This window comes from Ruegeria sp. HKCCD6428, from assembly GCF_013110595.1.
Taxonomy (GTDB): domain Bacteria; phylum Pseudomonadota; class Alphaproteobacteria; order Rhodobacterales; family Rhodobacteraceae; genus Ruegeria.
The window spans coordinates 517,932-575,191 of record NZ_WVQX01000002.1; the positions used below are offsets into that span (position 1 = coordinate 517,932).

The window sequence follows — 57,260 nt, forward strand, 5'->3', positions numbered from 1 at the left end:
TGATGCAGGACGCGCTGCCGCTGATGTATCACACCTGCACCTCTGTTATCGAAGAGGCTGATGGGAACGAAGAATACATTCTGGACGTCGTTGGGAAGATGACGGCCCTTTCGCTTTACAACCGTCAGGTTGACATCGAAGCCCACGCGACTTCGGATGAGGAAAAGGCGGCTCTGAGAGAAACATTTGTGGCCGCCTTGAAAGAGGGCTGCACCGGGGACGAAAACGCCCTGTTGGGCGGCGTTGTGGACAACGCGGTAAAATCGACGCTTGGGCTTTAAATCATCAATAGTGAGGCGGTCGTTCGTCACCAAAGACAACGCCGCCTGAACCTTCCTGCGCCCGTTCTGCTTCGCGCTGCAACAGCATTTCAACCCGTTGGGTCAGCCGGTCGATTTCCGATTGTTGTCTGGTGACGACCGTGTTCAGCTCGTCCACGGTACGGGTCAGATGTGCGATCTCTTCTTCCAGATGCTGCATGGGGGACTCCTGTCTTGCGCTGGTCATAGCGACACAGTCGGCCCAAGGCCAGAGAAAGCGCGCCTTGCCCCGATGCGGACCATGGGATAGACCGCGCGCGGAACAAGGACACTCCCAAGGACGCCCCACATGGCCAAGCCCAAGAAACAGCCCCGCCCCAAGGCCGTCACGCCGAAAGGGTTCCGCGACTATTTCGGCGAGGAAGTCACGCAGCGCACTGAGATGCTGCGGACGATTGCGGGCGTGTATCATCGTTATGGGTTCGACGCGCTTGAAAGCAGTGCGGTCGAGACCGTCGAGGCGCTGGGCAAGTTTCTGCCCGACGTGGATCGCCCGAACGAAGGCGTGTTCGCCTGGCAGGAGTTTGACGATGGCGGCAACGGCGATTGGATGGCGCTGCGCTATGATCTGACAGCACCATTGGCCCGGGTCTATGCCCAGCACCGCAACGATCTGCCCACGCCGTATCGCCGCTATGCGATGGGTCCGGTCTGGCGCAACGAAAAGCCGGGGCCGGGGCGGTACCGTCAGTTCTATCAGTGTGATGCGGATACGGTGGGGACGGCCAGCATGGCCGCCGATGCCGAAATCTGCGCGATGCTGTCGGATACGCTGGAAACCGTGGGCATTCCTCGCGGCGATTATCTGGTCCGGGTCAACAACCGCAAGGTTTTGAACGGCGTGCTCGAGGCCATGAGCCTAGGCGCGGACGCGGCAGCGCGCGACGACGTTCTGCGCACCATCGACAAGTTCGACAAGGTGGGTGAGCAGGGCGTGCGCGAGTTGCTGACCAAGGGCCGGCTGGATGTCTCGGGCGCGTTCATCGACGGTGTGGGCCTGTCCGAAGATCAGGCCGAGCCGGTGATCGCCTTCCTGACCTCCAAGGCCGATGCAGCCGCCGGAACGCTGGCCAATCTGCGTGCGGCCGTGGGTGACAGCAAGATCGGCGCCGAAGGCATTGCGGAATTGGAACAGATCGGCGAGTTGCTGGCCGCGGGCGGCTATGGCGCTGATCGCATCCAGATCGATCCCTCGGTCGTGCGCGGTCTGGGTTATTATACCGGGCCGGTCTATGAGGCCGAACTGACCTTCGAGATCTTTGATGAGAAAGGCCGCAAGCGGCAGTTCGGCTCGGTCTCGGGCGGCGGGCGCTATGACGATCTGGTCAAGCGCTTTACCGGGCAGGAAGTACCTGCGACAGGCATCTCCATCGGCGTTGATCGCCTGCTCGCCGCGTTGCGCGAAAAGGGCCGGATCAGCGTTCAGGCCACCGGCCCTGTGGTCGTGACCGTAATGGACCGCGACCGCATGGCCGACTATCAGGCGATGGTGGCCGAGCTGCGCAATGCCGGCATCCGGGCCGAGGTCTATCTGGGCAATCCCAAGAATTTTGGTAACCAGCTGAAATATGCGGACAAGCGGAATTCTCCGATTGCGGTGATCGAGGGCGGCGACGAAAAAGCCAAAGGCATCGTGCAGATCAAGGACCTGATCTTGGGGGCCAAGATTGCCGAAAGCGCCACGCTCGAGGAATGGAAGGAACGCCCCAGCCAGTTCGAGGTGCCGCGCAGCGATCTGGTCGCCAAGGTGCGCGAGATTCTGGACAGTCAGGACTAAGCCATGCCCAACCGATCCCAGATCCAGGCCCGGGCCGCGATGATGCGCGTGCGCTTCGAGGCCGCCGGGGCGCAGGTCGTCGACCCGCCGCTGCTGCAATCGGCCGAGACGCTGCTGGACCTCTACGGCGAGGATATCCGCGCGCGCGCCTATGTCACCTCGGACGCGCTGCGCGGCGAACAGATGCTGCGCCCGGATTTCACCCTACCGGTGGTGCAGATGCACATGCGCGACGGGGCCGAACCGGCGCGCTATACCTATTCGGGTGAGGTGTTCCGCCGTCAGGAGCATGACCCCGACCGCGCCAATGAATACATCCAGGTGGGATACGAGGTCTTTGACCGCGACGACCCGGCAGGCGCCGACGCCGAGGTGTTTTCGCTGATGGCGCTTCAGTTGCGTGGGTTGCCCCTGCGTGCGGCAACCGGGGATATCGGCATCCTCACCGCTGCGGTCGAAGGGCTGCGCACGACCGAGCGTCGCAAGGCCGCCCTGATGCGGCACCTGTGGAGACCGCGCCGGTTCCGCATCTTGCTGGATCGGTTTGCAGGTCGCAAGGCGCCCTCGGAAGGGCGCGCCGCGCTGCTGGACGCAGCCGATCCGATGGCCTTTGAAGCCCCTATGATCGGCAAGCGCCGCAAGGCCGAAATCGCAGCGCGCATCGAAGCCCTGCGCGATGACCGCGATACGCCGCCGATTTCCGACAATGAACTGGCCGGGCTGGAAACGTTGCTGAATGTGCGCGAGACCATGCCATTTGCGCTGGAACAGCTGCGCGACGTGGCGGTGGATCTGCCCCAGATCACGCCCGCTCTGGACCGGCTGGAGGCGCGCGTGGCTGCGCTGCAAGCACGTGGCGTCGATGTCGAGCGGTTGGATTTCGAGGCCGCCTATGGCCGGACATCGATGGAATATTACGATGGTTTTGTTTTTGGGTTTTACGCGGAAGGTCGGCCTGACCTGCCTCCGATCGCCACGGGCGGGCGCTATGACGCGCTGACACGGCAATTGGGCCGTGGAGACGAAATCCCGGCTGTCGGCGGCGTGTTGCGCCCCGACCTGATGCTGGAGATTGAGGAGGGTGCTGTATGAGCCTGAAACTTGGTGTGCCGTCGAAGGGCCGGTTGATGGAAAAGACCTTCTCATGGTTCGAAAAACGCGGCATCACCTTGTCACGCAGCGGGTCGGACCGGGAATATGCGGGCAAGGTCGAAGGGATCGACGGTGTCTCTCTGATCCTGTTGTCGGCGGGGGAAATTCCGCGTGAACTGGCGGCGGGGCGGATTCATCTGGGCGTCACCGGGATCGATCTGGTGCACGAGAAACTGCCGCGCTGGGAACAGCAGGTTGAAGAGGTTTCGCAGCTTGGATTCGGCAAGGCTGATCTGATCATCGCAATTCCGGCATGTTGGGTCGATGTCGATACGCTTGATGATCTGGACGCGGCAGCAGCTGCGTTTCGCAAAACCCATGGCCACCGGCTGCGGATCGCCACCAAATACCACCGTCTGGTTCGGGAATTCCTGACAGAAGCGGGCGTGGCCGATTACACGCTGGTCGACAGTCAGGGTGCGACTGAAGGCACGGTGATGAATGAAACCGCCGAAGCAATTGCCGACATCACCTCGACCGGAGAGACCCTGCGCGCGAACCACCTGAAGATCCTCTCGGACGGTCTGATCCTGCAATCGCAGGCCACGCTGTGGCGCAGTCGGGTGGCCAGTTATTTGCCTGATGACAAGCGGGTGCTTGCGGAAGTAATGGACCGGGTAAGCAAAACTTAATCAGGGGCAGCGGTCACTGATTTGCTGATGTCAAAACGTTTTGACCCGCACGTCCCTTTCCATTTTTTGAACACGACATTCTTTCTCAGGTCGAATGTCATGGTGCCGGTGTTGCCGCCTCCGCAGTTCGCGCTGTCGAAGTTGAAACTGATGGATTGCTTTTTGCTGTTCCCCGAAACGCTGGCGCCGTTGATATTTTGCAGCGTTGAGGACGTGATGCCTGCAATGTTGCCGCCGGTAATTGTGACCGACACCGGGAACGGATTTTTGGACGGCACGGTCAGGCTATAGGTTCCATCCTTTGGGGCGGCGAGAACGCTTGTTCCGCCTGCTACAAATACAGCCGCCAATACGATTGCTCGAAATTGTCCAATCATCATAGATTGCCCTCGTTAACTTAATAAAATCAAGTAAACATTCTATGCGATTTTGTTGGCATCCTCAACGCATCACATTGCAGATAGTCTGGTGCCGGCCTTTACAGAACCCCGATTTCTGCCAGGGCGCGGTTCAGATCATCGGGCAGGGCATCGTCCTGCTCGCGGTTTTTCGGCAAATCGGCAGGAGTATCTTTAGGCTTGAGATAACGCCATCCCTGAAACGGGCGTTTCAGGGCGTTCTGGGTGCGGTGCAGCTTGGGGTCCAGCACAATGGCACAGCGGCGGATACCATCGTCTCCGATCACTTCATCCAGCCGCAGGATCCGTTGGCGACACTGGATTACGCCCTTGATGACCCAATAGATCGATCCGCCGTTCAGAATTTCGGCTTCGCGCTTGGGCCACATGCGGGTGACGTGGCGTGGAAGGCCATCTTCGAACCGCTGGCGATAGCTGTCCTGCCAGACGATCAGCGTGTCGACGCTTTCCGAACCAACGGACAGTTTTATGAGGTTTACGTAATTATCCACAGCTTTCCCACAGAGTCGTCCCGAGGATCATCTTTATATTGTAGCTTGGTTCCAGTTGTCATCAAGGTGTTGTGGTGCGCATGTGATTTGAGGTAGTCTGGATACCTCTTTCAGCACAGGGAATCACCAATGAGCCGCTTTGCCGCCCCCATCGCCGAGCAGATCTGGGATATGAAGTACCGCTTTAAACAGGCGGATGGCACCCCCATCGATCAAACGGTTGAAGACAGTTGGCGGCGCATCGCCCGTGATCTGGCGCGGGCGGAAAACGACCCGGGGCACTGGGAAGAGAAATTCTATGAGGCGCTGAAAGACTTCAAATACCTGCCTGCCGGGCGGATCACAGCAGGTGCCGGCACCGCGCGTCAGGTGACCCTGTTCAATTGTTTTGTCATGGGTACGGTACCCGACAGCATGGGCGGCATTTTCGACATGCTGAAAGAGGCCGCTTTGACCATGCAGCAGGGCGGGGGGATCGGCTATGATTTCTCGACCATCCGCCCGCGTGGCGCTGACGTGAAAGGCGTCGCGGCGGATGCGTCGGGGCCGCTGAGCTTTATGGATGTCTGGGATGCCATGTGCCGCACGATTATGTCGGCGGGCTCGCGCCGTGGCGCGATGATGGCGACCATGCGCTGTGACCACCCGGATATCGAACAGTTCATCACCGCCAAATCCGACCCGGCCCGCCTGCGCATGTTCAACATGTCGGTTCTGGTGACCGATCCGTTCATGGAAGCGGTCAAGGCCAATGCCTCGTGGGATCTGATCTTTGACGGCAAGGTCTATCACACGGTTCAGGCGCGTGATCTGTGGAACAAGATCATGCAGGCCACCTATGATTATGCCGAACCGGGTGTGATCTTCATCGACCGGATCAATCAGGCCAACAACCTGAGCTATGTTGAAACAATCGCGGCCACGAACCCGTGCGGCGAACAGCCATTGCCGCCCTATGGCGCCTGCCTGTTGGGTTCGATCAATCTGGCGCGTTTGGTGGTTGAACCGTTTGAGGCAATAGCCCGTTTGAATCAAGAGGCCCTGCAAGAACTTGTCGCCACGGCTGTCCGGATGATGGACAATGTCGTTGATGTGTCAAAATTCCCACTGGCCGAACAAGAGGCTGAAGCGCAGGACAAACGCCGCATCGGGCTGGGCGTGACCGGACTGGCGGATGCGTTGTTGATGCTGGGTCTGCGTTATGGGTCCGACGAGGCGGCGCGTCAGACCGAGCGCTGGTTGCACGCGATCGCCCGCGCCGCGTATCTGGCGTCGGTCGACTTGGCCAAGGAAAAAGGGGCGTTTCCCCTGTTCGATGCCGAGAAATACCTGGCCAGCGGCACCATGCAGCAGATGGATGACGATGTTCGCGAGGCCATCCGCGAGCACGGCATCCGCAACGCGCTGCTGACCTCGATCGCGCCCACTGGGACGATCTCTTTGTACGCGGGCAACGTGTCGTCGGGGATCGAGCCGGTCTTTGCCTATGCCTATACGCGCAAGGTCTTGCAGAAGGACGGCTCGCGGACCGAGGAAGAGGTGGTGGACTATGCCGTTCAGATGTGGCGCGACAAGTTCGGCGATGTCGATCTGCCCGACTATTTCGTGAACGCCCAGACCTTGACCCCGGCCGAGCACGTCAAGATGCAGGCCGCGGCGCAGAAATGGATCGACAGCTCGATCTCGAAGACGATCAACTGCCCCGAGGACATCTCGTTCGACGCCTTCAAGGACGTGTATATGCAGGCCTGGGATCAGGGCTGCAAAGGCTGCACCACCTATCGCCCGAACGACGTGACCGGCTCGGTACTGACCGTCTCGGAAAGCGACGACAAGGTGCCGGGGGAAAGCGCGGATGCACCGCACGAGGTGGATGGCGGCGATGTCATCTACATGTCCGAACCGCTGGACCGGCCGCAATCGCTTGAGGGTTCGACCTACAAGCTGAAATGGCCCGACAGCGAACACGCGATCTATCTGACCATCAACGACATCGTCATCGGCGGCCGGCGGCGTCCGTTCGAGGTGTTCATCAACTCGAAGAACATGGAGCATTACGCCTGGACGCTGGCCTTGACCCGGATGATCTCGGCCGTGTTCCGGCGCGGTGGTGACGTGTCTTTCGTGGTCGAGGAGCTCAAGGCCGTGTTCGATCCGCGCGGCGGGGCCTGGGTGCAGGGCAAGTATATCCCTTCGATCCTGGCGGCGATCGGCGGCGTAATCGAGCAGCACATGATCGCGATCGGGTTCCTCGAGGGCGAAGGGATGGGGCTGAAATCCGACCCGCAGGCGCAGGTGGTCAACATGGACGCCCCCCGCGGCAAGGCCTGCCCGTCCTGCGGCCAGTATGACATGGTGATGATCGAGGGCTGCATAACCTGCCGCAGCTGCGGACATTCGAAATGTGGCTGAGACGGGGGGTGGGGTTTCGCTGTGAAAACCAGCAACAGCCTGCAATTAAACCAGCTCAAACTGCATCGTTGACCACCAGAACTTTGCCATCGCGTTTAGAGGTGCTGGCTTTTCTTGATTTGGATTGTGTAGAGAGAGTTGTCAGCGCTTTAGCACGCTCCCGATAAAGTTGGGGGGTGCCAAACCGCATTGGTCCGCTTGGACCAATCAAAGCTTCGTTAGCCTGATTGTGGTCTTCTGGCCATGCAGTGACATCAAGCAGGTGCCAAATTAAGAATGCCCACGAAGATTGCAGAGAGTATTTGTTTGCAGGCGATTGATAAGTTCCAGAGATGGGCGGGGACAGATGAGGCTATCCAGCCGAGAAATGCTTCAACAAGTTGAAGAATGCCAGCCGAGTTGCAACACGCTGCGACGTGCCCGCCGAAAGCTCTTCGGATTCGTCGATTTCGCATCAACCCGTCTCTGGCTCAGCCATTAGTCAACATGACCTAATTGATGTGAGAGATGGCTAAGGAGTAAACCCTTTCGGCACACCGAATTTCGGCGAGTCTACGCTGCGACCTGTCAACGAATTCAGAAAAGCAATCAGGTTTTCTATTTCCATTTCCGCAAGCTGGATCGGATCAATATCGATTTTCTTGCGTTGACGTGCCATTTCATATTGGTCCTGCCAAACTAGGAAATCCGTTTCTTGCAACCATGGCACCTGGGGTAAGGCAGCCATTTGTGGGGTCCATTTGTCCAGGCTTGCCTGCGGGTCCAAATGATGGCGAATGACGCTTTCAAGATCGGGGAAGGCGCCATTGTGACCGTACGGTGCGGTCAGGGCAACGTTACGGAGCATCGGGGTGCGGAACCTGTAGGCATCCTCAAGGCGGTCGCTTTCACCCATGCGGCCCACATCCCGGGCGAAGGGATCCCACTGCCGGGTGCGACCCGGCCCAAAGGGAGGCAAGCCCAGTGCATGGAACTTCTGATCTGACATGAGCGGACCGCTGTGGCAGGCGGAGCAGCGGGCTTTGCCGTAGAACAGCTTCATCCCCTCGATCTGCGCAGGTGAAAGGGCATTCATGTCGCCCGCAAGATAGTGGTCAAACGGGCTGTCGGTGCTGCGCCACTCGATCGCCATGAAAGCGGCCAGAGCGTTGGCGACTTGCGTGATCGTGATATCCTCGGTCGTCTCGACCTCATCAAAGGCGGCGACGATGGCCGGACCATAGCGCTGATCGGTGCGGACGCGTTTCGCCAGAATGGGCCAGCCCTTGTCGATGCGATCATGCACCGCGCCTGTGACTTCATTTTCGGCCACATTGCCCGCCATCTCGAATTGTGAGGTCAGGGGAAACAGAGCCTGCGCCGCCAGCAGGGAGTTCAGGCCCTCGGGCAGCCACTCCTGCGCCGGGGAATTGAAGCCGTTGCCGTAGACGTCGGAAACGCTCAGCCTGCCGTCGTGAAAGACAGTGTGTATGTCCTTGGCCCCAAAATTCCACAGGCCCGGAGAGTTGCGAGGGATGCGTTTGCGTATTCTGTCGGCCCCGGTGCCGGGTGTGCGGTCCGGCCCCAACCCCTGCCCGCCTTCTCCTATGCCCAGCGACAACCCGTCCGAAGTGCCGAAATCCGGGTGGTGACAATGGGCGCAGGCGATGTTGCGGTTGCCTGACAGGATCGGGTCGTAAAACAGTTGATGACCGATGGCGGCCTGTTTCATATCAAAGGGAATAAAGTCATCATCGGTCAGCGGGCGCGGCAATTCCTGTGCCACAGCGGCCCCGACCCAGAAGAAGGCAACCATCCCATGCGCCAGCTTGTTTTTGCCCTTTGCGTATTTGCGTCTCCGGCTCTGGCTGAACTGGAACAAGCGCGCGATATGATGGAAGCCGGACAGTTTGCAGCTGCGCGCGAGGAACTTCTTCCAGCCGCGCGCTCGGGCAACGCCGAGGCTGAAGAGCTGATCGGCGTGATGTACGGGCTGGGTTTGGGGGTCGAGCAGGATTACGAACGGGCCTTTGAATGGTATCTGCGCGCCTCGATGAAGGGGCATCCGGGGGCGCAGTCGGGCGTTGGCTGGTATTACGAATTGGGTCTGGGCATGCCTGCGCCCGATCTGGTGCGCGCGTATATGTGGTACACGCTCAGCGCCATTGGCGGCGACCCCGACGCGGCGATCAGCCTTGAGGAAGTGGTCAAGAAAATGTCGCCGGAGCAGATCGAAAAGGCGCATGTTCTGGTCAACGACTACAAAGGGTGGATGTACCCGTTTCGGTGAGGGCCAGGCCGCAAAGCCCGGCCCAACCGTTCACTTCAGATCCGCATCGCGAGCGGCGTTGACGTCCGCCTCAGCCGCCGCGACCGCCTCGGTCAGTGCAGCAAAGATCTCGTCGCCTCGCGCAACGTTGGACTGGAACCAATCATAGACTGGCGTTGCGGCCTCTTTGAACGCAGCCTTCTGATCGGGTGTCAGCACATAGAGGTCTCCGCCACCGGCGACGAAATCCTCATAGGCTTGGATCGACTTGCGCTTCGGGGAGGCGAAAGTGGCCTGTTGCAGGGCATAGAACCCGTCGACCACGACGCGGCGCAGATCCTCGGGCATCTCCTGGAACTTGGCGTTGTTCATCCACCACAATGCGCCCATATAGGCGTGGCCGTCCAGCGTTACGTATTGCAGGCCCGCATCCGGGAATTTCATGCCCATGATGTCGGTGATGCCGTTCTTGGATCCTTCAACGACACCGGTCTGGAAGCTGGTGAACAGTTCCGGCCACGGGATCGGGGTGGGCGACGCACCCAGCGCCTTGACCAGTTCCTGCGGCAGGTCGGCGACGACGGTGCGGATTTTCAGACCTTCCATATCCGCAGGCTCGGCAATGCGGCGCTGTGTGTTGGCAAAGTTGCGCCAGCCGCCGGTGTTGCCGATGGTCATCAGACGGATCGCGCCGCCCGAGTCCTCAAGCGCCATGTCGCGCATTGTGCGGGTGAAATCGCCCGACAGGACATGCTCGGCAATGCGGTCATCGGCCATCAGATAAGGCAGGTCCAGAACCTGCACGTAAGGAAAGATGCCTGAGGCACCGCCCGAGGTCGAGATGTAGATGTCGATGGTGCCGTCTGCCACGCCCTGCAAGCATTCGGCCCCGTTCGAGCAGAGCTGTGTGCCGATGAACAGTTCGACCTCGATCGCGCCGTTCGAGGCAGATTCGACATAGTTCTTGAAGACGATCAGCCCGTCATAATCCTCATCGTTTTCGTTCGAATTTGCGGTTGCGCGCAGCGTATAATCGGCGGCTGTCGCAGCCATGGCCGACGCCGCCACCAGCGATGTGGCCACCGCTGCGATTTTGATGAATTCTCTGAGCATGCGTTTCCTCCCTGTGGAACTCAGTTAGTTGGCAAATCCCGTTATCCTCGGGATCGTCATGGATAGTGCGGGTATGTAGGTGATCAGGAAAATCACGATGATTTCGACCGCCAGGAACGGCAGGATCGCCTTGGCGATGGTTTCAACCCGTTCGCGCGATACGGCGGCGGCCACGAACAGCACCAAACCCATTGGCGGGGTGGCGAGGCCTACTGTCAGGTTGACGCTCATGATGATGGCAAAATGGATCGGGTCGACGCCGAGGCTGGTGAAGATCGGGCCAAGGATTGGTCCAAGGATGATGATCGCAGGGCCTGCGTCCAGGAACATGCCAACGATGAACAGCAGCAGGTTGATCAGGAACAAAAGGATCAGCGGGTTTTCCGACAGGCTGAGGATCAGCGAGGCCAGTTGTTCCGGCGCATGGCTGAGGCTGACGACCGTCTTGAACGCCATCGCAGCACCAACCAGCAGCAGAACAACGGCTGAAGTCATGCCTGCATTGCTGAGCACCTCGGGGACCTCTTTCCATGTCAATGTCCGCAGGATGAAGAACCCGATGATGAAGGCATAGCCCACGGCGACTGCCGCAGCCTCGGTCGGTGTGAAGATACCACCCAGAATACCGCCCAGAATGATGACCGGTGTCATCAATGGGAAAAAGGCCTTCAAACTGGCCTGACGCCGCTCGGGCCATGTGTATTTGCGGCTGGCGACGGGGAAGTCATAGCGGTCGGCCATCAGTTTGATCATCAACATCAGACCGACACCGACCATCACGCCCGGAACGATCCCCGCCAGAAACAACGCGGCCACGCTTTCGCCCATCACATAGGCATAGATGATCATGATGCCCGAGGGCGGAATGATCGGCCCGATCACCGAACTCGCCGCCGTGATCGCGGCGGCGAATTTACGGGTATAGCCCTGTTTCTCCATCGCCGGGATCAGCATCGACCCTAGCGCCGAGGTGTCCGCCACGGCGGACCCCGAGAGGCCCGCGAACAGGATCGAACTCAGCACGTTCACATGCGCCAGACCACCGCGCAGGTGTCCCATCAGGGCCTGCGAAAACTCGACAAGGCGGATGGTGATGCCGCCTCGGTTCATGAGTTCTCCGGCCAGCATGAAGAAGGGGATCGCCATCAGAGGGAAGCTGTCCATACCGTTATAGACATTGCGATACAGCAGCGTGATGTCGTTCGTCTGGCCGTTCAGCCACAGCAGGATTCCGGGCGCCGCCAGCAAAGCGAAAAAGACCGGCAGGCCGATCAGCAGGAAAATCAGGAAGGTGGGCAGGAACCAGATCAGCATTTATTCGGCCCCCACTGCCGCATCAGGAATTTCAGGCAACAGGTGGCCGCCGCCCAGCAGAGTGATGAAGGATCGCAGGATCAGCTCGATATTCACCGAGATCAGCAGGATGACTCCCACCAGCAGCGATGCCATCATCCAACTGCGCGGAATGCGATACCATTCGTCGAACCCGAAAGAGGTGGGCAGATACAGCGCGGCAGTGGCGAACTTGCCGCCAAAGCCAGTGACCTCGGACCAGCCGATATTGACCGCGACCAGCAGGACGGCGAGCGCGATCAAAAGCAGGAACAGATTCAGCGTTTGGCCGATGATGCGGGGAAGGAGGCGTTCCAGCATGTCGATGGCCACAAAACCGCCGCGCCGAAAGGCTGTGGGGGCCATCAGACCGGTCATCCACAACATGCAGAACCGCGCGGCCTCGTCCGGCCAGGGCAGCGCATTGCCCAGAACGTATCGGAAAAACACCTGGATCAGAATTGCGATCACCATGAGCGCAATCGCAACAACACCAACCGCGCGGCCCAGACGCAGCACGGTTTCGTTCACGAATGCAATCGGTGCAAGCACCGATGCCAGTCCGCCCATGCGGATCCTCCCTTGGTCAGCCGCGGGTGTTCCCCACGGTCATCAAATCGCGCTTAGACTTTCGCGAATTGGCCGAGTTTCCCGGCATAAAAGGTCAGCGCGTCTCCGTCCGACATGCTGGCCCGTAGAACTTTTCCAACCACAATAACGTGATCGCCTGCATCGTGATACGCGTGCTGTTCGCATTCGAACCGCGCAAGGCAGTCCGCCAACACCGGTGTCCCATTCTCACAGCGCTCGTGGCTGATGTCCCGCAGTGCAAAGGCGTCTTTCGAGCAGCCGAAACACAGCTCGGCCTGGTCCGACGACAGCACATGCACGCTGAAATGACGGGCCTTGTGGAAATAGGGGAAGCGACGCGAGTTGCGGTCTCCGGCCCACATGATCAGTGGTGGGTCGAGCGACAGGGACGAAAAGCTGTTGGCGGTGATGCAGACCGGACCGTCCGCGCTGTCGCAGGTCACGATGGTGACACCGGTTGCAAAGCGGCCGAAGGCGTCGCGCAGGGTACGTGTGTCGTCCTTATGTGGAATGAAGGTGCGGGTTATGTCCTTTGAGATTGCGTTCATCATGGTACCTCGTGCCCCAGTGCCGCCTCGTACAGGCGGAACCAGCTTTCGCGATCCAGTTTGACTTTCAATGCGTCCGAGGCGCGTTTGATCCGGTCAAGATTGTTGGTGCCCAGAACCGGCAGGACGTTGGCTGGGTGGGCCAACAGGAACGCCACTGCGACGGCGGCGCGATCCACGCCAAACCCGGCTGCGATTTCATCGGCGACGACCCCAACCGGCGGGTTTCCAGCCATCAACAGGCCTCCACCCAGCGGCGACCATGCCATCAACGGATGGCCATGCTGTTGGTGAAAGGCCAGATCACCGTTGGTGAAAGGGCTGATCTGACCCAGCGAAATTTCGATCTGGTTGGTGACCAACTGCGTTTTCATCGCCGATTGCAGCAACGACCAATCCCACGGGCGGAAGTTGGACACACCCACCGCGCCGACCTTCCCACTGGCGACGACCTCATCCAGGGCGGCTCCGGTTTCATGGTGGTCCATTATGGGGTCCGGTCGGTGGATCAACAGCAGATCGATGTGGTCAATCGCCATTTCCGACAGCGACGTGTCGACTGACTTCAGAATGTGGGCGCGCGAGGTGTCGTAGTATTTTACCTTCGCATCCGTGTAACGGCCAACCGGCGCGACGATGTCGCATTTGGTGACGATCTCCATCTTCTGACGCAGGTTTGGATTGGCGCGCAGGGCGGCACCCAGCACGGCCTCGGCCTGGTAGCCGCCATAGATGTCGGCCTGATCGAAGGTGGTGATACCCTGATCCAGACAGGTCTGAATCTTGGCCTCGACATGGGCCGCGGACGTGTCACTGTCATCGCCCAACCGCCACATGCCATAGACAAGGCGGCTCATCTCCAGCGAGTCAGATAGTTTCACACGTTGCATCAGCGGCGTTCTCCGTTGCCCAGCGGTGTGGCCGGGGTCGTTTTGGGAACCCTTCCGTAAGCTTCGGGAAGGGAACAGGTTTTCAGATTCGGCAACACGCGGGCGCCGAAATGGCGGGTTTCGTCCAGATGCGGGTAGCCCGAGAAGATGAAAGCGCGGATGCCCATCTTCTGGTATTCCTCGATCTTCGACATAACCTGATCGGTCGATCCGACCAGCGCCGCCCCACAGCCCGAACGCGCGCGGCCAACACCGGTCCAGAGACCGGGTTCGACATAGCCGTATTCATCCGCCAGATCGCGGTTCCTGGCCTGATGCGCCACCCCCAGCGAGGTCGAATCCAGCGCCCGTTCGCGGATGGCGCGACCGTATTCGTCGTCCAGCTTCGAGACGATGTAATCCGCGTATTCCTGTGCCTCAGCCTCGGTATCGCGAACGATCATATGGACACGCAACCCGTAATCCAGCGTGCGGTCGTAGTTTTCAGCGACGGCGTGAACGGCCTTCATCCGTTCGGCCAGTTGATCCTTGGTTTCAGGCCACATCAGGTAGACGTCACAATGCTCGCCGCACAGATCCAAAGCAGAGGGAGAATAGCCGCCGAAATAAAGCAGCGGCCCGCCGGTCTGATATGGCTTGGCCGGGTCGGTGGTCAGGCCCGAGAAGTTATAGACCTCGCCTGCATGATTGATCTCATCCCGCGTCCAGGCCTGTTTCAGAATCTCCACCACTTCGCGCGAGCGCTGATAGCGGAACGCGCTGTCGGCCTTCTCACCGGGAAAGTCGGATGAGATGATGTTGACCGTCAAACGCCCCTTCAGCATGTGGTCCAGCGTTGCGATGGTGCGGGCCAGCATGATCGGTTGCATCTCGCCACAGCGCACGGCGGCCAGCAGGTTGATCCGCTCGGTGATCGGAGCGCAGCCGGCGACAAAGCTCAGCGTGTCTTGACCGACCTGATAGGAGGACGGGCAGAGGATGTTGCGAAAACCCTGCGCTTCGGCCTCTTTCACAATGTTCGAGCAATGCTCCCAACTCGACCGCAGGGCACCGTCGGGAACGCCAAGGAACTGGTAATCATCGGAACACAGCGCAGCGAACCACGAAACTTCGGCCGCATCCAGATCGGGGGATGTGATGGGGACGATGCTCATTTGATTCACGCTCCGTACATCTTTGACTTTCCTCTTGCGTAGCAATCGCTTTGATGTAGATCAATAGTGTATCAATTTTTCCTGCGACCGAGTGAAGCGTCTGCCGTGCCTGCATCCAACCGAAACCCCAATGCCCTGCCGGTATATATTCAGATCGCGGAACTTCTGATCCGTGACATCGCGGCTGGTCGTCTTATTGACGGTGAACGATTGCCGCCCGAGCGCGAGATGGCCGCAGAGCTGAATGTCTCGGTTGGAACGCTGCGAAAATCGCTCTCAGAGCTGGAAAAAAAGGGGATGTTGGAGCGTATCCAGGGCTCGGGCAACTACATACGCGAGACCGGTACGCAAAACAGCGTCTATGCAATGTTCAGGCTGGAACTGCCGGAAGGGGGTGGCCTGCCTCGTGCGGATATCCTGTCGGTTGACCATCTGAAAAAGCCGATCGATCTGCCGAAATTCGGTGCTTCTGACGCCGGTTCGCGTGTCCGGCGGATGCGCTACTTGAATGATACAATCATCGCTGTCGAAGAAATCTGGCTGGACGAATCAGCGGGCCTGATCGACCAGAGCCTGCTGTCCGACTCGCTCTATCGCTATTATCAGCGCCAATTGGGCTTTTGGATCGCAAGAGCCGAAGACAGGGTTTCGGTCCGGCCCCTACCGGACTGGACGCCTTCTGACTTCACCAAGCCAGCAGGCCAAGCAGTCGGTTATATCGAGCGGTTCAGCTGGTCGGAAAGCGCCGAACCCGTTGAATTCTCAAAAACATGGTTCGACCCGGATCGGGCCAACTACGTCCAACGTCTGAAGTAAAAGGAATCGCACATGACCCGGACCATCAATTACGGGCTGATTGGATGCGGAATGATGGGGCAAGAGCACCTGCACAATATCGGATTGCTGGAAGGTACCAGTGTGTCTGCGATCTTTGAACCCGATCAGGAGATGGCAAAAGCCGCCAAGGCAATTGCGCCAACTGCAACCATGGTAGGTTCCGTGCAAGAGCTTCTGGCGGTAGAGGAACTGGACTGCGTCGTCATTGTCAGCCCGAACCATCTTCATGTGGACCAGATCTGCGAAATCGCTGAAACACGTCCTCTGCCGCTTTTGGTTGAAAAGCCATTATTCACCAACCCGCAAGACGTGCCCCGGCTCGAGCAGTTGCAGCGCGACTACCCCTGCCCGATTTGGGTCGCGATGGAATACCGGTACATGCCCCCTATCGCTGCTTTGATCGGTAAGGCCGAGGCGACAGGTGGGGTGAAAATGCTGTCGATCCGCGAGCATCGTTTTCCCTTCCTCGACAAGGTCGGCCACTGGAACCGGTTCAACCGAAATACTGGCGGTACTTTCGTCGAGAAATGCTGCCACTTCTTCGACCTGATGCGTCTGATATTGCAATCCGATCCGATGCGCATCACGGCAAGCGGCGGGCAGGCGGTGAACCATCTGGACGAAAGTTACGACGGTCAAACCCCGGATATTCTGGATCATGGCTTTGTTCTGGTCGACTTTGCTTCGGGTGCGCGCGCGATGTTGGAACTTTGCATGTTTGCCGAAGGCTCACGCTATCAAGAAGAAATATCGGCCGTCGGACCGGACGCCAAGATCGAGGCGTTTGTTCCTGGACCCGGACGATTCTGGCCCGATCACTTGGGAACTCCGCCGCTGCCGCAGGTGATCCTGAGCCCGCGCAATCCCAAAGGTCCGGTATCAATGGACGTTCCGGTGGACGCCACCCTTTTGGCGGCTGGGGATCACAATGGGTCGACCTACTATCAGCACAAAGGGTTCCTGTCCGTACTTCGTGGCGAAAAGGCGAAGCCGGATGTGAGTTTGAAGGACGGCCTCTGGGCTGTCAGGATGGGGCAAGCGGCGCAACAGGCAATTGAAACCGGTGAAACGGTTTACTTGGCCGACTGATCGGGGCCGGAGTCGCAGGTGCGTTTTGCGATCGCTAAAAGACGCCTTAGACTGTTGCTGGCAATGTCTTTCATCGTATGACTAGGACCACGATCGCTTGATTGGTTTAAGAGGGTCAAGCTCGCTGAAACTTCAATCTGCAGCGCGCTGTGTTTATGCAGAACGCGGCGTTTCTGGAATGTCTGGTCTTTGCTTTTCTGTCTGGTCAAGCGCGTCACGGGGTTCTGAGCTTAGTCACTGTCGAAGATTCGCATTCTAAACTAAGTTGAGTTACAGATTATTGTGCCAACTCAAGTGCCGACAGGTAAAAAGGAACACATAAACTAAATAACATCAGTATCTTATGCGCTTAGTAACGAAACTTCTCTCACTGCTTTGTATTCTGGCCACCTTTTCGGTGACCTCTAGACCTTTGCAAGCTTGCTCAGTCTGCGTGACCTTGCCTGAGGCTTCGTCGGCTGATCACATTATTTCCGCGGACATTATCGTTCTGGCCGGTCCCACACCGGACAACCCGTTCCGGTTTTCTCCGGTTCACATTCTGAGAGGTACAGAACAGAAAATCTCAACGCTGCCGGAAATACCGTTTCTGATCGAAAGCAAGACCCGCGCAGCTTTCCGGTCCAATCCAGAAAAGACGGTTCTCTTTACCTATGGCGCAACCGACAAGGATGGTGCAGGGCGTAGCATTTCACGAAGCTGGAAGCGCTTATTCATGATGACGCCAGACAGATCTCGCTTTGTTGAGGATTTAATAGCTGTTGGAGGATCGTGGGCGTACGGCGACAATGACGGCTCGGAGCGTGTTATGTTCTTTGCGGGCTATCTAAGCCACGAAGATCATGTGCTGAGAAACATCGCTATGGTTGAAATCTACCGTGCCCCATATGAATTTGTTCATCCACTGCGGAACACGGTGCCTACTGAGCAGCTCCTGCAAGAATTTCGTAGTCTGAACAGGATCAGTTACATACCCGTCGCGGTGCGTCTGCTTGGCTTGCAATCTGATGAACAGGCAGCCTCTGTTGTGCGTTCGCGATTTGAACAGGTTTTGAAAAGCAATGGTCAAAACCTTTATGAATGGGCTCTCGCAGGTATCGAAATCGACGGCGCCCTTGCAGTTACTGCGATTGAGCGAGCACTGCAGCGCCCCGGCTGGCAACCGCCCGAAAAGCAATCCCTGATCCGGGCTTTGACCGAAGGCGGCACGGTTTTGCCTGAACTTCGCGCTCAGATTATTGGCATTTTCGCGAGTGAACTCGAAAAGGACCGTAATCTAGCGCCGCGGATCGCAGTTGCCATGCGGAACTGGGGCGAGACCGCCCTGAATCACCAATTTCAAGCGCTTATCGTGAGGGGCGAAATTGATCCCGCGACACAATTTGTTCTCGGAACAATAATCGGCGCGGGGCAGGTCACCGATTGAAAGTGAGCTGTGCGCTGTTCTTTGGCACAAGTAATGCGAAATGGATCTCGATCGCCCGTTTTCAGAGTTTTTTTGGCGTTGGTCTCTTTGTAACGCAGGCTCTGGTTCGGTTTACGTTTAAGTAAAAGTGGCAGCGGCTTTGTTCTGAAACCTACGGTTTCTGATTGTTTGCTTCTTGATCTCCACTCTTATGTTCAGGATTTTGGCGTCTCGGCCATGATAGACGTCGGCGGGTGTCAAGTTGGCCGGGCTCTCCGGGTAACAGTAGTTGTTGTTGTGATCGACAAAGGTGCCGATCTGTCGCTCAAAACCTCCGGGTAGGAAGTAAATTTCCAAGAGAACCCAGTTCTTCAAGGTTTGGTACCAACGCTCGAACTGGAGTGGGGTTTGTGTGTGGTGCGGCGCACCGTGCACGTGATCCGAGACAGTCCACCAGATCACCCGCGGCGTATGTCGAGCCGTTTTCGCTGAGCAGCCTTGGCTCGTGTGCGACCATGACGTGATCTCAGTCCGAGGCCTCAGGGGCAGTCACCTGCCGAGCGGTGTCGCCCGCAAGACGGGCTCTCCCGGCTTCCGGGAACTCCTTCGACCAGAATATAATAGCTTTGGGTTATGCCCTCGCGGAGACACAGCGCCGCAATGCTATCCTCAGCGCGCAGACCGGCCGGGACAATACCGACATTCTATTCGGCCCAGTAATGTTTGCGGGTCTTGCGTTTGATGTTCCTGACTAGCTTTTTAGTCTGCGTCTTTCTAGGTTCCAGATTTCTTGTTCATCTTGGCTTGCTAATAGGTTCAATGAACTCGAACTCCTCCGTTACACAGATACCCAAATCTACCAGGTGGGTGCTGAAGTCAGACAGCCGAAAATGGAAGATCCTTCGTCGCAGTTCGAGGCGAAAGATAAGCTTGTGTCGCTGCAATGCACGTTGCGCTTCGCGCCTGATTCAGCCTTGAGTTGGTCGTCAATTTTACTTGTCTGGCCGCACTGTCTACCGTTGAGAATGAACAGAAGGGAGTTGGCGACATGGTCGAGGGCGGCGGGCCGGACAGAACAACCGAACTGAGAATCGCTGTAACACCATTTTTCAACCTGGCGGCCACGATGTCATTTATCGATCCCTTTCGTGCCGCCAACTATCTCGAGGGAACAACACTGTTCCGATGGCAACTTGTGTCCGAGGCGGGCGGAATGGTGACGGCCAGCAATGGCGTTGAAGTCAACACTGCCAGGTTCTCGGAGGCGGGAATGAACAAAGCGGACATGCTTTTCGTCTCGTCAAGTTGGGAGCCGGAGCGCCATGTTTCTGCAGCATTGCGCGCGAACCTCAGAAATGCCGCGAAACGTCAGGCAATCTTGGGCGGGCTAGATACAGGTGCCTTTATTCTGGCCCATGCCGGGTTGCTGGAAAACTATACGGCAACAGTCCATTACGAACATATAGATGCGTTTCAAGAATTGTTCCCCAAGACGGGCATCAGTGAAGCGCTTTGGGTTATTGATCGCCGTCGTGTGACTTGCAGTGGGGGTGCGGCTTCGCTCGATCTTGCCCTGCATCTGATCCAGCAGTCTCATGGTAGCGCTCTTGCAAATGCCGCTGCACGCTATGTGTTTGCCCCCCCGATACGCGCCCACGGGGCATTGCAGTACCCCGAGAATACCGAGCCTTTGGGCAACTCTGTTCCAACAAATGTGCGTGCCGCAATTCGTGTCATGGAGGCAAACCTTGAAACGCCACTCTCCATTGCGGATGTTTGCAGGCATGTCGGGTTATCACATAGGCAACTTGATCGGCTCTTTGCGCAAAGCGTGCGAAAAACACCAGCACTTTACTATCGCGATATCCGCCTCGACCGGGCCCGCGGCCTTGTGACTCAAACTGACCTGACCATGTCGGAGATTGCCTTTGCGAGCGGATTTTCAAGCCAGGTCCACTTTAGTCGGGCCTACAAGGACCGCTTCGGTCTCCCGCCGAGCAAGGATCGTGTGCAGGGACGCATTCCATTCGAGTTCCGAGCATGGCCAATGCACCGCGCACCAAAGCCTAAGGCGAAAAAAGTTAAGTAGTCGGCGATTCATGGTAAGTCTTGTGGTTTGATCCGCGAAAAGCTGGTGCAGTGAGTTCCTGATTCCAGTCGTGAGGACAGCCATGACGCAGTTTCCAGATCAAAACGCGTTCGAAGCAATAAAGTCTGGCTTCGACCCAGATCCAAATCGTGCGCTTTCGTTGCGCAAAGAGGCTTACATTGACGCAAACTGGTTTGAGGTCGACCGTACGGAGATCCTTGCCAAGTCTTGGCAATGGGTTTGTCACGTCGAAAAGCTGCGTACGCCGGGGTCATACGTCGCCACACATATCGCGGGGCACCCAATCGCTGTCGTCAGGGATAGGGAAGGGGTCTTGCGCGCCTTCTACAACGTCTGCAAACACCGCGCCCATGAGCTGTTGAGTGGCGAAGGCGAGACGACCCGTATCATGTGTCCCTACCATGCTTGGGTCTACAAGCTTGACGGTCAACTTGTCCGCGCACCTGAAACAGAACACCTGGAGGCCTTCACGCCACGCGATATCTGCCTGGATGCTGTTCAAGTGGAAGAATTTGCCGGTTTCGTTTTCGTCAACCTCGACACGCAAGCTGCCTCGCTGTCGGATCAATCCGGCAATCTGGAGACCGAAATCCGCCACTGGGCCCCTGATATCGAACAACTTACCTTCGGGAAAAGACTGACATACGATATCAAGTCGAACTGGAAGAATGTCGTCGACAATTTCCTTGAATGCTACCATTGCCCGACCGCCCACAAGGACTTTTGTGATCTTGTGGACATGGACACGTACAAAGTCACGACCTACGGTATTTATTCCAGCCACATGGCAGAGGCGGGGCAGAACGCCAATTCCGCCTACGACGTCTCCAACGCGACTGTAAAGACCCATGCGGTCTGGTGGCTGTGGCCCACAACTTGTCTGATGCGATACCCGGGCCGGTCCAGCATGATCGTGTTAAATGTCATTCCGGTCGGACCAGATCGCACGTTGGAGACCTATGACTTTTTTCTTGAGACGCCCGAGCCTGATCCGATGGAAATCGACGCGATGCGCTATCTGGATGAAGTGCTTCAGGTTGAAGACATCAATCTGGTCGAAAGTGTACAGCGAGGAATGAAAACGCCGGCCTTTACGCAAGGTCGAATCGTGTCGGACCCTTCAGGATCCGGCAAATCCGAACATGCCGTTCATCACTTCCACGGTCTGGTACTTGATGCTTACGCAAAGGCCGCTCCATGACGCAGCCGAATATTGTTGTGGTGATGGCCGATCAGTTGGCACCACATTTCATTGGTGCTTATGGGCACAAGGGCGCCAAAACCCCGCACATGGACAAACTCGCGGCACGCGGGATGCGATTTGACGCCGCTTATTGCAACTCGCCGCTCTGTGCGCCGTCGCGATTTGCTTTCATGTCCGGGCAATATGTCAGCCGAATTGCGGCTTATGACAACGCGTCGGAATTCCGTGCAAGCGTGCCTACCTTTGCACACTACCTCAAGGCTCTGGGATATCGCACGTGCCTGTCAGGCAAGATGCACTTCGTCGGACCTGACCAGATGCATGGGTTTCAAGATCGGATTACGACCGATATCTATCCCGCCGATTTCGCTTGGACGCCGGACTGGGAAGCCCATGATGAGCGGATCGACAAGTGGTACCACAACATGCAGACCGTCAAGGAAAGCGGTGTGGCAATCGCGACATTCCAAACGGATTACGATGACGAGGTCGAGTTCGCAGCGCGCCGGTGGCTGATCGAGCGCGGACGGGATCACGCAGCCGGCGACGTCTCTCCGTTCTGCTTGGTGGCGAGTTTCATCCATCCTCACGATCCATATGTGGCGAAGCCAGAATTCTGGGATCTCTACGCCGATTATGAAATCGACTTGCCGCAAGGCCTCTCTCTGGAAGAGCACGACCCGTTCTCACGCCGTGTGATGGATGGGATCGAAGCCTCCACTGTGCCGCTTTCGGATGAAGAAATCCGCCGCGCACGTCGCGCCTATCTGGCAAATGTGAGCTATTTCGACAGTAAAGTCGGCGCAATCGTCAAGGCGCTGGAAAATACGGGTCAGATTGACAACACATTGATCATTGTGACCGCGGATCATGGAGACATGCTGGGTGAACGGGGTCTTTGGTACAAGATGACGTTCTTCGAACACTCTGCCCGTGTGCCCTTAATCTTCGCAGGCCCGGATGTGGCCGAAGGCACGGCGCCTCAGGCGTGCTCTCTCGTCGACCTGCTTCCGACCTTCCTGGAGGTTGCCGGAGGGACACCCGACATGCTGGGCGAGCCTGTTGACGGTCGGTCCCTGATGCCTTTGGCGCGTGGGGAGGATGCACCAGAGGACATTGCCATCGGCGAATACTGCGCAGAGATGACACCTTGGCCTGTCTTCATGATCCGGCGCGGGACACTGAAGTATATTCACTGCGATGTGGATCCACCGCAGCTTTATGATCTGTCTCGGGACCCGGATGAGCGTGTCAACTTGGCGGATGACCCGGCCTACAGTGATGCAGCCGCTGCCTTTGCATGCGAAGTCGCTGAGAGATGGGACAGCGAAAGGCTCCGGGCTGATGTTATGCGCACCCAGAAATCGAGGCGTGCGCTTCATGCCGCGATGGAGGCCGGGGCAAGCGAGCCATGGGATTACAACCCGCCGCGCGACGCCAGTCAGGAGTATGTTCGCAATCACATGGATTGGACTGCGGCAGCCGCGCGCTACCGCTTTCCACCGATGGGGGAAACAAATTGATGGATATTCAAGACGGCAAGGTGGCCCTTGTGACGGGCGGACGGGGCGGCATCGGCCGTGCGATCGTGGATCGGCTGACCCGAGAAGGTGCCGTTGTCTACGCAGCCGATCTCAGTGAAAGCGGATCCGTGTCCAACCCAGCAGGGGCCGATAGCCATTTTCTCCGACTTGATGTCACCTCAGAACCCGAGGCCATTGCAGCTATGGAGAGGATAAAGACTGAGCACGGCAAACTCGATATTCTCGTGAACGCTGCGGGCATCGAGATCGAAAAAACGATTGAGGATACAAGCCTTGAAGAATGGAACCGCTCGTTTGCGGTGAACGTGACAGGCACATTCCTGACGTCCAAATATGCGCTACCTTTGATGCGCAAGGCGGCAAAGAGCGGCAGTTCTGCCTCTGTCATTAACTTCGGATCGTATGACGGTTTCATCGCAGATCCGGGACTGGCGGCATATTGTGCAACGAAAGGTGCGGTTCATGCCCTGACCCGCGCGATGGCCTGCGATCACGGGCCCGAAGGCATCCGGGTCAACGCGATTTGCCCTGGCTACATCGACACACCGATGCTTCAAAGCTTTTTCACCGGCGACGGCTCGGGTGGCGGCGGCAAGACGATTGACCAGCTTCAGCAAGCTGTGCGCGATGTGCACCCGATGCGCACTTATGGAACGCCAGACGATATCGCAAACCTCGTGAACTGGCTCGCCAGCGATGAGGCCCGATATGCAAGCGGACAGCTTTGGGTGCTGGATGGAGGCCTTAGCGCTCAAGTCCAGCAGATGCGGCTATGAAATGCGCCGTCAACCCCAGGAAGGTCGCCGACGAGGGTGCTTTACGGCCACGCTATGCGCTTGGTGAACCCCCCGAGATTCACCTGATCTACCGACCCAAAGAGGTGCGTTACCATTTGCGCCGTGTTGTTTCGCAGGAGGCCCCGGAATGCCAAAATCCGTAATCATCACATGCGCACCGACCGGGGGCATCCACACCCCGACAATGAGCCCTCATCTGCCCATTACGCCAACCGAAATCGCAACGGCCAGTATAGAAGCCGCCGAGGCCGGTGCCTCCATTATCCATTTGCATGCCCGCCATCCCGAGACCGGCAAACCCGATCCCAGGCCAGAATTGTTCCAGCAATTTATGCCTGTCATCAAACAATCCACAGATGCTGTGATCAACGTTTCAACCGGCGGTGGGCTTGGCATGTCCATGGACGAACGCATGTTGGCGGCCACGACAACAAGCCCCGAAATGGCATCCCTCAATGTGGGGTCGCTGAATTTCGGAATCTTCCCGATGCTTCAGAAATACACCGAGTTTCAGCATGATTGGGAACGCCCTTTCCTCGAAATGACCGAGGATTTCATCTTTCCCAACACGTTCAGGACAATTCGCTACGCCATCGAAAAGCTTGGGGGTGAACATGGCACACGGTTCGAATTCGAGTGCTACGATCTTGGTCATCTCTACAATGTAAAATGGTTCGTTGATCAGGGTTTGATCAAGCCACCGTTTTTTGTTCAGATGGTGTTCGGAATCCTCGGCGGTGTCGGTGCTGATCTCGACAACCTGATGCATATGCACACCATAGCCGACCGGCTGTTCGGGCCGGAAAACTACGAATGGTCGGTGCTGGCTGCGGGGCGCCATCAGATGCCATTTGCGACTCAGGCGGCCCTGTTGGGGGGCAACCTTCGTGTGGGGCTCGAAGACAGCCTGTTCATCGGCAAGGGCGAACTGGCGACATCCAATGCCCAGCAGGTCCGGAAAATTCGAGACATCGTGGAAAACCTCGGGCTTGAGGTTGCAACACCTGCTGAAGCCAGAGAGCGGCTCGCGCTCAAGGGCGCGGACCGGGTGAATTTCTGATAGAAGGGAACGGGCATGCAAGGCAAATTGCTTATCAATGGGGAGATGGTGGAAGGGGAGGGTGAGGCCCTGGCCATTTTGAATCCCGCGACTGGAGAGAAGATTGGTCAGGTCGCAGAGGCAAGTTCGGACCAGGTAGAGGCCGCAGTAAGGTCATCTGAAGAGGCGTTCGAAACCTTCCGACATGTCCCGCCGGCCGAACGGGCCGCGCTGCTGATGCAAATCGCCGATATTATCGAAGCCAATCAGGATGAGTTGGCGGAGCTTGAAAGCCTTGATGTCGGCAAACCCTGGCCATCGGCACGCGATGATGAGTTCCCTCTTACCATCGACACATTCCGCTTCTTTGCAGGGGCGGCCCGGACCATGACGGGATCGGCCGCGGGCGAGTATGTCGCAGGCCACACAAGCATGATCCGCCGCGACCCTGTTGGCCCCGTGGCGGCGATTGCCCCTTGGAATTATCCGTTGATGATGGCCGCCTGGAAACTTGCAGCCCCTCTTGCAGCCGGCTGTACAGCTGTTCTGAAGCCTTCCGAGATCACACCTTTGTCCACGCTGCGCCTTGCTGAACTTTTGCAGGACGTCTTGCCCAAAGGGGTGCTGAATGTGATTCACGGTCGTGGTCCCACGATTGGGGATCAATTGATCAACAGCCCTCAAATGGAAGCAATCACTGTCACGGGGTCCCCGGCCACTGGCATGGCCGCTATGCGCGCCGCCAGCGAGCAAATCCGCCATGTGCATCTGGAACTGGGTGGCAAGGCCCCCGTCATTGTTTTTGATGATGCCGACCTGGACGCTGTGGCTGAAACGATCCGCTATGGGAGCTTTTTCAATGCCGGGCAGGATTGTGCGCAACCGTGCCGGATCCTGGTCCAGGACAGTGTGTATGAAAAATTCGCGGCCATGGTCGAAGCGCAAGTAAAAGAAATAAAAGTTGGCGCGCCCAAGGCTGAAGGCACCGAAATGGGTCCGATGGTTTCCGCAGCTCAGCGCGACCGCGTTTCCGCCTTTGTCGACCGCGCACGTCCTGGATGCGAGATCGTCACAGGTGGCGCAAGCGGAGATGGAAACGGGTTCTTCTATCAACCGACGGTGTTAGCAAACGTCGATAATTCAGCAGAGATCGCAACGGATGAGGTCTTTGGGCCCGTTGTGACGCTTTCCCGTTTCTCGGACGCGGATCATGCCGTAAAGGTGGCGAATGCAGGTCGATACGGACTGGCATCCTCGGTCTGGACGACCGACGTGGGACGGGCAATGTCGATTACATCTCGCCTGCGCTACGGGTTCACATGGGTCAATACGCATGGTGTCGGCACACCTGAAATGCCTTGGGCCGCGATGAAAGGCTCCGGCACGGGCTGTGATATGAGCATCTATGCGCTCGACGCCTATACGTCGATCCGTCATGTGATGGTGGCGCACTGATGCGGCTTGCAGGAAAAAAAGCGTTTGTTACTGGCGGGCGCCAGGGAATTGGACGCGCCATCGTCGGTGCTTTCCTGAAGGAAGGCGCCGAGGTGGTGACCTGCGGGCGGGGTGGAGCCCCTGACGGCCTGCCCTGTGAATGGCACGATCTGGACGTCAGTGATCCGGTGAACGTCCAAATGGTAGCCGAGGCTGTGGGTGCGTTGGACATTCTCGTCAACAATGCCGGGGTCCAGGTGGAAAAGTCAGTGACGGAAAGCACCGACGCGGATTGGGATCTAGTGATCGGCGCCAACTGTCGAGGGGTGTTCAACTGCTGCCGTGCCTTTATTCCGACTATGAAATCCGGCGGGAGCATCATCAATATCGGCTCAATCTCTGGCAAGGTCGCGGACCCTTCGATGGCTCTCTACAATGCGTCCAAAGCTTTCGTGCATGGGCTCACGCGATCTATCGCCGTGGATCATGGCCCAAGCCTGCGGTGCAATGCGATTTGTCCGGGATGGATCAATACCGGCATGCTTGAGGCCGCGTTCGAACTTGCAAAGGATCCTGTCGCGGCAAGGCAAGACGCACTGGCCCGTCATCCCGTTCGTCGGTTTGGCGAGCCGGATGACATTGCATCCATGGCTGTCTGGCTCGCCTCTGACGAGGCAAGCTTCGCAACGGGTCAGTTCTTTACCGTCGACGGCGGCATGACGGCCGCGTCGCCACTCAACCCCGGAGTGTTCTGATGTCGGATATCTCACATACTGCAATTCTTGGTGCCGGCGTTATTGGTGCAAGCTGGGCTGCGCTGTTTCTCGCGGCTGGTCGATCAGTTACTGTTTACGACCCGGCACCAAACTCTGAAGAGCAAACCCGCGCTTTCATTGAAACAGCTTGGCCCACGCTTGAAGAACTCGGCCTGACCGACAGAGCCACTCCGAACGCATTGGCGTTTGCAGAAACAGCAGCATCTGCGGTCGATGGTGCAGACTTCGTGCAGGAGAATGTTCCAGAAAGAGAAGCGATCAAACACGCACTCTATTCTGAAGTCGAACCAGCCCTGAGCGAGGATGCGATCGTTTCCAGTTCCACATCAGGCATGACGCTGGAGGCTTTACAAGCTGGCTGGCAAGATCCTGCGCCTTTCATCCTCGGACACCCGTTCAACCCGCCACATCTTATCCCGTTGGTGGAGCTCACTGCAAACGCGCAAACAGGTGATGGCGTTCTCGAACGAGCCGAAGCGTTTTATCACGACATAGGCAAGGTCACGATCCGCATCAGGAAAGGCTTGCCTGGCCATGTGGCGAACCGCCTTCAGGCAGCCGTCTGGCGCGAAGCGGTCCATATGGCTGTCGAGGGCGTTGCTTCGGTCGAAGACATTGACAAGGCCATGTGGGCGGGCCCGGGTCTGCGATGGGCGGCCATGGGGCCGACGATGTTGTTCAATCTAGGCGCGGGAGAGGGCGGTCTGCGCGCCTTTTGCGAACACTTCCGGGATACGTTTAACGGATGGTGGGACGGGTTGGGTCAGCCACACTTGAACGACGACGTTATCGAAACTTTGGTTCAGGGCATAAACGAAGAAGCAAACGGTCGATCCCCGCAGACACTCGCGGCCGAGCGAGATGCGCTTATTGTTGCCATGCAAAAATCCCTCAAAAGCATTCGACTAGAATCGAACACTTGAACGCTGAGCGTTCGTGATAACGCATTGAGGAGGCACCACCGGCCGAATTTCGGAGCCCTGGCTGCGCAGTGTGTCGACAATCCGTTCCGCCGTGGCCGCGCCAAAGCCCTGTTTTAGCCTTGTGATGAGGTTACTGTCGCGGGCGGCAAAGGGTTGGAACATCGAATGTACGACAAAGTCGGTGCTTTTGATTGTCTGGGTCTCTTCCTCGATCCAAACGTGCTGGATCTTCCGTCCGTCGCCTTCGGCGATTATTTTAGCTTGGGCATGCGCGGCATGACCCTGGAAAACGCCACTGCCTTTTCTGCGATCTTGCGCGAGACCCCGTAGAATTTCTACCGTTCCTAAAGCCTGGTTGCGCCCAAGAAAGCTGCGGTTACTTGGGGCTAGAAGAAATCAGGGTCCCCTGCTGTGGTAGATTTCTGCCGGTTGGGATGAACTGAGCAAAAACAACCCGCGAAACGTTGCGGAAATCGTTGCGTGAAATACGCTGAAAGCAAAAAAGCGCCCTTGGGCGCCTTGTTTTATTGGTCGGAGTGAGAGGATTCGAACCTCCGACCCCTGCCTCCCGAAGACAGTGCTTGAGTGGCTTCTTGTCTGTCGCTGACACGCACTGCACGACACTTGCACGCATCTATCTGCTCAAGAACGTCCGTGTTGTCAGTAGCTTGGTTGTCGCACGCAAGGTTACTGAGTTCAACACGCTTCGCCACAGCAACATACTTTCACGATGATCGAAGGTGCAGCGCATCGCAGCGGAGGTGCAGCGGAACCAACCATCGTAGATGCTGTGTCACAAACAAACGCGACGAAGCTGCGATAGCGCACATCAACTCTTCAAACTCTGTCCACGTAGCCGACTGTCCCTAACTCGTCGCTCAAAGCACTCCCCCCGCCAGAAACCAAACGCGGGGGCTTGATGATGCACGCTGCGCGGGGGGATGTCGGTAGTCCCCCGGTATGTGCAAACCGGGCGTGTACTTGGGACGTTGCTACACGTAGCGGCACGACTGGTCATGCAACGCAACACTGTGTAAACTTTACACAACTCTGCGGTGCGTCCGCAGACTCAGCACAACAAAGTATAGCAGTGAGGTAGGGTCGATGGCCGATCCCAAGGTGAGTAGTCTCAGTTCGTTCGTATGGTCTATCGCAGAGATACTACGAGGCGACTTTAAGCAGTCCGAGTACGGCAAGGTCGTCCTCCCGTTCGTCGTACTGCGTCGCCTCGACTGCATCCTCGCTGATACGAAGCAAGCAGTACTTGATGCGGACGCTAGTTTGCCCGACGGCGTTGATGACGCCACACGTGACATGATGCTGTTTGGCACCGTCGGTGGTAACGTGAAGGTATACAACCTGTCACGCTTCACGTTCGACACGTTGAAGGGGCAAGACCCCAGTCAGTTGCATGACAACCTGATCGACTACATCACCAACTTCTCGCCAAACGTACGCGACATCTTTCTCGACAAGTTTCTGTTCACCGAACAACTCAAACGCCTGAAGGAAGGCGGCATCCTGTGGAACGTGTTCGAGCGGTTCACCGAGATCGACCTGCACCCTGATACAGTGTCCAACATCGAGATGGGGTATCTGTTCGAGGAACTGATCCGGCGGTTCTCGGAGATCAGCAACGAAACAGCCGGTGAGCACTTTACGCCGCGCGAGGTCATCAAGCTGATCGTCGACCTGTTGATCGCCAACGATGACGCCAAGCTGACAGGTGGCGGCATCATCCGTCAGGTGTACGACCCGGCTTGTGGAACTGGCGGCATGCTCGCGTTAACCGAAGAAGCGTTGAAACAGTTCAACGACCGCATCCGCGTCGAACTGTTCGGGCAGGAACTCAACGGCGAAAGCTACGGTATCTGCAAGTCGGACATGCTGGTGACGGGCCACGATCCAGAACAGATCGCGTTCGGTAACACGCTGACGCAGGACGCACATGCGTCGAAGCAGTTTCACTACATGCTCTCCAACCCGCCCTATGGCGTGGACTGGAAGAAGTATGCAGACCCGATCAAGGACGAGAACGCTGAGATGGGTCATGAAGGACGTTTCGGTGCTGGCCTGCCACGTATATCTGATGGGCAGTTGCTGTTCTTGCAGCACATGATCAGCAAGATGCGAGACGATGAAGCCGGATCGCGCATCGGCATCGTCATGAACGGGTCACCACTCTTCACTGGCGGCGCGGGTTCAGGTGAGAGCGAGATACGCAGGTGGATGCTTGAGAACGACTGGGTTGAAGCCATCGTCGCTCTGCCAACCGACCTCTTCTACAACACCGGCATCCAGACCTACGTGTGGTTGTTGACGAACCGCAAGCCGGTCGCGCGACAGGGCAAGGTGCAGCTGATCGATGCCAGTGGCGAGACCTTCTGGAAGGCGATGCGCAAGTCGCTCGGCTCGAAGCGGCGCGAGATACCGGATGAAGCACGCGACGAGATCGTACGCATCTACTCTGCCTTCACAGATGCCGACAAACACGTGTCGAAAGTGTTCGACACCACGGACTTCGGCTATCGCGAAGTACGCGTTGAACGTCCGTTGAAACTGAACTTCCAAGCGTCGGATGAACGCATCGCTCGCTTGTCAGACGAGAAGGCGTTCATGAAACTGGACGAGCACGTACGCGACGCCATCGAAACGGCACTGCGCGGTATGCCCGACGAACTGATAACTAACCGCGACCGGTTCGACACAGGCTTGATCCAGACGCTTAAGGCTGCGGGCATCAAGATCGGCGCTCCCATCAAGAAGGCGATCCTGTCTGCGCTATCGGAGCGGGACGAAGATGCCGATATCTGCACCGACAAGAAGGGCAACCCCGAAGCCGACAGCGATCTACGTGACAACGAACTCGTGCCGCTGAGCGAGGACTGGCGCGACTATATCGCGCGCGAAGTCACGCCGTTTGTGCCCGACGCCTGGGTGGATGAAACTCATGTCGACGCAAGCGACGGCGAGGTCGGACGCGTCGGCTATGAGATCAACTTCAACAGATACTTCTACAAGTACGTGCCACCCCGACCGCTTGAAGAGATCGACGCTGAACTGAAGTCACTCGAAGCAGAGATAGCGGGGCTGCTAAAAGAGGTGGCGGCGTGAACCTCGAAGCCAGAGCGCATCCGGCGCGTGAGCGGTTGATCGTTGAGAACGAGTTGCCGCAGTTGCCGACTGACTGGAAGGTGGTTCGGTTCCGCTTTGTCTTCTCGGAGAGCAAGGAGAGAAACGGGGCGGAACCAGTCGGCGAGATGTTGTCGGTGTCGGAGTACCGGGGTGTGGTCCCACGCGTTTATGACCATGCAGAACAGCAGCGGACCGCAGAAGAACTGGAAACCTACCGCGTAGTGCGTCCGGGCCAGTTGGCGGTGAACACTATGTGGCTCAACCATCTCGGGTTGGGTGTGTCCGATCACCTCGGGCACGTCAGTCCCGCATATGCTGTGTACAACATATCTGATGAGTTGGACGGGAGGTACGCACATCACCTCCTACGTTCTCAGTTCTACCTTAAGATATACATGCGCTACTTGTACGGTATCAGACCGAACTCGTTTCAGATCAAGAGCGATGACTGGAACTCGATACCGATGATCGTTCCACCGCTCAACATGCAGAGGACCATCGCAGACTTCCTCGACCGCGAGACCGCACGCATCGATCAGTTGATCGAGAAGAAGGAGCGGTTGGTCGAGTTGATGCGTGAGCGTGAAGAAGCTGCGTTCCTTGGTGCTGTGCTCGCTCGCAGTCAACATGGTGAGCGTAGGGCATCTGGGGTCGAGTGGATCGGCGACATCCCAGTGAACTGGAAAGCACCGAAACTCACACAAGTTGCCCGACAGGAAACAGGCCACACGCCGAGCCGTAAAGTAGAGGCCTACTGGGTGCCGGAGGAGTGCGTGATACCTTGGGTTTCGTTGGCCGATGTTTGGCAACTGCGTTCTGGTGAAGTCGTCTTCCTTGAAGACACGCAAGAGAAGATAAGCGAGCTCGGCATGGCCAACTCTGCGGCTAGGCTTCTTCCTGCCAACACTGTTCTTTTATCTCGCACTGCGTCAGTTGGTTTCCCGGCGATCATAACCAAACCGATGGCTTGCACACAGGACTTCGCCGCTTGGATCTGCGGACCAAGGCTCAGAGCGACTTATCTTTACTATGTGCTTCGCGCCATGAAGCCAGTGTTTCGCCGTCTTATGATGGGTTCCACTCACCAAACCATCTACATGCCGGATATACGAGCGTTCCGGGTTCCGCTCCCACCTCTGGATGAACAAGACGCGATCAGTCGTGAGTTGGAACAGTCCATCAAACTGTTTCGGCGGTCGGCAAGTGCAGTCGATGCGTCAGTAGCCCGGCTACGTGAGTTTCGCTCAGCGATGATCACCGCTGCAGTCACTGGTCAGGTCGATGTCACGACATGGGGCAAGCAAGGCAGCACCGACCGTCGCCTCGATCAGATCGACGAGGAGATGTCGGCTTGAAACTCTCTTCGAACGGCAGAAAGGCACTGGTGGACATCATCACCGGTAACACAGAGGTCAGCCCGTATCGAAGCGGACCTGAACTGATCGAGTTTTTCCATGACTTCGGCGAACGTGACCTGTATGGGCAAGGTTTCCCGGCCCGGGCTGGATACTGCGCCGACAAGTTGGACAAACTCAACGGCTCCGCCGCGATGCAAGGCGTTATCTTAGCAGCCTTCGACTTCCTTCATGACGAACGGTTCAACGCCGAAGATGAAGCGCGAAAGTTCAACAAGCTGCTGGCGCGAGACGGCTTTCGGCTCGTGATCGAGTACGGCCCCGGTCGTATGCAGGGCGATACCTACGAGCGAGGCGAGCCCTACTTTGATCTTCAGTCGTTGACAGCACCGACGCTCGCTCCAGAAGCACTTGCCGCCATCAGTCATGCCGCAGTCAACGAACAGATCACTAAAGCGAACCGAAAGCTCGAAACGGGTGACTTCGCTGGTGCCATCGCCAGCGCCTACACACTCGTAGAAGAGTTGTTGAAGCACATGCTTCGCGCGGCAAACACTGATCACAAGGAAACAGACGGCGACATCCGCTCGTTGTACAAAGCCGTTCGAGCACCGCTTGGTCTCGATCCGTCAGCCGACAGCATCGACAAACCACTGCAACCGATCCTTACCGGGTTTCAGCAGTTGGTCACAGGTTTGTTCGAGATATCCAACAAGGCAAGTGACCGACACGCTCGGAAGTACCATCCCGCAGGTCATCACGCACGGCTTGCAACTAACGCGGCCTTCGCGCTGTGTGACTTTCTTGTTGAGAGTTTCGAGTACCAGAAACAACGAAACGCCAAACCGCACAACGGGGACAGTGCCACATGACGACCCACACCGCCTCCAGCGCACACAAAGAGTTTGTCGTTCAACAGCATCTCATCGACGAGTTGCTTAGCGGCGAGGGATACGTTGAACGCGATCCTCTAAACGACTACGAACGCAAGTGGGCCTTAGATGCGGGTCTGCTTGTACAGTTTCTGCAAGCCACGCAGCGTGATGAGTGGGACAAGCTGGTCGCGCACTACTCAACATCCGCACAAGATACCCTCTTCAAGCAACTTGATAAGGAGTTGAAGGCGCGTGGTGCGCTCGATGTGATGCGCAACGGCATAAAGATCGTTCCAGGCATCAAGTTCGCCCTGTGCTTCTTCCGACCTGCGAGCGGTCTATCTCCACAGCGTATCGCAGAGTACGAAGCTAACATCCTCAGTGTGATGAAGGAGGTCGAGTACAGCCAGAAACATGGCAACCGGCTGGACATCGTTCTGTTTGTCAACGGCATACCCATCTCAACGATGGAAGCGAAGAACACGCTTACCGGCACCACGTTCAAGCACGCAGAACGGCAGTACAAGACCGACAGATCGCCCGCAGGTGAACCACTGTTGACGTTCAAGCGTGGCGCACTGGTCCACTTCGCGTTCGACGAAGACAACGTGTCTATGACGACGCGGCTTGCGAACGGAAAGACACGCTTTCTTCCGTTCAACCGTGGACGTGAAGGCGGTGCGGGCAACCCAGATGTCGAAGGTGAGTTCCGGGTGGCTTACCTGTACAAGTCAGGTGACTGGGGTAAGGCCATCTTCTCTCGCGAGGTGCTGCTCGACGTCATCGGGCGTTTCATGCACCTCGAACGTGATGCGAAGCAGGAAGTCATGATCTTCCCACGCTTCCAGCAACTTGCAGCCGTTCGCAGATGTATCGATCATGCTCGCGCGAGTGGAACCGGTCACAACTACCTGATCCAGCACTCCGCAGGTTCCGGTAAGTCGAACACGATAGGTTGGCTCGCGCATCAGGCTATCAACCTGCACGACGCCGATGACAACCCGGTGTTCAACACGGCCATCATAGTAACCGACCGGATCGTGCTTGACCGGCAGCTGCAGTCGACCGTCTCGCAGTTTGAGCAGGTTGCCGGTGTGGTCAAAAAGATCGATGGCACATCGAAGCAGTTGAAAGATGCCATCGAGAAAGGCGCACGGATCATAGTCACGACCATCCAGAAGTTCTCAACCGAGCATCTTGAAGCGATCACCGGTCAGGGCACGCGCAACTTCGCTGTGATCATCGACGAGGCGCACAGCAGCCAGTCGGGCAAGGCGGCGCAGTCGATGGCACAGGCGCTGACGCGTGAGGCAGAAAGCAGCGACGATGTAGAAGACATCATCGCTGCGTACCAGCAGAGCCGTGGTCCTCAGTCCAACATCAGCTTCTTCGCGTTCACGGCAACACCCAAGAACACGACGATGGAGCGTTTCGGTACTGTCGGCGCCGACGGTCTTCCGCATCCGTTCCACACGTACTCGATGCGGCAAGCCATCGAAGAGGGTTTCATCCTCGACGTGCTGCAGAACTACATGACGTACAAGGCGTACTACGAACTTGAGAAGGCTATCGAGGACGACCCGACGCTCAGCGGTCGCAAGGGTCAACGCAAGGTGGCTCGGTACGCTTCACTGCACCCCACGGCTATCGGTCAGAAAGTCTATGTGATCGTTGAGCACTTCCGTCGACACGTCATGCAGGAACTAAACGGCCAAGCGAAAGCGATGATCGTGACGCAGAGCCGCGAACACGCCGTGCGCTACTTTCTTGGCGTGAAGAAGTACATCGAGGATGAGGGATACGACGACCTCCGCGCGCTTGTGGCGTTCTCAGGATCGCTCGACGTGGACGGTGTGACATACACGGAACCAGACCTGACAGGTTTCTCGGAGAGCGAACTGCCGGGTCGGTTCGACGGCGTGAAGAAGGACGGAACGCTTTACCCAGAGCAGTATCAGATACTGATCGTTGCGGAGAAGTATCAGACTGGGTTCGACCAACCAAAGCTGTGCGCGATGTATGTCGACAAGAAGCTGGCGGGGCTGCAGGCGGTGCAGACACTGTCGCGTTTGAACCGGATCAGGCCGCACAAGAAGACGTTCGTGCTCGACTTCCAGAACACTATCGAAGACATCCAGACCGCTTTCCGTCCGTACTTCGAGATAGCGGCACTCGAAGCGATGACCGATCCCAACCAAGTGTATGAACTTGAAGGTCGGTTGATGACGTTCGGCATGCTCGACCGTAACGAGATCGAGAAGTTCGCCACGACGTTCTTCAAGGGTGATCTGAGTGGCGGTGATCGCGCCATGCTGCAAGGTCTAGTGAAGCAAGCCGTCGGACGGTTCGAAATCGAAGACGACGAAGGGCGACAGGAAGAGTTTAGGCAACTATGCCGCAGTTACCTGCGTTTCTACACGTTCGTCTCACAGGTCATGAACCTTTCGGATACCTGGCTTGAGAAACTGCACACCTATCTGTCTTGGCTAGTGCGCATGCTACCGGATCGGGACGTGCCGCCCGAGATCGAGATCACAGACGACATGCTGACGCTGCAAAAGTTCAAGATAGAAGAGAAAGAGCGGGGCGACGCATCGCTGTCGCCGGGCGATCATGAAGCGTTGAAAGCTATCGAGGAGTTCGGTGCGAAGCCGTACACCGAAGATGAGCAGAAGGAACTGTCGGAGATCGTAAAGGCGTTTAACGACCGGCACGGTACCGAGTTCACTGAAGCCGACATGTTGCGCTACGAAGGCGTCAAGCAAGACATCATGGACGATGATCTGACTGAGATGCTGCGTAACAACGCGCCGGATGTCGTCTACAACGCTTTCAAACAGGCTTACTTCATGGGCGCTATCAAGTCGTTCGGGCGTGACGCCGAGATGAAGAACATCTTTATGCAGGACGGGGAGGTGCGTGAGCGCGTCATCAAGCACATGTTTAACCGGGCGATGCGAGAAGCACGCGAAAGCAACATCGCGTGATGAGTAACGACATGGGCAACTCGCAAAAACTGACTGTCGATGAACTGATCAAAAACGCGGAAGATCTTTTGGATATCGGTCAGTATCGTGCCGCGGTCATGGAGGCCTTCACCGCTCTAGAAGAAAGAGTGGCAGACGTTGTTTTCAGCCAGTTAGAGAACCAAGCAAAGCTTCCGAGCGAACTTGTACAGTGGCTGAAGTCAAAGACGAAGTTCAGTTTTGAAGATCGCCTACACCCGATCGGAGCCTTCGCCCTCGGCAAAGCTGTCGATAAAAACTCGTCGCTGTGGGAAGACTATAAGGCTGCAAAAAAGATCAGAAACGATGTTTCGCACACCGCACGCGTGGTTGAGCGCCACGAGGCTGAAAGGGTCATAGAAACGGTTCGCGAGTGGCTCGAGTTTGTCCAAGGAGCAGACGACGCGCCTTCGGTCTTCCACGAGAACGATCTTGCCAAAGAGTTCTTTCTTGTTTTCTCGATCTTCTTCTCTCGGTTTTCTGGCTCGAGCAGAAAACGGAGCGGTCAAAGAAGCGGAAACTATACCGACCTTATCAGCGAAGGGCCCTTCACCCCGGAAGAGAAGAACCAACTATATGAGGTCATGTCGGTCCGAAACAGGTTAGCCCACGTGCAAGATGTACCCGACGAGGTCCTGAGAAGCGCCACCGACTATCTCAAAAAGATGAACTTCAAAAACAAAGGCAGGGAGTTTTAACCCAAGCCGGCGTTCTTTAGGCAGGAGTTTTAGAGGTCGTCGCAAAGCTAGATAACTTAGCGATGCAAAGGACCACTTTGTTTGAACTTCCGGCGATATCCTTTCGCACTTTTGGTATGCGTGTGACTTCCAAGAAAAGAACAGCTTACGCCCCGCACGTTTCACTGTGACTACTGAGTCACTTTGGCAAAGTCGTTGGTATCCCTACACGTACTTCTATGCCGACATGCACACGTCCCTTCGGACGCCTTCGGCGGGATCAGTTGTGGGCCAGATGAGGCTCGATGTAGCGCTTTGTGTCACCTAAAGTCAAAGTCCCACTTTGTAGGCAAACGCACGACAAGTCATCCAGCGGCGCTCTCAAAAGCAACAATGTTGTTACCGACTTGAGAGATATCATATGGTGCGTCGCACGTGAGGCTGTTTTCGGCGATACGCGCCCACTGCTTTCCTGTGCCACTGAACACACGATGCAAAACAGTCGCTCCACGCTCGAAGCGAAGGATACCTTGCTGATGTAGTTCTTCAACCGTCCGCCATGATAGTGCTCGCCCTCCGACCGCCCTCACAGCATCTTCAAAGACACAGTGAGGGCGGCCGCCCGTTTTCATGATGTGCAGCACCATCCCCAGTACAAGACGTCGGGCAGCGGGCGATGCCTGCAGCAAAGCTAGCATGGCCGCCTCGTCGGAGATCCGAACCGCCGGTACGCCGGAGAGTCTTCTTTCCTCCAAACGACAGAAAGCCGCGACATCGGCTCGGTTCGCACCGCTTGCAGCCTTTCGTCTTGCTTTTCGGTTGATCAAGTGCCCGCCTCCTTTTTGGCCCGGTCAGCCTCGTCGATGCACGCTCTTGGTTCCTCGATGACTACCGGCTCGTGACGAACATCTCGCGCGTTGTCGGGTGGGAACGGAACCTCGCTTTCAGCTCTCTGTGCTTCCATAAACGCGGCAAACTCAGGGTCACGGAGCACGTTTCCAAACTGCACCAGTGCTGGTTCTATCTCCCAGCGCTTGCCCCGTACTGTGTATCGGGCAAGTCCAAGTGCGCCAAGTTCCTTGGCAGCTTTGGACACTCTCGGTTTGGATAACTCCAGAGCTGCAGCGATCTCGACGCATGACACCGATACATAGGGTGTGTCCATACTCATCCGACGCACGAGGTGAGCCAAAACCAGACGGGCATCTCGTGAACTGTCAACGAGCGCGTCAAACACATCGAAGGCAGCCTTCACCCAAGAACGCGGCGGCATCAGATCGTCACCTGCGTTGGACACTAGGTTGACGCGTGTAGTGATGCTGTTTGCGTCTCGGCGCACTTCCGCGAACCTGCGGCTTGATCCGGTCACAGACATCGATCAAAGCCCATGCTGCTGCGCCCTTCGCAAAAGGTTGCATCTGTTGGCAACTTAGGTGTCGAAAAGTTATCTCTCAGGGCAACTTTCTCGAAGAGATATCCAAGTAGAACAGATGCTTGGGCAAGGCCTTTTCTAAGATAACGCATACCATCGGCAAAAACCCTGCTCACGGTTAGCGGCATCCCAAAAGTTGCCCTGGCATCCCTCTCGACGATCTCAGCCCTCTCCCGTAGCCAAGCGGCCCGTTCGGTCAACGACTCGATCTGATCTATGGTCACCTCGACAAGGCGGCGAAGTTTCGGAGCACGCTCGGAGATCATCGCTTTCCTGCCTTCACTCTACCGCTGCCGCAAACGGCCTGCATCGCTCGCCGCACAGTTCGTTCGACATACCGCACGCCAGCATCCGTCTGACGAGTTGCGCGCTCCTGTGCCTTCTCACTCGTTTCCATCAGCATAGCGGCGACATGTTCAGGACGGTCGCCTGAACGCAGCATAACGCACGCCATCTCGAAGTCGGCGCGGCTGCGATCACCGCCATGCCGTTCAACTGCATCTGCCAGCATCTCTGCGACTTCCGCGATGTCGTCCGCATGCTCGGCTAGAGCATCAACATGCACTGGCGCAGCTTCGTCTCCTTCTTGTGTATGCCGTTCTGCTCTTAACAGAGCTTCTGCCAGCAGCCTGTTCGACGGCCTGAAGCACGATGGAAGTTTGGTGCCGTGGCTCTCGCCGCTTGACCGGATCATCACGAGAGGCGGCGCGCCATCAGTCATCGCCCGGCTTGGCTTCGGGTTCATCGTTCCCGGCAAACGACCCGGCTGCGACGGTTTCGCGCTCCCGGGGTCTCCGCAGTAGCGCTCGGCGAGCAGTTTAGACGTTGCTCGGTGAACTTCGACAGGTTGCTCGCGCCCCGGCAGCGAACACCACACTTGCGCGCGTGCCGGCGATGTCTCGACGACAAGCGACGGCACTATGCCGTCGTAGGCCATCAGGCTCAGCACTTCATCGAGCGTGCCGGCTGTGTCCAAGTCGAGCAGTACGTGCACCGGGCCGCCGACCGGACGCATGAACACGTTTAGCCCTTGTGCCGACCGTCTTCCGAACTGCTTCCACTCGCTGATCAACTCGTCGGGCGACATCATCATCGTCTTGATGCATCGTCCATGGGTTCCATCGCTCGGCTGCGTCACGAGCTTGATCTCGAAGTGCTTGCAGGGCAGCGCGCGCGTTACGTGCCTTAGAACCCATCTGCGCCCCTCAACAGCCATCGAACCGTTCTCCTGCAGAACCGGTATCGGTCCCGGCGAAGCCGCCCCTTGGGGACGTGTGGACGTTGTCGTGCCAAGCGTCCCAGATGTGTCCCCAAGTATGGCCGTGCTTGATGTTGCTGATCGTAGTCAGACTGCACTCGAACCGCTGTGCGATCTCGGTCAGTGACACGGTGCCAGCGCCGACCAAGTCCAGCACTTGCCAGACTTGTTCGGCGGTCAACTTCACGTTCGGTGCACGATCACCGATAGGTGCCGTGCCCTGTTCGTATCGGTCAAGCGCGTTCTGCTGTCGTGTGCCATGCATCAAGTGATCAGGGTTGACGCAAGCGCGGTTGTTGCATGTGTGCCGGGTGTCCCACTCATCGCGCATGTTCAGATCATCACGGCAAGCGACGATAAACCGGGCTATCCGCATCTTGCTTCTGTCGATACCGATCTGAGGTCTGCCGTTGTCTCCGTGGTTGCCCGTCACGACGATGCATCCGCCATCAGTCACGCAGTCGAAACGTGCTGCGATCTTGTTTAGTAACTCGCGGTCATCAGGATGTACGTTCAGTTTGTCCAACTGGTCGGCAAGCACGTTCATCGCACGCATCCCGGCTGCCTGTCGGTCTGCACTTCCCGTTGTTTGTGTTCGTAGTCGCGCACATCGATCAGCTTGTAGCGCACTGCACCTGCGATCTTGGTGAACGGCACTGGCGAGTTGCGTGCGCTACGCTGGTTTGCAAGCCACTTTGCGCTGACCTTCCAACGGTCTGCAAGTTCGGTGGTGGTAAGGAAGATATCGTCTTTGAAGGTTTGCATGGCTGCTCCACTTAGGTTGGATGCAGCCTCCGCGACGCCACTTCTACGAAAGTGATCGGACGTCGTGTTCTTTGGTCTGACTTACGTTCTGACTGAAAGCCATCCTAGTCCATCCTAGACCCAAGGTCAAGCCATCCATATCTATATCTTGTGCCATGAGGCCGGACGCAGGCTGCATGACACAACATACAGTGCATGGGAGCGCGTGCGGTGTCACTCGGCATCGTGCATAGTTCGCATCTTTGCGACAACGTCCGTCGCACGTAGTCTCGCGTATCGTTCGAGCAGCACGCCCGCGTCACGGTGGCCGGTCAGAACTTGAACTTCGGCGACCGACCAACCGTCGAGTAGTTTGTCGGTCGCTGCTTGCGCCCGCAGATCGTGTAGTCGGATGTCGTCGACGCCAGCACGCGCACGTAGACGTTGCCAAGCTAGTCGCACAGCGTTTGTGGTTATCGGCAGGACACGTCCATCGTCACGGGGCAACTGGGAAAGAACGGAAACGGCACGTGGCGACAGTGGGACCAGTCTTGCGTGTCCGTTCTTGGTCTTCGGTAGCAACACGGTGCATGTATCAAGGTCAACGTTGCACCACTCCATCGACAGCAGCTCGCCTCGGCGCATCGCTGTCTCGCGCGCCAGTACGAGTAGCGGGCGCATCAACGGGTTCAAACACTTCCCGGCAGCATCGAGCAGCTGCTGCCACTCGTGGTCTGTGAGTCTACGCTCGCGCCGGTCGTCGACGCGCGGTCGCTTTACGTGCCGCACCGGGTTCATACTTGTGTTGGCTCTGTCACCGAGCTGCCTGTCGATGGCCGTTTGTATCAGTGACAACTCGCGTACCACAGTCGATGGCCTAGCATCTCGCATGCGCAGGTCACGCCACTGCACGATGTCATCAACCGTGAGCACGTCGATGCGTAACTTTGCCATCCTCGTCCGCGCCAGTGCGTGCAACCGCCACCGTTCGCCAGCCTGCTCGTCCGCCAACTGATGCAGGGCATCGGCCAAAGCTAACTCTGGTACTGCATCGGCACCCACCAACTTACGCTGACCGAAGACATCCGATCGCTCGGCGTTGGTCTCGGTATCTCTGGCCCACTTCACGGCGTCGGCTCGTTTCGTGAACGTCTTGCTCGCACTGCGGCCTGCACGTCGAACCGTCGCTTGCCACTTACCGCTTGGTCGCTTGTTGATCGTCGCCATCTCGCATCTCTCCTTGTGCGATGAGGGACGCGCTTGGTGCAGCAGATGGCGGGCCTTTGAAGTGCTAAGTGCAGCGGACGTGCAGCGATAAGACGAACAACGAGCTTGCGTTGCGTACAACCGCTTGGAGATGTCGTTGAACATCAAGCAGTTGATCTGGTCGGAGTGGCGAGATTCGAACTCACGACCCCTGCCTCCCGAAGACAGTGCTCTACCAGGCTGAGCTACACTCCGACCGTGGCGGGTGATCTATACGCGGCGTGTCTGATGCGCAAGAGGATTCTGTATTTCGATCACTCGAATCTTTCGAACGCAACAACCAAAAAAGGGCGGCGCACCGATAAGGTCGGAACCCGGTAATTTGAGCAGGTCTTCACGATTCGAAAAAACGAGCGGTTGCTTGTCTGCGTTCTTCTGGTTGATCGGCAAGCAAGAGTTTCCGCCAACTTGTTCGCCCTTGCCGGGCAGGTCACGATTGCACCGGTGCCAAGACGTCGAGAGGTTCACAGGCACGTTGAGAGACAAGGGAATCGCCCCCCTTTGCAACGGAAACCCTGTGGTTTTCTTGTCCGCTCTCGCCCGCGCAGCCATCGTCATGAATTGGTTGTGAAGCGTCCCAGGCAATCACGGCAAGCGATCTGTTTTGTACAGACGAATTTTGGTTCCACCATGGTCGACGACCGGTCCTGGCGCCAGCAAAGGCAGACGTGTGGCCCGGGCAAGCCCCGGAGCGCTGGTGATCACGCCGACCCGCCATCCCCGGAACCGGTTCATCAAGGTCTTGCCCATCGCACCATAGACCGAACGCAAGCGTCTTTCGTCACCAATCCGCGCCCCGTAGGGCGGGTTCACAATGACCAGCCCCGCAGGACCTTCGGGGGGCTTTATGTCACTGACGGAACGCTGTTGAAACTGCGTCACAGCAGCGACTTGCGCCCTTTCGGCATTGGCAGTCGCCGCGTCGACCGCGCCCGAGTTGCGATCCGAGCCGTAGAAAGTAAGCGCGCATTCCGCCGTCTTCGTTTCCTGCCGCATTTCCTGCCACTGATCAGGGTCAAAGCCCGCCAGGTCCTCGAATGCAAAACTGCGGGAGCGGCCAGGGCGCAGACCCAGAGCGATCTCGGCGGCCTCGATCACGAAGGTACCGGATCCGCACATCGGGTCCAGTACGGGTTCATCGCCCGAGTAGCCACACTCTCTCAGGAACATGGCGGCCATTGTTTCGCGCATTGGGGCCTTGGCAATGGCTTCCTTGTGACCGCGTTTGTGCAACAGCTCGCCGGAACTGTCGACCGAGATCGTGCAGATGTCTTTCTCGATTCGAAGCAAGACCCGAAGGTTTGCCTCGGATGAAATCGAGGTGCCCAATGTCTCGGATATTGCCCGCTCGATCCTCTGACGCGCTGCACCGGCGTGATAAATTCTGGATTTGCGGCTGATGGCGTCCACCTTGACCGGCACGTCAGGACGCAAAACGGTGCCCCAAGGAAATTTCCGAGCACGTTTGTCCAATTGGGCAAGGTGCACGGCGGGGAAACTGCCCAGTCGCACCAGAACCTTGTTGGCGCCGCGCAGTGTCAGGTTGGCGCGCCAGACCTCGGGCCATGAACCCCGGCATGTCACCCCGCCGGGTACAGTTCTGACCTGCGCGAATCCGTTGAGTTCCGCCTCGTCACCAAGAGGCGCTTCGAGGCCCGGCGTGGCAACCAGAAAGATTTCCAAATCTGTGTCTTTTTCCATTCCGGTTGCTTACACTGGAACCTTGGTGGGCGCGATATGCAATTATACGCCATGGATTCAGAGGAAATGACCGATCAATCGAAGGATTGTGTGGTTCATCCTCAAGTTTTGGCGGTAACAGGTTTGCGTTTGTGACCTTCCCCGCGTAAAGGGTCCTTGATCGGAAATACGCCTGCGGATTTTGGACCGTTTTCGACGCTTTTGCGACGGAGGTTCAAAAAAACCGCGCTATTGCATGACCCCGAAAGGGCGTTGGCAGAGCTGGCGCAGAAAAGAGGCTTGGAAGAACGTAGCAACATGCAAACTTTCAAACTGAAAAAGGGGCTGGATCTGCCGGTGGAAGGCGCTCCTGACCAGACCATTCACCCGGGCCCGGAATACTCGACCGTTGGCGTCCTGGGCGGTGACTACATCGGCCTGAAACCCAAGATGCTGGTGCAGGAAGGCGACAGCGTTGTACGTGGCGCGCCGCTGTTCTGTCACAAGGACGCGCCTGACGCGATGATGGTCGCACCGGTAAGTGGCAGGGTCGTCGCGATCAACCGTGGTGCCCGTCGGGTGCTGCAAAGCGTCGTGATCGAAGTGACAGATGTCAATGACGCCGGTGTTGATTTCTCGGGCATAGGGGATGCCGACAGCGCCGAAGGCGTGACGGCCAAGCTGTGCGCCGCCGGCCTGTGGACGTCGTTCCGCACGCGTCCCTATTCGAAAATGCCGAACCCCGGCGCCAAACCGGATGCGATCTTTGTCACCGCCATGGACAGTGACCCGTTGGCCGCTGACGCTGCCACAATCATTGCCGAGGCGGCCGAAGAATTTACCGCCGGTTTGGCGGCAGTCAGCACATTGACCGAGGGCAAAACCTATCTTTGCCAAAAAGAGGGTGACACGATACCCGGCGCAGATGTCGCCGGTGTCGAAGCTGCATCTTTCGCAGGCCCGCACCCATCGGGGCTGGCCGGAACGCATATTCACTTCCTCGAACCCCTTGCAGGCGACAAGCAGGTCTGGACCATCGGGTATCAGGATGTCATCGCCATTGGCCGCCTGATGCTGACCGGCCATCTGGATCCGAATGTCGTGATTGCCCTGACGGGGCCGGGTGCGCGTCAACCGCGTTTGATCCGTACCGTGATGGGCGCATCAACTGACGATCTGACCCGCGACGAAGTCGATGTGGACGGCACGCCCCGTGTCATTTCGGGTTCGATCCTGTCGGGCCGGCGCGCAGACGGCCCGACCGCCTATCTGGGCCGGTTCGCGCGCCAGATCAGCATCATCCGTGAAGATCCCGATCAAATCCCGTTGGGCTGGATTCGTCCGATGCCGTCGAAATACGCGGTCCAGCCTGTATTGGGTTCGGCATTCGCCAAGAAGCTGTATGCCTTCACGTCCAACCTGAACGGCGGGCGTCGGGCCATGGTGCCCACAGGTGTTTTCGAAGACCTGATGCCGCAGGACTATCTGCCCACTCAGTTGCTGCGGGCGCTGCTGGTAATGGATACGGACACTGCCCAAGCCCTGGGTGCGCTGGAGCTGGACGAAGAGGATCTGGGCCTTGTGGGCTTTGCCTGTCCGGCAAAATATGAATACGGGCTGGCGCTTCGCGACTGCCTGAGCAAAATTGAAAAGGAGGGCTGAGCCGAATGGGTTTGCGCAGCTTCTTTGACAGGATCGAGCCGAACTTTACCAAGGGCGGCAAGTACGAAAAGTACTTCCCCATCTACGAGATGGTGGAAAGCTTCATCTACACTCCAAAAACCGTGACCACAGTGGCGCCGCACGCGCGGTCCTATGTGGATATGAAGCGGATCATGACCTATGTCGTGATCGCGACGATCCCCTGCATCCTGTGGGGGATGTGGAACACCGGCTATCAGGCGAACTCGGCGATTGCTTTGCTGGGGCCGGAATCGGCCACCGGCTGGCGGATTGCTTTGTTGCAGATGTTCGGGATTTCGCTGGACCCGTCCAGCATCTTTGCCAACGTCATGCATGGTCTGATGTATTTCCTTCCGATCTACATCGTCACGCTTGTCGCGGGCGGTATCTTCGAGGTCATCTTTGCCACCGTGCGCGGCCATGAGGTGAACGAAGGCTTCCTTGTTACATCAATGCTTTACACGCTGATCATGCCTGCTTCGACGCCCCTGTGGCAGGTGGCATTGGGCATCATCTTCGGCGTCGTGATCGGTAAGGAAGTGTTCGGCGGCACCGGCAAGAACTTTCTCAACCCCGCGCTTGTGGGGCGGGCGTTTTTGTATTTCGCCTATCCGGCGCAGATGTCGGGGGATGCGGTCTGGACACCCGTTGACGGGTTCTCGGGCGCAACTGCATTGGGCGTGTCTGCGGCCGAAGGTGTGCAGGCACTGGCCGCCGAAGGCATCACCTGGTCGAGCGCGTTTTTCGGCACCATTCAGGGCAGCTTTGGCGAAACATCGACACTGGCCTGCATGATCGGTCTGGCTTTCCTTCTGATGACCAGGATCGCCAACTACCGCCTGATTGTGGGCTGTCTGGGGGGCACCATCGGCTTTACCCTGCTGTTGAACCTGATCGGATCGGATACCAACCCGATGTTCGCGATGCCGTGGTACTGGCATATCGTATTGGGCGGTTACGCTTTCGGGCTGGCCTTTATGGTGACGGAACCGGTTTCGGCCAGCCACACCAATGTAGGGCGTTATATCTACGGCGCTTTGATCGGAGTCATGGTCGTGATGATCCGCGTGATCAACCCGGCTTTCCCCGAAGGGATGATGCTGGCAATCCTGTTCGGCAACGTCTTTGCACCGCTGATCGATTATTTCGTCGTGCAAGCCAACATCAAACGGAGGGCGCGTCGCCATGTCTGATACGCAATCCCCAGATCAAAACGAGGCACCCAAGGGCGCATTGGCCAAATTCCTGGCGGCGTCGCCGGATTCTGTTGGCAAGACGATCTTCATCGCCGTTGCCGTCTGTCTGGTCGCCTCGATGGTAGTGTCTGCGGCCGCAGTCAGCCTGCGCCCGGTGCAAGAGGCCAACCGCCTGAAGGACAAACAGGTAAACGTTCTGCAAGTTGCGGGCGTGTTCGAACCGGGCATCGACGTAACAGAGGCTTTTGCCGCCTTCGAACCACGTGTGCTGGAGCTGTCCACAGGCACCTTCGTCGATGATCAGTTTGATCCGACTACGTTTGACGACATCGCCGCCGCCAGCGATCCAGAGCTGAGCGTCGCGCTGGACAATGACCCAGCCGGTATCGGCCGCAAATCCAAGTACCGTGTTATCTATCTGCTGCGCGATGATGCGGGTGATCTGGACAAGGTGATCCTGCCTCTGCACGGATACGGCCTGTGGTCGACGCTCTATGGGTTTATCGCGCTTGAAAACAACGGCAACGATATCTACGGCCTGCAATTCTATCAGCATGGTGAAACTCCGGGTCTTGGGGCCGAGGTGGACAACCCGCGCTGGAAAGCCTTGTGGAACGGGAAAAAGCTGCGCGACGAAGCAGGTGATCTGCAAATCACCGTTGCCAAATCGCAGCCCGCCGCCGGGCCAGATTTCTATGTGGATGCGTTGGCGGGGGCCACGCTGACCTCGGTCGGCGTCGACAACCTTGTGAAATTCTGGATGGGCGATGCGGGCTATGGTCCCTTCCTGGCCAAACTTCAAGCAGGAGAGATTTGATGTCCCAGACCAAGAAAGAGATGCTGGTCGACCCGCTTGTCGACAACAATCCGATCACATTGCAGGTGCTGGGCATCTGTTCGGCGCTTGCGGTGACATCATCGCTGCAAGTGTCGATAGTGATGGCGCTGGCGGTGATCTTCGTGACCTCGTTTTCGTCGTTCTTCATTTCATGCCTGCGCAACCAGATCCCCGGTTCGATCCGGATCATCGTTCAGATGGTGATCATCGCGTCGTTGGTGATCCTGGTGGACCAGATCCTGAAAGCCTATGCTTTCGAGATTTCGAAAACCCTGTCGGTTTTCGTCGGCCTGATCATCACCAACTGCATCGTGATGGGTCGCGCCGAGGCATTTGCGATGAAGAACCCTCCGGTTGCGTCCTTCATCGACGGAATGGGCAACGGCATGGGCTATGGTCTGATCCTGCTGCTGGTCGGCTTCATTCGCGAGCTGTTTGGCGCGGGGTCGCTGTTCGGCGTCACGATTCTGGAAACCGTCAACAACGGCGGCTGGTACGTGCCCAACGGCATGCTGCTGTTACCGCCCTCGGCGTTCTTCATCATCGGTCTGATCATCTGGGCCTTCCGCACATGGAAGCCGAACCAGGTGGAAGAGCGTGAATACAAAATTCAGCAGGTAGAGGCCCACTGATGGAAGGTCTGATCTCACTGGCCGTAAAGGCCATCTTTGTCGAAAACCTTGCGCTCAGCTTTTTTCTTGGCATGTGCACTTTCATCGCCGTGTCAAAGAAGATTTCGACAGCGCTGGGGCTGGGGATTTCGGTCATGGTCGTGCAGGCCATCACCGTACCTGCCAACAACCTGCTGCTGAACTTTCTGCTGAAACCGGGCGCGCTGGCCTGGGCCGGGTTCCCGGATGTGGACCTGACCTTCCTTGGCCTGATTTCCTATATCGGCGTGATCGCGGCGATGGTGCAGATCCTCGAGATGGTTTTGGACAAGTATTTCCCACCGCTTTACAACGCGCTGGGGATCTTTCTGCCACTGATCACGGTGAACTGCGCCATCCTTGGCGGGTCGCTGTTCATGGTGGAGCGTGACTATAACTTTGCCGAGGCGGCGACTTATGGCTTGTCTTCCGGTTTTGGCTGGGCACTGGCAATCACCGCAATGGCCGGAGTACGGGAAAAGCTGAAATATTCGGACATTCCCGATGGTCTGCAAGGTCTGGGCATTACTTTCATTACCGCAGGTCTGATGGCTATGGCCTTCATGTCCTTCTCGGGCGTGAAACTGTAAGGGGGCGTTGATGGAAACCTTTACCTTAGGCGTAGCTCTTTTCACCGTAATCGTTCTGGCATTGGTGGCCATCATCATGGCCGCCCGATCCAAGCTGGTATCGACTGGAAACGTCAACATTACGATCAACGGCGAAAAGACGATTTCCGTTCCGGCAGGTGGCAAGCTGCTACAGACACTGGCTGCCGAGAAGCTGTTTGTCCCTTCGGCCTGCGGTGGCGGCGGCACCTGTGCGCAGTGTCGGGTGCGGGTGCATTCGGGGGGCGGGTCGATCCTGCCGACCGAAGAAAGCCATATCACGAAACGTGAAGCGTCATGTGGTGATCGCCTGTCTTGCCAGGTGGCGGTCAAGCAGGACATGGATATCGAAGTTCCGGAGGAAGTATTCGGCGTCAAGAAATGGGAATGTACCGTTCGGTCGAACGAAAACGTAGCGACCTTCATCAAGGCGTTGATCCTGGACCTGCCCGAGGGCGAGGATGTGAACTTCCGCGCCGGTGGCTACATCCAGATCGAAGCACCAGCACACCAGTTGAAATACACGGATTTCGACATTGAAGAGGAATATCGCGAGGATTGGGATCGCTTCAATCTGTGGCAATATGAATCGGTGGTGACCGAACCCATCGAGCGCGCCTATTCGATGGCCAACTACCCGGACGAAAAAGGCATGATCATGCTGAACGTCCGCGTAGCCTCGCCGCCGCCGGGGTCCGAAGGCATTCCGCCGGGTCAGATGTCGTCCTACATCTTCAACCTGAAGCCGGGTGACAAGGTCACCATTTCAGGCCCATTCGGCGAATTCTTTGCCCGTGAAACTGACAAAGAGATGGTCTTTATTGGCGGCGGCGCCGGTATGGCACCAATGCGCAGCCATATCTTTGATCAGCTCAAGCGTCTTCAGAACCGCAACCGCAAGATCAGCTTCTGGTACGGTGCGCGGTCGAAGAAAGAGATGTTCTTTGTCGAAGACTTCGACAGTCTGGCTGAAGAATTCGACAATTTCGAATGGCACGTGGCCTTGTCGGACGCGCAGCCCGAGGACAATTGGAAAGGCTATACCGGCTTCATCCACAACGTATTGTTCGAAGAGTACCTCAAGAACCACCCAGCGCCTGAGGATTGCGAATACTACATGTGTGGTCCGCCAATCATGAACCAGTCGGTCATCAACATGCTGCTGGATCTGGGCGTGGACCGCGAAGACATCATGCTCGACGATTTCGGCGGGTAAGGAACAAAAAAGAACCGGCGTTGAAGACGCCGGTTCTTTCATTTGGCGATAGGCCTACGTTATTTTCCGTAATAATCTCGGTACCACGCAACGAACTGGGTGATGCCGTCTTTCAGGTCTGTCCGGGGACGATAGTTCGTCAGTCTTTGTAGCAGCCGATTGTCCGCCCAGGTGGCATGAACATCACCCATCTGCATCGGCATGAAGTTCTTGATCGCCTTCTGCCCCACGGCCTGTTCGATGGCTTCGATGAAATCCATCAGGCGCACTTTTTCTCCGTTGCCGATATTCACGATGCGGTAGGGCGCGACGGGGGACAGGCTGTCTCCGTCCTCGATACCCTCACGGCTGGCTGGCCGCACCGGAGGCACATCGATCAGCAATCTGATGCCGCGTACAAGGTCTTGGACATGGGTGAAATCCCGGTGCATGTCGCCGTGATTGTAAATGTCGATCGGGCGGCCATCCAGGATGGCGGCGACAAATTTGAAATACGCCAGATCCGGCCGTCCCCAGGTGCCGTAGACGGTAAAGAAGCGGAACATGGTCGTCGGCAAATCCCAAAGATGCGCATAGGAATGCCCCATCGCCTCATTCGCCTTCTTTGTCGCGGAATAGATGGTCAGTTGGGTGTCGGCTTTTTCCGTCTCGGTAAACGGCATGTCTTCGTTGGCACCGTAAATGGAAGAGGTCGATGCCATCAAAAGATGATCCACCTTATGTTGCCGTGCAATTTCCATCACGTTGAATGTTCCAACGACATTCGATTCAACATAGCTGCGGGGATGGTCCAAACTGTGTCTCACACCGGCCTGAGCCGCCAGATGAACAATGACTTCCGGCTGAAATTCTTCGGCGACCTGCATCAACCGATCAAAATTTTCCAACCGATCCTCGGTTGCCGTGAACCCGGGTGTCTGAAGCAGAATTTGATGCCGACGCTGTTTCAGGACCACATCATAGTAATCCGTCATCCCGTCGTATCCATGCACGCGGAACCCCTCCTCTAACAGCAGCTTCGCCAGATGGAACCCGATGAACCCCGCAGAGCCCGTAATCAAAACCCGTTTCATAGAACCCTCAAAACGCCCTGCACTATCATCGCCGAACAAAAGGTTCTGCCCCTGATGCCGGGTCAAACATTTTGAACTGCGCTGAAGGTCATATCGAACATCCAGACGTCATTGGTCAACTCTTTGCTGATTCAATCAGATGCTCATTGCCGCCAATGGGCGAGAAGGATAGGGATCAACATGTATGATTACGAACTGGATCAGACGGTGGTTCGACCGCAGGGCGGGGCGGACAATGAATGCAGTGTCTTGCGACATCGCTCCGGCCGAGAAAGTGACGGCCGTGGGCGATATTCACGGTCGTCTGGACTTGTTGCAGGCGTTGTTGCCCCGACTGGACGATCAGAGCTTGCTGGTCTTTGTCGGAGATTACATTGATCGGGGGCCATACAGCGCGCAGGTGCTGCGCCACCTGTTTCACCTGAGCGAGACGTCAGGAGGACGCGTTCAATGTCTTCTTGGAAACCACGAAGAGTTTCTGTTGCAATTCCTGGAGGCGCCGGAACGCAACGCCCGGCTTTGGTTTCAAAATGGGGGTGTACATACACTGGCGTCTTTCGGGTTGAAACCGCCCGGGGATATCGACAACAACCAGCAGATTCGAAAACTGGCGGATGATCTTCGCCTTAAGATGGGGGAAAGCCTAATCAACTGGCTTGCCGACCGGCCTTTGACCTGGACCACTGGCAACGTCACTTTCGTTCATGCGGCGCTGGACCCCCGACATCCGGCTGAGGCCCAGGATCGCCAGATTTGCCTCTGGGGACATCCCATGTTTCCCAGGCTGGCCCGCAGTGATGGTCAATGGGTGGTGCATGGCCACACCATCGTGGACCTCCCCCGGGTCAGGAACCGGGTGGTGTCGCTTGACACGGGCGCTTTCGCTTCGGGTCGGTTGACAGCCGCCGAGATCAACGCCGGAAGTGTTCGGTTCACCTCGACCGTGTGAACAGTGGGCCGTTAACCGACGATCATTTGCTTCATGCGAAGCGCTTCATATTCCAGCTCTTTAAGGCGGAAGTGGACAACGTCTCCGATCGTGATGACGCCGCACAAGTGACCGTCGCGCAGCACCGGCATATGGCGAAAACGACCCTCGGTCATTGTTTTCAGAACTTCATTCAGCAGATCGTCCGGTGTGCAGGTCTTAACATCCCTGGTCATGAGATCTTCGACCGATTGCGGAAGGGTCTGGCCGGGTGTGTCTGCCATGCGCCGAACGATGTCGCGTTCTGACAAAATCCCCTGCAATGCCCCGTTCTGATCCGTCACTAGAACTGCACCGATCCGCTTTTCCTTCAGCGTGTTGACCACAGAATGGATGGTGTCATTTGGCCGCACCGAAAACACCGCGTCCCCTTTACCTTCAAGCAGCTTGGCCACGGTTGTCTGCGAATGCGACAGGTTCGATTCCGCAGACTGGCTGTACGTCGTCTTGTCAGCCTTGTCGCCACGCGAAGGCGACTGGTAAGAGGTTGGAGCCATGGGCAATCTCCTTGTGGTTCTTGCAAAGTCTTTCCCTTTTACCTTAGCGCAGCTAAACGACCTGTATAGGGTGCAATTGCGCCGATCGGCAAAAACGCGGGCCCGGAAAGGACGTTCAAGCCATTGAGTGAACTCTATCTTACGCCACCCCTAGCGGCATTGATCTTCTTTACCGTTGTTGTTTGTGGCCACAATTTCCGCATGGCGTGGAAGCAACAGCCGCCCGGTTGGCAAAAACGTGCGTGGTTGTTCGGCGTGCCGGCGGGGGTCGGCCTTTTGGTGCTGGGTTTCCTGCCGCTGAAGATGTGATCGCAGTTTGACTCTGGCGGGGGCCACTGGCATATGCCGGGCACAGAATTTCCCGGAGATCGCCCGATGCGTCTTATGCCTTTACTGGCCGTTGCCACCCTTCTTTCCGGCTGTTTGTTCGACAAAGAACCCGAGGTGGTTCGTCTGTCGGGCGAAACAATGGGCACGACCTTCAACATAACCGCGATCGGCGAAGATCTTGATGAGGCCGCATTGGCCGCGGCCGTCGAAGAGACGCTGGCCGAGGTGAACGCCAAAATGTCCAACTGGGATCCAGAATCCGAGGTGTCCGTTTTTTCAGCGTCAACCAGCACAGCCCCCGTTCCGGTCTCGGACGAACTCGCATTGGTCCTTTCGGCCGCCAATGACGTGCACGAAAAAACCGGTGGGACTTTTGATGTAACTCTGGGCCCGCTGATCGAACTTTGGGGCTTTGGCCCACGCAAGCCCGAGGATCCGGTGCCCTCGGATGCCGAAATTGAGGCCGCGTTGAGCGGCGTCGGGCAAGCCCGTTTGCTGACGCTCGACACCGCAGCCGGCACGCTGTCGAAGGCTGATCCGCAGGTGGGCATCAACCTGTCGGCGATTGCGAAGGGCTATGGCATCGATGCGATTGCCGGCGCTTTGCAGTATGCCGGTATCGACGATTACCTTGTCGAGATCGGCGGTGATCTTGTTGCCAAAGGCAAGAATGAGCAGGGCGAAGCCTGGCGCATTGGCATCGAAAAGCCTGAAACGGGCGCTCAGGGCATTCAATTGATCGTTTCCCTGGATGATCGCGGCATGGCCAGCTCGGGCGATTACAAGAATTTCTTCGAACAGGACGGCGTGCGTTATTCGCATATCATCGATCCGACCACGGGACGCCCGATCACACATCGCACGACCTCTGTCACGGTCCTGGCGGAAAACGCAATGTTGGCGGATGCCTGGGCAACGGCCATGCTGGCTTTGGGTCAGGAGAAGGGAATGGACATTGCGGAAAAGTATAAACTTGCCGTGTACTTCATTTCGCGGGATGTGACAGGCGGCGAAGATGCGTATATTACTTCGCACAGTACCGCGTTCAAAGACGCTTTGGGAACCAACTGACAGGCAGGAACCGAGATGAGCACTTTTATTCTGGCCTTTATTCTTTTGGCGCTTGTCATGGTCGGTATGTCATTGGGTGTCATGCTGATGGGCAAGACCATCAAAGGCAGCTGCGGTGGCCTGAATGCGATCTCGGGTGCCGATAAATGCGTTGTGTGTCAAAAGGATGTCGACCCGGACAGCCCGCTGCGCGATCAGTTGCAGTGCAAACGTGCCAGGAAGATGCTGGAACAGATGGAACATCAGGCCTGAAGCAAGTTTTGCTTCGCTCTGCGAACGGAAGTGGCTAACTAGGTCCTCATGACTTTCGGGGAGGCACCGCGTTGGCCAAGGCAAAGAATATCCTGTTCATCATGTTCGACCAGCTGCGCTGGGATTATCTGAGCTGTTACGGGCACCCACATCTGCATACTCCGAATATCGATCGTCTGGCCGCGCGCGGTGTCCGCTTTGACCGGGCCTATATCCAATCGCCGATTTGCGGCAGTTCCCGCATGTCGACCTATACCGGGCGCTATGTGCATTCCCATGGGGCCTCATGGAACAACATTCCCCTCAAAGTGGGTGAGATCACGTTGGGCGACCACCTGCGCAAGGCGGGAATGGATTGCTGGCTGGTCGGCAAGACCCATATGGCCGCCGATGCCGAGGGGATGGCCCGTCTTGGGCTGGAGCCCGACAGCATCATCGGGGCCCGCGTCGCGGAATGCGGGTTTGACGTGTTCGAACGCGATGATGGGTTGCGTGCAGAGGGTCCGGACGGATTCTATGACCCGGACGGAGCAAAGAAATACAACCATTACCTTGCAGACAAGGGATACGAGAGCGACAATCCGTGGCATGATTTTGCCAATTCCGGTCTGGATGCCGATGGCAACGTGCTGTCAGGGTGGTTCCTGAAAAATTCATCCGAACCTGCAAATATCGCGGAAGAGGACAGTGAAACACCATATCTGACCACCCGTGGAATCGAGTTCATGGACAGCCATGACGGACCGTGGTGCTGTCACCTCAGCTTCATCAAGCCTCACTGGCCTTACATCGTGCCGGAACCTTACGCTTCGATGTACGGGCCCGAACATGTCGTGCCCGTGGTCCGCTCGGAAGCTGAGCGAAAGAATGCCCATCCCGTCCTGAAGGCCTTCATGGACACCAAGGTCGGGCAGGCTTTTTCGCGCGAGGATGTCCGCGAGGCGGTGATCCCGGCTTACATGGGGCTGATCAAACAAGCGGATGACCAGATGGGTCGTCTGTTCGACTGGATGGAGAAAACCGGGCGGATGGACGACACGATGATCGTGCTGACCTCGGATCACGGTGATTTTCTGGGCGACCACTGGATGGGTGAGAAGACTTTCTTCCACGATGCCTCCACCAAAATGCCGCTGATCATTTATGACCCGTCACCCGAAGCGGACGTCACGCGCGGCACCACCTGCGACGCGCTGGTCGAGTCGATCGATCTGGCGCCGACGTTTCTGGAATTGGCAGGCGGCGAAAAAGCCGGGCATATTCTCGAGGGGCATTCTTTGCTGCCGATCCTGCATGGTCAGTCCGACAAAACGCCCCGACAGGTCGCGATTTGCGAGTATGACTATTCCGCGTCCCCCATCGCGCAGCGACTGAATGCATCGGTTCGAGATGCGGTGATGTTCATGGTCGCGAATGAAAAGTGGAAGCTCATCCATTGCGAGGGCGGGTACAGGCCGATCCTGTTCGATCTGGAAAACGACCCCGATGAACTGGTGGATCTGGGTGACAGCGCAGATCATTCGGTTGTCATCGCGCAAATGTACGATCACCTGTTTGCCTGGGCGCGGCGCCCGTCACAGCGCACCACCCGGTCCGAACAGCAGTTGATCGATATGCGGACCCGAAGCGGGGGCACGGGCATCATGATCGGCATCTACGACGAAAACGACACGCCGCTGGAACTGACGGTCAAGTATCGCAACCGCAAGGCGAAGCCATACACGAGTTACCTCAAAGACTAGTCTCGTCCGGGTTTTCCCCGATAAAACCATGTTGGCTTTGCGTCGAAAAATGCAGGGGACCGCTGCCTTCCAGCGATGGACCGAAGCCGCAAGGCCATTTGATTAATTCTGCGTAAATTGCCGCAAAGATGGTTCACCCCTTGCCGGCCAGACGCTAGAAGAAGACCCAAGAGCAGTAATCGGAGATTTTCAATGCCAACCCCCAAACCCGTTGTTCTGTGCATTCTTGATGGGTGGGGCGTGTCAGACGACACACAGGCGAATGCGCCCTATCTGGCGAACACGCCGACCTTTGACGCGATCATGGCCAAATGCCCGCACGCCACGCTGACAACGCATGGCCCGGACGTAGGTCTGCCCAGTGGGCAGATGGGTAATTCCGAAGTCGGTCATACAAACATAGGTGCGGGCCGCGTTGTGGCCATGGATCTGGGTCAGATCGACCTGGCCATCGAAGACGGTTCGTTCTTTGACAATAAGGCATTGCAGGCATTCATTTCCAAGGTCAAATCCTCAGGGGGTACGGCTCATCTCATGGGGTTGGTTTCGGATGGTGGTGTTCACGGGCACCTGAATCACATCATCGCGGCAACCAAGGCCATTACGGATGCCGGAGTTCCGGTCGCCCTTCATGCGGTCACGGATGGGCGCGACGTGGCCCCAAAATCTGCGCTGACCTATTTTTCCCAGTTGGAAGAAGGGCTGCCCGAGGGGGCACGTGTCGTCACGGTAAGCGGTCGCTATTTCGCCATGGATCGCGACAATCGCTGGGAACGGATCGCAGAAGCTTATGACGCGATGATCAACGGCAAGGGCAGGGCGGCCAGCACCGCACTTGATGCCGTGGACCATGCCTACAACCAGTCTGAATCTGACGAATTCATTACGCCGACCGTGTTGCAAGGTTACAAGGGCGTCACCGACGGCGATGGCTTTTTCTGTCTAAATTTCCGCGCAGATCGTGCTCGCGAAATCCTGCGCGCGATTGGTGAACCGGGCTTTGCCGAGTTCGAAACCGGGCCGCGGCCGAAACTGTCGGCGCTGCTGGGCATGGTAGAGTATTCGGACGGTCACAACGCATATATGACCGCGGTTTTTCCGAAACGGGCGATTGTGAACACGCTCGGGGAATGGGTCGCCAAGCAGGGGTTGCGTCAGTTCCGGCTGGCTGAAACCGAAAAATACCCCCATGTCACTTTTTTCCTGAACGGGGGCAAGGAGACACCTGAAAAAGGTGAAGATCGCTATATGCCCAAATCACCCAAGGTTGCGACCTATGATTTGCAACCCGAGATGTCCTCGGCCGAGGTCACAGCCAAGTTTGTCGAGGCGATCGAACAAGGTTACGACCTGATCGTAACCAATTACGCCAACCCTGATATGGTCGGGCATACCGGCGACCTTCAAGCTGCGATTAAGGCATGCGAAGCCGTTGATGCAGGATTGGCTCAG

At 57.3% G+C, this 57,260-nt stretch carries 55 protein-coding genes, 1 tRNA gene and 2 pseudogenes (2 of these 58 cut by a window edge); 36 read left to right on the forward strand and 22 right to left on the reverse strand.

The genetic code is table 11. From position 1 onward, the window contains the following. Window positions 1-281, forward strand: the 3' portion of a protein-coding gene (locus tag GS620_RS07750) for a hypothetical protein (RefSeq protein ID WP_253283557.1). Its footprint begins 88 nt before the window's first position; 281 of the gene's 369 nt are visible here — the last part of the coding sequence; its start codon lies off the left edge, out of view; the stop codon is at window positions 279-281. A gap of 4 nt (window positions 282-285) precedes the next feature. Here GS620_RS07750 and GS620_RS07755 read toward each other — a convergent pair whose 3' ends face one another. After that, complete coding sequence (locus tag GS620_RS07755; RefSeq protein ID WP_152460143.1) at window positions 286-480, reverse strand: SlyX family protein; 195 nt, start codon at window positions 478-480, stop codon at window positions 286-288. Between the two features lie 129 nt (window positions 481-609). Between GS620_RS07755 and hisS the strand changes: the two genes are divergently transcribed. From hisS to hisG, 3 genes are read left to right on the forward strand one after another with little or no spacing between them, the layout of a single operon-like run. Beyond that, the gene (gene hisS, locus GS620_RS07760) at window positions 610-2,097 is read left to right on the forward strand and encodes a histidine--tRNA ligase (RefSeq protein WP_171206997.1); all 1,488 of its coding nucleotides are present in this window, start codon (window positions 610-612) and stop codon (window positions 2,095-2,097) included. Between the two features lie 3 nt (window positions 2,098-2,100). Beyond that, window positions 2,101-3,189 carry an ATP phosphoribosyltransferase regulatory subunit gene (locus GS620_RS07765; RefSeq protein WP_171615021.1) on the forward strand — a complete coding sequence of 363 codons (1,089 nt, stop codon included), beginning with the start codon at window positions 2,101-2,103 and terminating at the stop codon, window positions 3,187-3,189. Beyond that, window positions 3,186-3,881 (forward strand): ATP phosphoribosyltransferase, encoded by a 696-nt coding sequence (hisG, locus tag GS620_RS07770; protein WP_171172729.1) that lies wholly within the window; start codon window positions 3,186-3,188, stop codon window positions 3,879-3,881. Before GS620_RS07765 ends, hisG begins: the two co-directional genes overlap by 4 nt. Here the strand turns inward: hisG and GS620_RS07775 are convergent. Continuing rightward, window positions 3,878-4,261 (reverse strand): hypothetical protein, encoded by a 384-nt coding sequence (locus GS620_RS07775; protein WP_171615023.1) that lies wholly within the window; start codon window positions 4,259-4,261, stop codon window positions 3,878-3,880. The genes hisG and GS620_RS07775 overlap by 4 nt on opposite strands. 98 nt (window positions 4,262-4,359) lie before the next feature. After that, window positions 4,360-4,791, reverse strand: coding sequence for a DUF1489 family protein (locus tag GS620_RS07780; RefSeq protein ID WP_171615025.1), 432 nt, complete (start codon window positions 4,789-4,791; stop codon window positions 4,360-4,362). A 129-nt stretch (window positions 4,792-4,920) separates the two neighbouring features. Between GS620_RS07780 and GS620_RS07785 the strand changes: the two genes are divergently transcribed. Further along, entirely contained in the window at window positions 4,921-7,203 is a 2,283-nt protein-coding gene (locus tag GS620_RS07785; RefSeq protein ID WP_171615033.1) for an adenosylcobalamin-dependent ribonucleoside-diphosphate reductase, read from the forward strand. A gap of 362 nt (window positions 7,204-7,565) precedes the next feature. Further along, window positions 7,566-7,684: pseudogene (locus tag GS620_RS21995) on the forward strand (IS5/IS1182 family transposase); the annotation flags it as partial. Window positions 7,685-7,714: 30 nt separating this feature from the next. Here the strand turns inward: GS620_RS21995 and GS620_RS07790 are convergent. Then, the gene (locus tag GS620_RS07790; RefSeq protein ID WP_171615035.1) at window positions 7,715-8,998 is read right to left on the reverse strand and encodes a cytochrome-c peroxidase; all 1,284 of its coding nucleotides are present in this window, start codon (window positions 8,996-8,998) and stop codon (window positions 7,715-7,717) included. A gap of 3 nt (window positions 8,999-9,001) precedes the next feature. On the opposite strand from GS620_RS07790, the gene GS620_RS07795 reads away from it, so the two are divergent. Next, window positions 9,002-9,472: a tetratricopeptide repeat protein gene (locus tag GS620_RS07795; RefSeq protein ID WP_171230701.1), complete on the forward strand. Its 471-nt coding sequence runs from the start codon at window positions 9,002-9,004 to the stop codon at window positions 9,470-9,472. Between the two features lie 30 nt (window positions 9,473-9,502). On the opposite strand, the gene dctP is transcribed toward GS620_RS07795, so the two are convergent. From dctP to GS620_RS07825, 6 genes are all read right to left on the reverse strand, one after another. Continuing rightward, window positions 9,503-10,504, reverse strand: a complete 1,002-nt coding sequence (gene dctP / locus GS620_RS07800; protein WP_371809788.1) for a TRAP transporter substrate-binding protein DctP — start codon at window positions 10,502-10,504, stop codon at window positions 9,503-9,505. An 84-nt stretch (window positions 10,505-10,588) separates the two neighbouring features. Next, the gene (locus GS620_RS07805) at window positions 10,589-11,878 is read right to left on the reverse strand and encodes a TRAP transporter large permease (RefSeq protein ID WP_152460165.1); all 1,290 of its coding nucleotides are present in this window, start codon (window positions 11,876-11,878) and stop codon (window positions 10,589-10,591) included. After that, the gene (locus GS620_RS07810) at window positions 11,879-12,466 is read right to left on the reverse strand and encodes a TRAP transporter small permease subunit (RefSeq protein ID WP_171205044.1); all 588 of its coding nucleotides are present in this window, start codon (window positions 12,464-12,466) and stop codon (window positions 11,879-11,881) included. A 53-nt stretch (window positions 12,467-12,519) separates the two neighbouring features. Continuing rightward, window positions 12,520-13,038, reverse strand: a complete 519-nt coding sequence (locus tag GS620_RS07815) for a flavin reductase family protein (protein WP_171615039.1) — start codon at window positions 13,036-13,038, stop codon at window positions 12,520-12,522. Next, on the reverse strand, window positions 13,035-13,925 hold the full coding sequence (locus GS620_RS07820; protein WP_171615041.1) for an aldo/keto reductase family oxidoreductase: 891 nt from the start codon (window positions 13,923-13,925) through the stop codon (window positions 13,035-13,037). The genes GS620_RS07815 and GS620_RS07820 overlap by 4 nt, the downstream gene beginning before the upstream one ends. Beyond that, a complete protein-coding gene (locus GS620_RS07825; RefSeq protein WP_171615043.1) occupies window positions 13,925-15,079 on the reverse strand; it encodes an LLM class flavin-dependent oxidoreductase in 1,155 nt (384 codons plus the stop codon). Before GS620_RS07825 ends, GS620_RS07820 begins: the two co-directional genes overlap by 1 nt. A gap of 105 nt (window positions 15,080-15,184) precedes the next feature. On the opposite strand from GS620_RS07825, the gene GS620_RS07830 reads away from it, so the two are divergent. The 3 genes from GS620_RS07830 to GS620_RS07840 all read left to right on the forward strand — a co-directional run bounded on the left by GS620_RS07830 (window position 15,185) and on the right by GS620_RS07840 (window position 18,431). Beyond that, window positions 15,185-15,895, forward strand: coding sequence for a UTRA domain-containing protein (locus tag GS620_RS07830; RefSeq protein WP_171615045.1), 711 nt, complete (start codon window positions 15,185-15,187; stop codon window positions 15,893-15,895). Between the two features lie 12 nt (window positions 15,896-15,907). Continuing rightward, window positions 15,908-17,005, forward strand: a complete 1,098-nt coding sequence (locus GS620_RS07835) for a Gfo/Idh/MocA family protein (RefSeq protein WP_171615047.1) — start codon at window positions 15,908-15,910, stop codon at window positions 17,003-17,005. A 343-nt stretch (window positions 17,006-17,348) separates the two neighbouring features. Continuing rightward, window positions 17,349-18,431, forward strand: a complete 1,083-nt coding sequence (locus GS620_RS07840) for a hypothetical protein (protein WP_171615049.1) — start codon at window positions 17,349-17,351, stop codon at window positions 18,429-18,431. Between the two features lie 117 nt (window positions 18,432-18,548). Here the strand turns inward: GS620_RS07840 and GS620_RS07845 are convergent. Then, a pseudogene (locus tag GS620_RS07845) lies at window positions 18,549-19,195 on the reverse strand (hypothetical protein). Between the two features lie 263 nt (window positions 19,196-19,458). Here GS620_RS07845 and GS620_RS07850 point away from each other — a divergent pair. The 14 genes from GS620_RS07850 to GS620_RS07915 all read left to right on the forward strand — a co-directional run bounded on the left by GS620_RS07850 (window position 19,459) and on the right by GS620_RS07915 (window position 37,305). After that, on the forward strand, window positions 19,459-20,499 hold the full coding sequence (locus tag GS620_RS07850) for a GlxA family transcriptional regulator (protein ID WP_171615051.1): 1,041 nt from the start codon (window positions 19,459-19,461) through the stop codon (window positions 20,497-20,499). Window positions 20,500-20,581: 82 nt separating this feature from the next. After that, window positions 20,582-21,721 (forward strand): SRPBCC family protein, encoded by a 1,140-nt coding sequence (locus GS620_RS07855; RefSeq protein ID WP_171615053.1) that lies wholly within the window; start codon window positions 20,582-20,584, stop codon window positions 21,719-21,721. Continuing rightward, the gene (gene betC, locus GS620_RS07860) at window positions 21,718-23,247 is read left to right on the forward strand and encodes a choline-sulfatase (RefSeq protein ID WP_171615055.1); all 1,530 of its coding nucleotides are present in this window, start codon (window positions 21,718-21,720) and stop codon (window positions 23,245-23,247) included. Before GS620_RS07855 ends, betC begins: the two co-directional genes overlap by 4 nt. Further along, window positions 23,247-24,044 (forward strand): SDR family NAD(P)-dependent oxidoreductase, encoded by a 798-nt coding sequence (locus tag GS620_RS07865; protein WP_152460175.1) that lies wholly within the window; start codon window positions 23,247-23,249, stop codon window positions 24,042-24,044. Before betC ends, GS620_RS07865 begins: the two co-directional genes overlap by 1 nt. A gap of 148 nt (window positions 24,045-24,192) precedes the next feature. Beyond that, window positions 24,193-25,125, forward strand: coding sequence for a 3-keto-5-aminohexanoate cleavage protein (locus tag GS620_RS07870; RefSeq protein ID WP_171615057.1), 933 nt, complete (start codon window positions 24,193-24,195; stop codon window positions 25,123-25,125). A 15-nt stretch (window positions 25,126-25,140) separates the two neighbouring features. Beyond that, on the forward strand, window positions 25,141-26,559 hold the full coding sequence (locus GS620_RS07875) for an aminobutyraldehyde dehydrogenase (protein ID WP_171615059.1): 1,419 nt from the start codon (window positions 25,141-25,143) through the stop codon (window positions 26,557-26,559). Beyond that, a complete protein-coding gene (locus GS620_RS07880) occupies window positions 26,559-27,293 on the forward strand; it encodes an SDR family NAD(P)-dependent oxidoreductase (RefSeq protein ID WP_152460178.1) in 735 nt (244 codons plus the stop codon). Before GS620_RS07875 ends, GS620_RS07880 begins: the two co-directional genes overlap by 1 nt. Next, complete coding sequence (locus GS620_RS07885) at window positions 27,293-28,237, forward strand: 3-hydroxyacyl-CoA dehydrogenase NAD-binding domain-containing protein (RefSeq protein ID WP_152460179.1); 945 nt, start codon at window positions 27,293-27,295, stop codon at window positions 28,235-28,237. Before GS620_RS07880 ends, GS620_RS07885 begins: the two co-directional genes overlap by 1 nt. A gap of 165 nt (window positions 28,238-28,402) precedes the next feature. Continuing rightward, complete coding sequence (locus tag GS620_RS07890) at window positions 28,403-28,567, forward strand: hypothetical protein (RefSeq protein WP_171615061.1); 165 nt, start codon at window positions 28,403-28,405, stop codon at window positions 28,565-28,567. Window positions 28,568-29,341: 774 nt separating this feature from the next. After that, window positions 29,342-31,351 carry a class I SAM-dependent DNA methyltransferase gene (locus GS620_RS07895; protein WP_171615063.1) on the forward strand — a complete coding sequence of 670 codons (2,010 nt, stop codon included), beginning with the start codon at window positions 29,342-29,344 and terminating at the stop codon, window positions 31,349-31,351. Beyond that, on the forward strand, window positions 31,348-32,727 hold the full coding sequence (locus tag GS620_RS22265) for a restriction endonuclease subunit S (RefSeq protein WP_171615065.1): 1,380 nt from the start codon (window positions 31,348-31,350) through the stop codon (window positions 32,725-32,727). Before GS620_RS07895 ends, GS620_RS22265 begins: the two co-directional genes overlap by 4 nt. Then, complete coding sequence (locus GS620_RS07905; protein ID WP_171615067.1) at window positions 32,724-33,599, forward strand: abortive infection family protein; 876 nt, start codon at window positions 32,724-32,726, stop codon at window positions 33,597-33,599. The genes GS620_RS22265 and GS620_RS07905 overlap by 4 nt, the downstream gene beginning before the upstream one ends. Then, window positions 33,596-36,589 (forward strand): type I restriction endonuclease subunit R, encoded by a 2,994-nt coding sequence (locus GS620_RS07910; RefSeq protein ID WP_171615069.1) that lies wholly within the window; start codon window positions 33,596-33,598, stop codon window positions 36,587-36,589. Before GS620_RS07905 ends, GS620_RS07910 begins: the two co-directional genes overlap by 4 nt. Then, window positions 36,589-37,305 carry a hypothetical protein gene (locus tag GS620_RS07915; RefSeq protein ID WP_171615071.1) on the forward strand — a complete coding sequence of 239 codons (717 nt, stop codon included), beginning with the start codon at window positions 36,589-36,591 and terminating at the stop codon, window positions 37,303-37,305. Before GS620_RS07910 ends, GS620_RS07915 begins: the two co-directional genes overlap by 1 nt. Before the next feature lie 344 nt (window positions 37,306-37,649). Here the strand turns inward: GS620_RS07915 and GS620_RS07920 are convergent, their stop codons facing one another. The 9 genes from GS620_RS07920 to GS620_RS07960 form a co-directional block, all read right to left on the reverse strand. Further along, entirely contained in the window at window positions 37,650-38,111 is a 462-nt protein-coding gene (locus tag GS620_RS07920) for a hypothetical protein (protein ID WP_171615073.1), read from the reverse strand. Further along, entirely contained in the window at window positions 38,108-38,557 is a 450-nt protein-coding gene (locus GS620_RS07925) for a hypothetical protein (protein WP_171615074.1), read from the reverse strand. The genes GS620_RS07920 and GS620_RS07925 overlap by 4 nt, the downstream gene beginning before the upstream one ends. A 92-nt stretch (window positions 38,558-38,649) precedes the next feature. Then, window positions 38,650-38,982, reverse strand: a complete 333-nt coding sequence (locus GS620_RS07930; RefSeq protein WP_171615076.1) for a hypothetical protein — start codon at window positions 38,980-38,982, stop codon at window positions 38,650-38,652. Beyond that, a complete protein-coding gene (locus tag GS620_RS07935) occupies window positions 38,979-39,932 on the reverse strand; it encodes a DNA-primase RepB domain-containing protein (protein WP_171615078.1) in 954 nt (317 codons plus the stop codon). The genes GS620_RS07930 and GS620_RS07935 overlap by 4 nt, the downstream gene beginning before the upstream one ends. Beyond that, complete coding sequence (locus GS620_RS07940; RefSeq protein WP_171615080.1) at window positions 39,922-40,521, reverse strand: hypothetical protein; 600 nt, start codon at window positions 40,519-40,521, stop codon at window positions 39,922-39,924. The genes GS620_RS07935 and GS620_RS07940 overlap by 11 nt, the downstream gene beginning before the upstream one ends. Then, entirely contained in the window at window positions 40,518-40,739 is a 222-nt protein-coding gene (locus tag GS620_RS07945) for a hypothetical protein (protein WP_171615082.1), read from the reverse strand. The genes GS620_RS07940 and GS620_RS07945 overlap by 4 nt, the downstream gene beginning before the upstream one ends. 213 nt (window positions 40,740-40,952) lie before the next feature. Beyond that, complete coding sequence (locus GS620_RS07950; RefSeq protein WP_171615084.1) at window positions 40,953-41,945, reverse strand: site-specific integrase; 993 nt, start codon at window positions 41,943-41,945, stop codon at window positions 40,953-40,955. A gap of 157 nt (window positions 41,946-42,102) precedes the next feature. After that, window positions 42,103-42,179 (reverse strand) — tRNA-Pro (locus GS620_RS07955). 390 nt (window positions 42,180-42,569) lie between these two features. After that, a complete protein-coding gene (locus GS620_RS07960; protein WP_171615086.1) occupies window positions 42,570-43,685 on the reverse strand; it encodes a class I SAM-dependent RNA methyltransferase in 1,116 nt (371 codons plus the stop codon). Window positions 43,686-43,982: 297 nt separating this feature from the next. Here GS620_RS07960 and GS620_RS07965 point away from each other — a divergent pair, with 297 nt between their 5' ends. From GS620_RS07965 to nqrF, 6 genes are read left to right on the forward strand one after another with little or no spacing between them, the layout of a single operon-like run. Next, entirely contained in the window at window positions 43,983-45,326 is a 1,344-nt protein-coding gene (locus GS620_RS07965; protein WP_171615088.1) for a Na(+)-translocating NADH-quinone reductase subunit A, read from the forward strand. 5 nt (window positions 45,327-45,331) lie between these two features. Then, window positions 45,332-46,540: an NADH:ubiquinone reductase (Na(+)-transporting) subunit B gene (locus GS620_RS07970; protein WP_171205059.1), complete on the forward strand. Its 1,209-nt coding sequence runs from the start codon at window positions 45,332-45,334 to the stop codon at window positions 46,538-46,540. Next, complete coding sequence (locus tag GS620_RS07975; RefSeq protein ID WP_171205060.1) at window positions 46,533-47,360, forward strand: Na(+)-translocating NADH-quinone reductase subunit C; 828 nt, start codon at window positions 46,533-46,535, stop codon at window positions 47,358-47,360. Before GS620_RS07970 ends, GS620_RS07975 begins: the two co-directional genes overlap by 8 nt. Beyond that, window positions 47,360-48,013, forward strand: coding sequence for an NADH:ubiquinone reductase (Na(+)-transporting) subunit D (locus tag GS620_RS07980; RefSeq protein ID WP_171615090.1), 654 nt, complete (start codon window positions 47,360-47,362; stop codon window positions 48,011-48,013). The genes GS620_RS07975 and GS620_RS07980 overlap by 1 nt, the downstream gene beginning before the upstream one ends. After that, window positions 48,013-48,621: an NADH:ubiquinone reductase (Na(+)-transporting) subunit E gene (gene nqrE, locus GS620_RS07985; RefSeq protein WP_171615092.1), complete on the forward strand. Its 609-nt coding sequence runs from the start codon at window positions 48,013-48,015 to the stop codon at window positions 48,619-48,621. Before GS620_RS07980 ends, nqrE begins: the two co-directional genes overlap by 1 nt. A 10-nt stretch (window positions 48,622-48,631) precedes the next feature. Beyond that, the gene (gene nqrF, locus GS620_RS07990; protein ID WP_171169459.1) at window positions 48,632-49,855 is read left to right on the forward strand and encodes an NADH:ubiquinone reductase (Na(+)-transporting) subunit F; all 1,224 of its coding nucleotides are present in this window, start codon (window positions 48,632-48,634) and stop codon (window positions 49,853-49,855) included. A 59-nt stretch (window positions 49,856-49,914) separates the two neighbouring features. Here nqrF and GS620_RS07995 read toward each other — a convergent pair whose 3' ends face one another. Next, window positions 49,915-50,928: an NAD-dependent epimerase/dehydratase family protein gene (locus tag GS620_RS07995; protein WP_171119141.1), complete on the reverse strand. Its 1,014-nt coding sequence runs from the start codon at window positions 50,926-50,928 to the stop codon at window positions 49,915-49,917. A gap of 235 nt (window positions 50,929-51,163) precedes the next feature. Between GS620_RS07995 and GS620_RS08000 the strand changes: the two genes are divergently transcribed. After that, a complete protein-coding gene (locus GS620_RS08000) occupies window positions 51,164-51,877 on the forward strand; it encodes a metallophosphoesterase family protein (protein WP_253283826.1) in 714 nt (237 codons plus the stop codon). A gap of 11 nt (window positions 51,878-51,888) precedes the next feature. Here the strand turns inward: GS620_RS08000 and GS620_RS08005 are convergent, their stop codons facing one another. Next, the gene (locus GS620_RS08005) at window positions 51,889-52,413 is read right to left on the reverse strand and encodes a CBS domain-containing protein (RefSeq protein WP_171119143.1); all 525 of its coding nucleotides are present in this window, start codon (window positions 52,411-52,413) and stop codon (window positions 51,889-51,891) included. Between the two features lie 123 nt (window positions 52,414-52,536). Here GS620_RS08005 and GS620_RS08010 point away from each other — a divergent pair, with 123 nt between their 5' ends. The 5 genes from GS620_RS08010 to gpmI form a co-directional block, all read left to right on the forward strand. Then, window positions 52,537-52,722, forward strand: a complete 186-nt coding sequence (locus tag GS620_RS08010) for a hypothetical protein (protein ID WP_171615094.1) — start codon at window positions 52,537-52,539, stop codon at window positions 52,720-52,722. A gap of 66 nt (window positions 52,723-52,788) precedes the next feature. Further along, window positions 52,789-53,814, forward strand: coding sequence for an FAD:protein FMN transferase (locus GS620_RS08015; RefSeq protein WP_253283827.1), 1,026 nt, complete (start codon window positions 52,789-52,791; stop codon window positions 53,812-53,814). A 15-nt stretch (window positions 53,815-53,829) separates the two neighbouring features. After that, window positions 53,830-54,066 carry a (Na+)-NQR maturation NqrM gene (gene nqrM, locus GS620_RS08020; protein WP_152460192.1) on the forward strand — a complete coding sequence of 79 codons (237 nt, stop codon included), beginning with the start codon at window positions 53,830-53,832 and terminating at the stop codon, window positions 54,064-54,066. Window positions 54,067-54,137: 71 nt separating this feature from the next. After that, entirely contained in the window at window positions 54,138-55,808 is a 1,671-nt protein-coding gene (locus GS620_RS08025) for a sulfatase-like hydrolase/transferase (protein ID WP_171331056.1), read from the forward strand. 192 nt (window positions 55,809-56,000) lie between these two features. Then, window positions 56,001-57,260, forward strand: the 5' portion of a protein-coding gene (gene gpmI / locus GS620_RS08030) for a 2,3-bisphosphoglycerate-independent phosphoglycerate mutase (RefSeq protein WP_171615098.1). 258 nt of this gene lie beyond the right edge of the window; the window shows 1,260 of its 1,518 coding nt (coding positions 1-1,260); it begins with the start codon at window positions 56,001-56,003; its stop codon lies off the right edge, out of view.

Coding starts and splice junctions, on each gene's coding strand:
- GS620_RS07755 (WP_152460143.1), bottom strand. CDS start 480: ATGCAGCATCTGGAAGAAGAGATCGCACATCTGACCCGTACCGTGGAC.
- hisS (WP_171206997.1), top strand. CDS start 610: ATGGCCAAGCCCAAGAAACAGCCCCGCCCCAAGGCCGTCACGCCGAAA.
- GS620_RS07765 (WP_171615021.1), top strand. CDS start 2,101: ATGCCCAACCGATCCCAGATCCAGGCCCGGGCCGCGATGATGCGCGTG.
- hisG (WP_171172729.1), top strand. CDS start 3,186: ATGAGCCTGAAACTTGGTGTGCCGTCGAAGGGCCGGTTGATGGAAAAG.
- GS620_RS07775 (WP_171615023.1), bottom strand. CDS start 4,261: ATGATGATTGGACAATTTCGAGCAATCGTATTGGCGGCTGTATTTGTA.
- GS620_RS07785 (WP_171615033.1), top strand. CDS start 4,921: ATGAGCCGCTTTGCCGCCCCCATCGCCGAGCAGATCTGGGATATGAAG.
- GS620_RS07790 (WP_171615035.1), bottom strand. CDS start 8,998: ATGGTTGCCTTCTTCTGGGTCGGGGCCGCTGTGGCACAGGAATTGCCG.
- GS620_RS07795 (WP_171230701.1), top strand. CDS start 9,002: ATGCGCCAGCTTGTTTTTGCCCTTTGCGTATTTGCGTCTCCGGCTCTG.
- dctP (WP_371809788.1), bottom strand. CDS start 10,504: ATGGCTGCGACAGCCGCCGATTATACGCTGCGCGCAACCGCAAATTCG.
- GS620_RS07805 (WP_152460165.1), bottom strand. CDS start 11,878: ATGCTGATCTGGTTCCTGCCCACCTTCCTGATTTTCCTGCTGATCGGC.
- GS620_RS07810 (WP_171205044.1), bottom strand. CDS start 12,466: ATGGGCGGACTGGCATCGGTGCTTGCACCGATTGCATTCGTGAACGAA.
- GS620_RS07815 (WP_171615039.1), bottom strand. CDS start 13,038: ATGATGAACGCAATCTCAAAGGACATAACCCGCACCTTCATTCCACAT.
- GS620_RS07820 (WP_171615041.1), bottom strand. CDS start 13,925: ATGCAACGTGTGAAACTATCTGACTCGCTGGAGATGAGCCGCCTTGTC.
- GS620_RS07825 (WP_171615043.1), bottom strand. CDS start 15,079: ATGAGCATCGTCCCCATCACATCCCCCGATCTGGATGCGGCCGAAGTT.
- GS620_RS07835 (WP_171615047.1), top strand. CDS start 15,908: ATGACCCGGACCATCAATTACGGGCTGATTGGATGCGGAATGATGGGG.
- GS620_RS07840 (WP_171615049.1), top strand. CDS start 17,349: ATGCGCTTAGTAACGAAACTTCTCTCACTGCTTTGTATTCTGGCCACC.
- GS620_RS07850 (WP_171615051.1), top strand. CDS start 19,459: ATGGTCGAGGGCGGCGGGCCGGACAGAACAACCGAACTGAGAATCGCT.
- GS620_RS07855 (WP_171615053.1), top strand. CDS start 20,582: ATGACGCAGTTTCCAGATCAAAACGCGTTCGAAGCAATAAAGTCTGGC.
- betC (WP_171615055.1), top strand. CDS start 21,718: ATGACGCAGCCGAATATTGTTGTGGTGATGGCCGATCAGTTGGCACCA.
- GS620_RS07865 (WP_152460175.1), top strand. CDS start 23,247: ATGGATATTCAAGACGGCAAGGTGGCCCTTGTGACGGGCGGACGGGGC.
- GS620_RS07870 (WP_171615057.1), top strand. CDS start 24,193: ATGCCAAAATCCGTAATCATCACATGCGCACCGACCGGGGGCATCCAC.
- GS620_RS07875 (WP_171615059.1), top strand. CDS start 25,141: ATGCAAGGCAAATTGCTTATCAATGGGGAGATGGTGGAAGGGGAGGGT.
- GS620_RS07880 (WP_152460178.1), top strand. CDS start 26,559: ATGCGGCTTGCAGGAAAAAAAGCGTTTGTTACTGGCGGGCGCCAGGGA.
- GS620_RS07885 (WP_152460179.1), top strand. CDS start 27,293: ATGTCGGATATCTCACATACTGCAATTCTTGGTGCCGGCGTTATTGGT.
- GS620_RS07890 (WP_171615061.1), top strand. CDS start 28,403: ATGTACGACAAAGTCGGTGCTTTTGATTGTCTGGGTCTCTTCCTCGAT.
- GS620_RS07895 (WP_171615063.1), top strand. CDS start 29,342: ATGGCCGATCCCAAGGTGAGTAGTCTCAGTTCGTTCGTATGGTCTATC.
- GS620_RS07910 (WP_171615069.1), top strand. CDS start 33,596: ATGACGACCCACACCGCCTCCAGCGCACACAAAGAGTTTGTCGTTCAA.
- GS620_RS07915 (WP_171615071.1), top strand. CDS start 36,589: ATGAGTAACGACATGGGCAACTCGCAAAAACTGACTGTCGATGAACTG.
- GS620_RS07925 (WP_171615074.1), bottom strand. CDS start 38,557: ATGCCGCCGCGTTCTTGGGTGAAGGCTGCCTTCGATGTGTTTGACGCG.
- GS620_RS07930 (WP_171615076.1), bottom strand. CDS start 38,982: ATGATCTCCGAGCGTGCTCCGAAACTTCGCCGCCTTGTCGAGGTGACC.
- GS620_RS07935 (WP_171615078.1), bottom strand. CDS start 39,932: ATGGCTGTTGAGGGGCGCAGATGGGTTCTAAGGCACGTAACGCGCGCG.
- GS620_RS07940 (WP_171615080.1), bottom strand. CDS start 40,521: ATGAACGTGCTTGCCGACCAGTTGGACAAACTGAACGTACATCCTGAT.
- GS620_RS07945 (WP_171615082.1), bottom strand. CDS start 40,739: ATGCAAACCTTCAAAGACGATATCTTCCTTACCACCACCGAACTTGCA.
- GS620_RS07950 (WP_171615084.1), bottom strand. CDS start 41,945: ATGGCGACGATCAACAAGCGACCAAGCGGTAAGTGGCAAGCGACGGTT.
- GS620_RS07960 (WP_171615086.1), bottom strand. CDS start 43,685: ATGGAAAAAGACACAGATTTGGAAATCTTTCTGGTTGCCACGCCGGGC.
- GS620_RS07965 (WP_171615088.1), top strand. CDS start 43,983: ATGCAAACTTTCAAACTGAAAAAGGGGCTGGATCTGCCGGTGGAAGGC.
- GS620_RS07970 (WP_171205059.1), top strand. CDS start 45,332: ATGGGTTTGCGCAGCTTCTTTGACAGGATCGAGCCGAACTTTACCAAG.
- GS620_RS07975 (WP_171205060.1), top strand. CDS start 46,533: ATGTCTGATACGCAATCCCCAGATCAAAACGAGGCACCCAAGGGCGCA.
- GS620_RS07980 (WP_171615090.1), top strand. CDS start 47,360: ATGTCCCAGACCAAGAAAGAGATGCTGGTCGACCCGCTTGTCGACAAC.
- nqrE (WP_171615092.1), top strand. CDS start 48,013: ATGGAAGGTCTGATCTCACTGGCCGTAAAGGCCATCTTTGTCGAAAAC.
- nqrF (WP_171169459.1), top strand. CDS start 48,632: ATGGAAACCTTTACCTTAGGCGTAGCTCTTTTCACCGTAATCGTTCTG.
- GS620_RS07995 (WP_171119141.1), bottom strand. CDS start 50,928: ATGAAACGGGTTTTGATTACGGGCTCTGCGGGGTTCATCGGGTTCCAT.
- GS620_RS08000 (WP_253283826.1), top strand. CDS start 51,164: ATGAATGCAGTGTCTTGCGACATCGCTCCGGCCGAGAAAGTGACGGCC.
- GS620_RS08005 (WP_171119143.1), bottom strand. CDS start 52,413: ATGGCTCCAACCTCTTACCAGTCGCCTTCGCGTGGCGACAAGGCTGAC.
- GS620_RS08015 (WP_253283827.1), top strand. CDS start 52,789: ATGCGTCTTATGCCTTTACTGGCCGTTGCCACCCTTCTTTCCGGCTGT.
- nqrM (WP_152460192.1), top strand. CDS start 53,830: ATGAGCACTTTTATTCTGGCCTTTATTCTTTTGGCGCTTGTCATGGTC.